This is a genomic window from Deinococcus alpinitundrae, assembly GCF_009982895.1.
Lineage (GTDB): Bacteria > Deinococcota > Deinococci > Deinococcales > Deinococcaceae > Deinococcus > Deinococcus alpinitundrae.
Genome location: NZ_WXZL01000014.1, coordinates 56,678 through 113,745, shown reverse-complemented (window position 1 = coordinate 113,745; position 57,068 = coordinate 56,678). Strand labels below are relative to the sequence as shown.

Below are 57,068 nucleotides of genomic sequence, written 5' to 3'. Positions count from 1 at the left end.
ACGATTCCTCCCGGCGTTCCTGAGCGTCAGGCAGCACCGAGTCGGCGGCCACCACGGCGGGGGCGCTCGTTCCGGCGATCGGAATCAGTACCGGCACGACCTCGTCGCTGCCCACCTCGGCGTGGCGGCGGCGCTCGGAATTGGTCAGGGCATCTGCACCCTCCTCGCGGAGTTCCTCGTCACTCTTGCCCAGCGGCGTGTCGCCGTATCTTCCTGATTGGGTCATGACTCAGTCTGGCTGCCCGCTGGTGGAGGCGGGTGAATGTCAGCTTCAGCGGCCTTTAGAGCACCTCCTCTCCCAAATTTGCTCCTTAGGTCCCTTGTCGGTCGGCCAGCGAGGCACTTTCTTTTGGCCCCAACCTCCGGTGGGTGGCCGCCACCCGGTGGAAGGGTCGGGTATGCTGACGGAAAGCGACGTGCGTGAAGGAGTGGTGCCATGAATGACCGAATTTTAGGAGCGCTCAAGGCAGTGGGAATCAACGATTCACCGCTGGCGAGCCTCGATCACGAGCAGCAGTTTTTCGCCCTGACGCCCACACTCCTGCTGTACCAGGCTGCCGACCCGGCCAGCCCGCTCAAGCAGGTGACCCTGCGCGATATCAGCCGCATCCACTCGGACCATCAGGGCACCCTGCGGGTCGAGACGGGGGGCGGCACCAGCATCACCGCCTCGCTGCTGGGCTTCGACCCCAACCGGGTGCAGCGGTTTTTCCAGACGGTGCGCGATACCACCGCCCGCGCCAAGCAGCAGCCCACCTCACCGCTGCCGAGCGTGGGCAGCAAAATGTTCTCGCCCGCGCCGACGACGGCCAGTCCCCCGGTCACCGTGCCCCCGACCCCGGCTTCGACCCAGCCACCCGCAGCACCGACATTGGGAACGCCGCTGGGGATGCAACCTACACAGGCAGCGACACCGACAGGACCGATCGTTCTCGGTAAGGAGACGCCCGCCGAAACGCCTCCGGAGAGCGGCCCGAGGGTGGTCAAGATCGGCGGCCCTCAATCCAGTCCGGTCCAGCCCAGCCCAACCCAGCCAGGTTCAGCCACGCCCCCGAAGCCCAGCAGCATCCGTATCGAGGCCACGCCCCCGGTGAGCGTGGGTGCGCCCAGCCCAACCAACGCCACATTCGGCAAACCGCCTGAAACGGCCAAGCCGCAAGCGCCCAGGGTGGAATCCGTCAAGCCGGAACCGGCCAAATCCCAACCCAACAAGGATCAGCCAGCCAGCGCCCAGCCGACCACTGCAAAGTCGCCCGCCGTGGATGCGCCGCAGCCACTGATGTACGAGCAGCCCGCCAACACGGCCCGACTGAGCCGCCTGGCCAAATCGGTGGGCGGCCTGAGATGGACGGTACGGGTGCTGGCGCTGGTGCTGGTCTTGGGCGCGCTGGGCATGGGCTACGTGCTGTGGCAACAGGGCAAGAGCAGCCAGATTCCGGCGCTGTGGACCGTGACCATCGGCGTTGTGACGGCGGTGGCGCTGCTGGTGCTGGCCGAACTGCTCAAGCTGATCTCGGCACTGGGCGAGGCGGTGGCCCGGCAGGGCAGCGGAGCGTCGGGTGACTGAAGACGGCGGGGCCATCACTGAACCTGCCGCCCGCGACCTGATCGTGGGAGCCGTCTCGCGCGCCTCGGTCTCAGGCCAGGAAGCCGAGGTGGCCGAGTTTCTGCGCGGCTGGATGGCGGGTCGCGACTTCGTGGCGCACATTGACGCCTCAGGCAGCGTGGTGGGCGTACGCGGCAGCGGGCCGATCACGGTGATGTTGCTGGGCCACATTGACACCGTGCCGGGCCATATCCCGGTACGCCTCGACGACTCGGGGGTCCTGCACGGGCGCGGCAGCGTGGACGCCAAGGGGAGCTTTTGCACCTTCGCGGCGGCGGTTTCGGGCCTGGAGAGCGCGGCCCTCTCGGCGGCCACCTTCATCTGCGTGGGGGCCACCGAGGAGGAGGTCGCCAGCAGCAGGGGCGCGCGCCACGCGGCGGCCTGCTACCACCCCAATCTGGTGCTGATCGGCGAGCCGAGCGGCTGGGAAGGCATCACGCTGGGCTACAAGGGCCGCTTGATCGTCAAGATTGAGGTCCGCAAAGACAATTTCCACACGGCGGGCGAGGGCAGCAGCGCGGGCGACGACCTGACCGAGAGCTGGTTCCGGGTGCGGCAGTGGGCGGCGCAGGCATCGGGCGAGGGCGTTTTCGGGCGGGTGCAGGCCACCGTGCAGTCGCTCGGCGCGGAAAGTGACGGGCTGGAGCAGGTGGCGCGCGGGGTGTTCGGGTTGCGGCTGCCCCCGCACGTCTCGCCGTCGCTGGCCCGTGAGCAGCTCAGCGCCGCGCTGGCCGATCTGGAGAGCCTAAAGCTTGACTTTACCGGAGAAGAGGCGGCGGTGCGCCACGAGCGCGACAGTCCGCTGGCCCGCGCCCTGCGGGTGGCAATCCGGCAGCACGGCGGCACGCCCATCTTCAAGCTCAAGACCGGCACCAGCGATATGAACGTGGTGGCTCCGCACTGGCCGGTGCCGACCCTGGCCTACGGTCCCGGCGACAGTTCGCTCGACCACACCCCCCAGGAGCGGCTCGACCTGGCCGAGTACGACAGAGCGGTGCAGGTGCTGAGGGCGGCGCTGACCCAGGCGGTGCTCAAGCAGGCGGCGCTGCCGGGCCACGCGGGTGAGGCCTGAGCCGGACCCGCCCGCGCCCCTGTTTGCTATGGTAAATGCATGATCCGACTGGAAACCGAACTCGAGTCCGCCATTCGCGAGCACCAGAACACCACGGCGTTGCTGGTGGCCCTGGGCGTGCTGATCGGCGTGGGCCTGGCCGCCTGGGTGCTGTCGCTGCCGCCGCGCGACGCTGTCAGAAGCGAAGACCCCGAAGCCCCGCTGTTCATTTGATCGGGCCTCCGAAGGCTGCCCCGCACCGCGAGACCCAGATGACGGGCTGAGCATCTGGCCGCAACCAGCACATCGAAGGGTCCGGGGAGCCGTGCGAAAGCAGGCTCCCCGGACCCCTCTCTCGCTTTTTACGCCAGCGGGCGGTTGACCAGCGCGATGGCCTGCACCGGGGCGTACATGTCGTTGCTGCTCAGCAAATCGCCCACTGTGCTGTAGGTCCGCAGCACCTGGCCGCCCTGCTTGACGGCGAACAGGTGCCCCTCGGTGCTGACCTGCATCAGCCAGGGCGCGTCGCTGGATTCGCCCACCAGGGTTTCGAGCGTAAAGGTGTTGCCGGGGGTGCCGTCGGCCTCGATCTTGCGGACCTTGCCCGCCACGCTGTCCACGATATAGACCGTACCGCGCGCGTCCACGCTCAGGCCGTGCAGCGGGCGCAGCTCGTCACTGGTGCGGTCCATCCGGAAGGCGTAGCGCGAGACGTACTCGCCCTGCGGTGTGAAGCGCTGCACCTCGCGGTTGCCGCTGTCGAGCACATAGATGTGCTCGTTCTGGGCAGCGGCGACGGTGCGCGGCTTCTCGAAGCGCCCCAGGCCCTGCCCGCGTCCGCCGAAGCGGCGCTGGTACTGCCCGGCCCGGTCGAACACCACCACATGGTGAGATTCGCCGTCGAGGACAAACAGCGAGTCGCCGCACAGGGTCATGCTGACCGGGGCGAGCAGTTCGTTCTCGCCCAGACCGTAGGTTCCGAAGGCCAGCAGTTCGCGGCCTTCCGGCGAGAGTTTGCGAATCAGTGCGCCACTCTTGCCCTGGCGAAATTCCGGCAGGCTCAGGTAGATATTGCCTTCCTCGTCGGCGGTCAGCGCATTGGGCGCAGACGGCAGCGAGTTCTCGCCCGTCTGGTCGCGCAGGCTGACCCGCAGCTTGCCCTTGAGGTCGAGCAGGCGCAGGGTGCCGCGCTTTTCCTGCACGCTCATGGCCAGCGCGTAGGGATCGTTGAAGGTCTCGTCACTCAGCACCCCGGCGTCCAGGCGGCTGATCACCTCATCGAGCGAGGGCCGCAGCGCCGGGTCCTTCTCGATCATGCCCAGCACCAGATCGTTGAGCTTGCCCGGCACTTCCAACCTCACCTGCTTGGGCGGCTTGGGCGACTCGAAGATCTGCTGATGTACCACGGCCTCGTAGCTGCCCCGGAAGGCGGTCTGGCCGGTGATCATCTCGTAGGCCAGCAGGCCCAGCGAGTACACGTCGCTGCGGGCGTCCACCCGGTTGCCCTTGGCCTGTTCGGGGGCCATGTAAATCGGAGTGCCGACCCGCGCCCCGGTCATGGTCAGGCGGGTCAGCACCTTGCCCACCGCGATGCCGAAATCCATCAGCTTGACGCCGCCCTCGCGCAGCTTGCCGTCCTGAATCGCGCCGCGCAGCACCATCACGTTGGCAGGCTTGATGTCACGGTGAACGACGTTCTGGGCGTGAATGTGACGCAGCGCGTCGGCCAGCGAGCGAATGATCTGCACGGTCTCGGTGTCAGCGAGCTGCTTGTTTTCCAGCACCGCTTCCAGGCTGTCACCGTCGAGAAACTCCATGGCGATGTAGTACTCGTCGCCCTGCGAGCGGTAATCGTAGACCCGCACGATGTTGGGGTGATTGAAGCGCTTGAGGACCTCGGCCTCGCGGTAAAAGCGCTTGACGAACTTGGCGTCGGCCAGGTACTTTTCCTGCGGCACCTTGAGGGCCACGGTGCGCCCGTCCTGCTTGCGCCTGGCGCGGTAGACGCTGCCCATACCACCGATACCGATGCGGTCGAGCACCTCGTAATCGGCAAACTTGAGATCAGTCATGGTAGGCAACTTGGTGAGGTCACGCGCGCCGGGGCTGACAGCCGGGCGCGGCCCCCCGGTGCGGCTCACCTGAGCGGGGCGGGAAAGCTGGCGCTCGCCGCCGAGCAGCAGCAGTGTGCCGCCGCCGATGGCCAGGGCACTGACCAGCAGGCCCTGGGCACGCTCGACGCTGCCGCTGAGGGCGATCAGCAGCCCCGCCAGCAGCGCCACACCTGCGACGCCCAGTGCCAGTGCGCGCTCACTGGGGCGAATCAGCAGCAGGGCCGCCACCACGAAGAGCGCGCACAGCAGGGCGACGGTGATCAGCGCGCTCACCGGCTGCGCCCGACCACACTGGCTGAAATCACACGGGCCAAGACCATACCAGCCGAGAGATGAAAAACGAGAGAGGCAGCCATATCGTTCATGTTATAGCCGACCGATTCTCACGCGCCCCTGACACGGCCCCCCAACGCTAGAAAGAAGCCGGAAAGACCTGGCAAACTATACTGAGCACGTGAGGCACGACGCGGAACTGGTGGAGCTGTTCGAATATAAGGTGGCGGATGTGCAGCGGGGCCGCGAGCCGCGCGGCGGCAAGCGGGGACTCTCCGAGCTGCGCGATTATCTGCTCGGCGCTTCGCTCGATTCGGCCATGATGCGCCGGGTGCGCATGGCCGACCGGCTGTGGCGGGCTGCGCTCAGTGGCACCACCCCCACCGGACGGCACATGGACGGCGAGCAGATGGGCGCGCTGGGCGTCATGGACATGGCCGATCTGGAACTGGGCAAGCTCAACGCCGTGCCGGACAATCTCAAAGATCAGCTCGGCCAGCTCCAGACCCAGCAGGCGGCCCGTTCGGACAGCGGCGCGGCGCAGGGTGAGCGCAACGAGTGGGAGGTGCTGGGGCACCTGCAGGCGGCGCTGTTTCACGCCGAGCTGCGCAGCCGCGCGCGCCAGCAGGCCCGCATCTGGCTCAAGGAACCCCGGCTCTCGACCATCCGGCTGGCCTATGCGCTGACCGAGAACCTGGAGCGCGGCGGACCCGGTACGGCGGTGCCGCCGCTGCACGACGCTTTTTCCTCGCTGCACGACCCCGACATCGCCGCCCAGGTGCTCAGCACCCTAGCCCAGCAGCTCAGCGTGCAGGCCGGGGAACTCTCCCGGCGCTACATCCAGGTCAAGTCGGCGCTGACCCAGCTGGCCGACACGCCCTTTCCGCGCGGTCCCCGGGCCGACGTGATGGACGCCCAGGTGCAGGCTGCCGAGCACGAGCAGCTCAGCTTCGAGGTGCGCCAGGCACTGGTGCAGGCGCTGCAACGCGGTCCCGACTCGCCGCGCAGCGCTGCCGAGCGCCCGCCCATTCGCAGTGCGGCGAGTCGGCTGCTGACATTTCTGGAAAGTATCATTCCGGTCACCAGCGGCGGGCAGGGCCTGGAGTGGCCGCTGCTGGAAGGCCTGCTGTTTGCCCGTAGCCAGGCGCTGCGACTCCCCGAACCCAGCGTGCAGGCGCTGTCGCTGGCCATTCACCTGCCCGGCGGCGAGCAGACCACCTGGCGCGGGCAGCCGATCACCTGGCGGGCGGTGCTGGTCGGCAAGACCGAGCCGCAGCCCGGCTGGGAAGTGCAGCTGAGCGCGACTGAGGTGTCGGGCGAGCTGGCCGGGGCCGCCCGCAGCATGAACATCGTGCGCCTCTCGGCCCAGCGGCCCGACGCGGAGAGCCAGTTCGCCGGGCAGCCGGTGCGGCTCTCGCTGATCGGTGACGATCTGGCGCTGGAACTGCGCCCGGTGACGCACACCGATCTGTTTCCGCTGGCGGTCGAGGCCCGGCTCACGGCCGCCCTGCTTGAACCCGGCGCGAGCTACACCCACCTGCGGCTGGCCCGCGCAGTGGCCCAGCGGCTGCGCGGCGGTGAGATCAACCCCGACAAGGTGTCGGCCCAGAGTGCCGAGCGCTACGCCTCCGCGCCGCCCGAAACGCTGCTGACCTTTGCCCGCCAGGGCGCGCAGACGCTGCTGGCCTACGCCGCCCAGGGCGACGACGAGGCGCTCAGCCGGGCGTTTGCCGAGGCCCGCACCTTCTTGCAGCTCAGCCGGACCCACAGCGAGGCGCTGCTCGATCTGGTGCGATTGAGCCTGCACGTGGGGGTGCTGCCGGTCATCGAGAATGAGGGAACGGAGGGTAGGGCGGGCGAGTTGCTGGATGTGGACGGCGAGCAGTACGCCCTGCTGCTGTTCCGGGGCCAGCCGACCACCGTGAAGGTCCGGGGCCGTCCGGTGACACTCAGAAGCGATTACAAGGGCGATCTGTGCGCCGTCATGGCGGGCGTGCCTGCACTACCGGTGCGCGATCTGCTGGTCATTCCGCTGCCTGCAGGGGCCATTACTATTCTGCGGCTCGGTGAGCGGGTGGCAGTGGGCTTCCAGCCGCTGCTGGAGCCAACGCCCTGAAGCTTGGCCGAGTGGTTACCGAGTCCTGGCCCGCTGACGGCCCCGATCACCCATATCCCGCTCACCAGCGCTCAGGTCCGCCGCGTTCCGGTCCGAGTGACATCTCGGCGCTGCCGGATTGTCCCGCACGGTAAGCCGGAGAACACGGCTTTGGCGAGGGTCGGTGGTATTCTGAGCGGCGGTTTAGTGTGGACTTTGCCCCGGCAGTCGGCCTCCTTGTACGGGGGTCGGCAGCAGGTGGGGCGACGTGAGCGCGGCAAGGAGGCATGGACGTTATGTATAAAGGCAGAGAGGGCCAGTGGGCCTTTTATCTTCACCGCCTTTCGGGTTTGGCGATTCTGGCGTATTTCCTACTTCACGTCATCAGCATCAGCCTCTTCGTGTTCGGTGAGAAAATTTATATGGCGGTGCACGGCGGCTACGACTTCATTCTGTTTCGGCTGGGCCTCATCGCCATTGCGGGCGGCGTGATGTACCACGCCATGAACGGTCTTCGAATCATCGTGATGGACTTTACCGGCAAGGGCGTGGCCTATCAGCGCCAGTTGTGGTACGGCGTGCTGCTGATCAGCATCGTCTGGACCGTTTACGTCGCGATCAAGGTGCTGCCGCGCGTGGCGGCGGGCGTCTAAAGGAATAAGGAACTGAAATGACGATTCGCGCCCGCACCATGCAAGATGCCAAGCAGCAGTCTCATACCAACGCCGAGCTCAACTGGTGGATTTTCATGCGGATCAGCGGCCTGATCCTGATTTTCCTGGTGCTCGGCCACATCTACATGACTTTCGTGCAGGTCAGCGAGTCCGACGCGACCTTCGACGCGGTGGTCAACAAACTGGCCAACCCCGCCTGGAAGTTCTACGACTGGCTGCTGCTGACGCTGGCCATGCTGCACGGCGTCAACGGCGCGCGCTACAGCATCGACGACTACGTGCGCAGCCGACCCAACCGCGCCTGGGTGCGCAACACCTTCTTCACGGTGGTTGCCATGATCTTCGTGCTGGGCACGGTGGGCCTGTTCTCGTTCAATCCGTACTGAGTACCCCGACTGGGCGGGCGGCAGCCCAGCCGCCTTGCCACAAAGTCCCCAACCTTAATCGCCGTGACTGAAATCTGGCCGCGTGCGCTCTATAAAGGACGACAAGATGCATCATCGTTATGACGTTCTGGTGGTCGGCGCTGGTGGCGCTGGCCTGATGGCGGCCCTCTACGCGGCCAAAGGCAACGTGTCGGTTGCCTGCATTTCCAAACTCTACCCGACCCGCTCGCACACCGGCGCGGCGCAGGGTGGGGTCGGCGCGGCGCTGGGCAACGTCGCCGAGGACCACTGGGAATGGCACATGTACGACACCATCAAGGGCGGCGATTACCTGACCGATCAAGACGCCGCCGAGATCTTCGCCAAAGACGTGATCGAGGCCGTCTACGAACTCGAGCACATGGGTCTGCCGTTCTCGCGCACCGAGGAAGGCAAAATCGCCCAGCGCAAGTTCGGCGGCCACACCCGCGAGTTCGGCAAGGCCGCTGTCGAGCGCAGCTGCTACGCCAAGGACCGCACCGGCCACATGATCCTCCAGACCCTCTACCAACAGAACGTCAAGGAAGGCACCACCTTCTTCAACGAGTTTCACGTGCTCGATCTGATTATCGAGAACGGGCGCTGCTCGGGCGTAGTGGCCTACGAACTCTCAACGGGCGAGATTCACACCTTCCATGCCAAGGCGGTCATTCTGGCGGCGGGCGGTTACGGGCGCATCTTCAAGATCACGAGTAACGCCCTGACCCTGACCGGCGATCTCATGAGCATCTACTACCGCAAGGGCCTGCCGCTGGAAGACATGGAGTTCTACCAGTTTCACCCCACTGGCCTGACCAAGCTCGGCATTCTGGTGACCGAGGGCATTCGCGGCGAGGGCGGCATTCTGCGCAACAAGGACGGCGAGCGCTTCATGGAGCGCTACGCGCCGACCCTCAAGGACCTCGCGCCGCGCGACATCGTTTCGCGCAGCATCTACACTGAGATCCGCGAGGGACGCGGTGTCGGCCCCGACAAGGACGCCGTCAACATCGACCTGACCCACCTGCCCAGAGACGTGATCGAGAACAAGCTCAGTGAGATCACCGATCTGTCGCGCACCTACCTGGGCCTCGATCCGGTCAAGGATCTGGTGCCGATTCAGCCCACTGCCCACTACGCCATGGGCGGCATTCCCACGACCATCGATGGCGAGTGCATCGCCGACGACAACGGCACCCTGATTGAGGGGCTGTACGCGGCGGGCGAGCAGGCCTGTGTGTCGCTGCACGGCGCGAACCGCCTCGGCACCAACTCGCTGGGCGACTTGATCGTCTTCGGCCGACGCTCGGGCATCAACGCTGCCAAGTACGCGCGCGGCACCGAGCTGGCCGAGATGCCGGAGAACCCCGAGGTGGAGTCCAGGGCGCTGATCGAGAACCTCAAGAACGCTGACGGTTCCGAGAATGCTGCGCGCATCCGCAAGGAATTGCAGGAAACGATGATGAACAACGTCGGCATCTTCCGCAACGGCCCGGACATGGAAAAGCAGGTCGAGATTCTGCGCGAACTCCGGGCGCGTTACCAGCACGTCAATGTGCAGGACCCCTCGCAGCGTTTCAATTCGGAGCTGGTCGAGGCGCTCGAACTCGGCTTCATGCTCGACTGTGCTGAGGCGATGACTCACTCGGCCCTCAACCGCACCGAGTCGCGCGGCGCACACGACCGCGAGGACTTCCACACCCGCGACGACGTCAACTGGCTCAAGCACACCATGGCCTACAAGGACTTTTCCCAGCCGGGCAACGTCAGGATCGGCTACAAGCCGGTGGTGTTCAAGGACGCCGCCGACGGCGAGTACGAGAGCCTGACCACCTACACGCCCGCAGAGGCCGCCGGGTTCAAGTTCCCCCCCAAGCCGCGTACCTTCTAAGCGGTCTCTCAAGAGCCGCCGGAGTCATTTATGAACATTAATGTCAAAATTCTGCGTTTCGATCCTGAAAAGGACAGAAAGCAGCATTGGGAAACCTATCAGGTGGAGGCCAGCCCTGGCGACCGGGTGCTGGACGTCATCAACCACGTCAAGTGGTATATCGACCCCTCGCTGACCTTCCGGCGTTCGTGCGCCCACGGTATCTGCGGCTCCGACGCCATGCTGATCAACGGGCGCAACCGCCTGGCTTGCAAGACCCTGCTGCAAGACGTGGTCAAGGACGGGGGCACCATCACTGCCGAGCCGATTCGTGGCCTCAAGGTCGAGAAGGATCTGCTGGTCGACATGGAGCCGTTCTTCGACGCCTACCGCTCGATCATGCCGTACTTCATCAACGACAACCCGGCTCCGGCGGCCGAGCGCTTGCAGTCGCCGGAAGACGCCGAGCGCATGGATCACGGCTCGAACTGCATTCTGTGCGCCTGCTGCACCACCTCCTGCCCGATCTTCTGGGTCAACGGCAGCTATATCGGCCCGGCGGCCATCGTGCAGGCCCACCGCTTCATTTTCGATACCCGCGACGCCGCCACCCAGCAGCGCCTCAACGTGATGAACCAGAACACTGGGGTGTGGCGCTGCCGCACCGCCTACAACTGCACCGAGGCCTGCCCCCGCGACATCCCGATTACCCAGCTCATCGAGGAAGTCAAGCGGGCGGTGATGTACCAGCAGGCGTAAGGATACGTTGGTGTAGTGGCTTGACTGGAAATTGAATTTAAGAGGGGGAACTTGGCAGTTATTGCCTTGTTCCCTCTCTCAAGTTTAGAACCTTCGCCCGCCTCGTTGAAATGTGTATTGACCCTCAGCAGCCGTCACTGTAATGATATTCGTTGTAATAATAACCCGTTGTGCCGTCGCCCTGCACCATCAACGTGGTGTTTCCGTAGTAATCAGTCAGCCTCGTGTAATGGTAGTGGCCGGATTGCCAGTTGGCACTAGAGAAACAAGCAGGCCTGTTCTGTGCGCTCAACGTCGTGGGCTCTCCTGGTTCATGGGGATTTTGTGCCAGCCAAGCCAGGTAATCTTGATAACCGCTTGATGCCGAGGGGAGACGGCTGCTCTGGTTGCCAGCCGGAGCAGCCGACGGGGTGTTGGTCTGGCCACACGCCGCCAAAAACACGATGGGAAGTGCGAGTAACAGTTGTTTCATAATTTCCTCCCTGAACGCTGGTTTTATTGTGTGGCTGCCTTGGTGCCTGAGCTACACCCAGAAGTCACCCCTCCTGACCATGACCTCTGGCACTTGACAAAGCTGAATGTCTTATCATCGGGTTCACTGCCCTAAACTCAGTCATGACCTTGCCACCCGATCCCTTCTTTCCGGCCTCCCGCCAGAACGTCGCGGACGTCCTCTCACCGGTCGTGGGACGGCTGCTCTTCGGGCTGATGTACGGCGGACAGGCGGTCTTGATCGCCTCGCTGTGTTACACCCAGCCGAGGGTACTCAGCTGGACTGCGCTGGTCGTGGGAACGCTGGGCTATCTGGGGTTCGGGCTGGGGCTGGCAGTCCAGAGCTGGCCGGGCGTGTCCAGGCCGCTGCGGCTGAAAATGGCGCTTTTGATGTCGCTCTGCTCACTCGTGTTCAACCTGACATTCAGTCGCCTGGAGGGCTTCACGGCGCTGTCGCTTCAGGTCATCAGCGCGATGGTTGTCGCGACGGTGGTCAGTAGTCGCTGGGCGGTGGCCTGGACCGTCTTGCAGTCGCTGGCGCTTGCCTGGGCCAATGCCTGGGGGGTGCCGCTGGTCTACAAAATGCTGCTGTATCCGTCCTACACCCTGATGCAGCTCTTCTCGGTCTACCTGATGAAAATTCTGCTGCGCGAGCGCGCACAGCGCCTGGCAATGGTCCGGCTCAATCAAGAACTGGAAGAAGCCCAGAGTGCAGTGGCAGCGGCTTCGCAGGCCTCGGAGCGCCACCGTATCGCCCGCGACCTGCACGACACCTTGGGTCACAACCTTACGGCGCTGGGCTTGGAGCTGGAATTCGCTTACCAGGTTTCCAGTGGCCGGGTACGCGAAGCGGTCGAACGCGCCCAGAATGTGAATCAGCAACTGCTGAGCGAGGTGCGTCAGACCGTGAATGCTATCCGGGAGCCGCCTTCACTCACGCCGCCTACTTTCCAACGGCTCGAAGATCAGATGAGGCAGCTCGGTCATCAGCTTCCCGCTGTTCAGCTTCACTTTGAGTGCGAGGCTTCGCTGCGAGAGACCTGGGCCCCGCTGGGCGAAGCAAGCCGCGAGATCTTGCTCAAATGCGCCCGCGAAGCGTTGACCAATGCGGTGCGGCACGCCAACGCCTCAGAAGTTCAGATGCGCCTGAGCAGTCAGCCCAGTGGCGTCTGCCTGAGAATCGAGAATGTGGCTCGGCCCAGTAGCGGCGCGCGCGAGGGCCACGGTCTGAGTGGAATGCGTGAGCGCCTGGAAGCGGTGGGCGGTCACCTGCGCGTTCAACGGGGACCACAGTTTTTTTGCGTGGAAGCCTTCGTTCCGCTAAGGTCACAGCCGTGAGGTTACTGTTGGCCGACGATCAAACGTTGGTGAGACAGGGCCTGCTCAGACTTCTGTCGTTGGCCGACGATATCGAGGTGGTGGCCGAAGTGGCCGACGGACTCGCCGCGCTGGAAATGGCCCGCCAACTTCAGCCCGATATTCTGCTCCTGGACGTGCGGATGCCGCATCTGGACGGCCTCGGCGTCCTGCGGACCCTACGGCTGGAGGGCAACGAGGTGGCGGTGGTGCTGCTCAGCACATTCAGTGACGAAACCAGTGCCCTCAGCGGTCTGCGGCTGGGAGCGCACAGTTACTTGCTCAAGGACGTGCATTTCGACGATCTACTGCTGACGCTGCGGGCCGCCGTCGCCGGTGAGCGGCTCATTTACAGCGGTGTGGCCCGTCACCTCTCTCAAGCTGCCACGCCAGGCCCAGACCTCAATTTGACGGTGCGTGAACAAGCCGTCTTGCGCCTGATGGCCGGTGGCTACTCCAACAAACAGATTGCGCTGGCCTTGAATCTTCAGGAGGGGACCATCAAGAATCACGTTTCGAGCATTTTGCTCAAGCTTGAAGTCCATGATCGGACCCGCGCCGTGCTGAGCGCTTTGGCCTTGGGCTTGCTGTAAGGCTTTCAGGCAAGCGTGCCTGCGGTGAGCAAAAGTGATCAGGCCCACCGGGGGGGCGGCGGGCCTGACCTGTTTGGAGGGAAGACGAGCGTTCAAGCATCTGGGGGGACAACGCTCAAGGGTCAGCTTACTCGGGGCCTCTTCCAGGTTTCTGACAGGGATTTCGGTCAATCCCTGATGAGAGAACGGTTGACCCGACCAGTAGGCAGGCGTCCTCATGGAGAGGAGTCGCCCTATACAGGAGCTGCCCACGATGACAGTCCGTTTGGCCCCAGGAAGGGGAGGAGGAAAAATCGGTTGCCGGGAAAGGAGTGATGGAAATCGTGGCCTTCCATTTTTGGAACGAATTGAACGGCAACCGTATGACAACCTGTTTTCGGCGGCTTAACGTTTCCAGCGTGCTCCGTTCTTGGTGTCTTCCACCGTCACGCCGACCTCGGCCAGCTTGCCGCGCAGGGCATCACTCTGGGCATACTGCTTGCTGAGGCGGTAGTGCTGCCGGGCTTCCAGCACCACGTCCATCAAGGTGCTGACCAGGGCGGTGTCGTCGGCTGCACCGATTGCTGCCCCCGCCGCGAAGAGGCCCAGCACCTGTCCGCCGAGTTCCCGGTAAGCCGCCTGCGCCTGCGCCAGAGCTGAGCGTCCCACCTCGCCCGCTGCCAGGGCTGCATTTACGTCGCTCGTCAGGTTAAACAGCGCTGCCACGGCGCGCGGTGTGTTGAAGTCGTCGCTCATGGCATTCTCGAACGTCTGTACGTGCCCGGCGACTTTTGCCGAGAGGGCGTCGGGGCGATCTGGGGCAGTCGGCAGGCGGCGCTCGATCTCGCTCAGCGCGTCATGCAACCTTCGGTAGCCGTTCTGGGCGCTGACGAACGCCTCCTCGCTCATCTCGGTAATCGAGCGGTAGTGGCTGCCCACCAGCAAAAACCGGATGACCTGCGGATCGACCCGCTCGAACAAATCCTTGAGGGTCGTGAAGTTGCCCTTGCTCTTGCTCATCTTCTCGTTGCCGATGGTCAGCATGTTGTTGTGCATCCAGTAGCGGGCAAAGCCGTGGCCCGCTGCTTCGGCCTGGGCGATCTCGGCCTCGTGATGCGGGAATTCCAGATCGAGGCCGCCGCCGTGAATGTCGAAGTTCTCGCCCAGGTACTTGAGGCTCATGGCCGAGCATTCGATGTGCCAGCCGGGAAAGCCCTCGCCCCACGGCGAATTCCAGCGCATGATGTGCCCGGTCTCGGCGTTCTTCCACAGCGCAAAATCGCGGGCGTCACGCTTCTCGCCGCGCACCGCCTCGCGGGTGCCCTCCTCCTGATCGTCGAGCTTGCGGCCCGAGAGCTTGCCGTACTCGGGCCAGCTGCGCACGTCGAAGTAGACGCTGCCGCCCGCCGCGTAGGCGTGGCCTCTGGCGATCAGTTCCTCAATCAGTTCGATCTGCTCGGTGATGTGACCGGTGGCACGCGGCTGGATACTGGGCCGCTGCACGCCCAGCCGACCCATGTCGTCCATGAAGCTCCAGTAGTACTTCTCGGCCACCTCCATCGGTTCCAGCTTTTCCAGCGCGGCGCGGCGGGCGATCTTGTCCTCGCCCTCGTCGGCGTCGTTCTGGAGATGGCCAACGTCGGTGATGTTGCTGACGTAGCGCACCGAGTAGCCTCGGTGGGTCAGATAGCGCCGGATCACGTCAAAGGCCACTTCCTTCTTGGCGTGGCCCAGGTGGGCGTCACTGTAGACGGTGGGTCCGCACAAGTACATGCCGACTTTGCCCGGCGTGCCCGCTTCGAATTTGACTTTCTGGCGCTGCATCGAGTCGTGCAGATTGATGTCCGGCCAGCTCAGATCAGGAAACAGTGCGCTGAAGGCGGGATCGGGGATTGGGGTCGCGGCGGAATCTGATTCGGCTGGATTCATGAAGCCTCCGGGCAGGGGAAAGCGGGAGAGTCAATGTGAGAAAGCACAAAAAACCGCCTGCCGACTCGGGGTCGCGGCGGCGGCAGCACAACAATGCGGCAGCTACCGTCGACACCCGCAGCGCGGACAACACGAGATGAAGAAAGCGGGCGAGCGGAACATGGCCCGAGTATAGCAGCCGGGCCGCGTCCGCCTTTCGCGGCGGTCAACCGCTAAGCTGGGATATGCCGCCGCGCTTGGTGACGCTGGGCCAGCTCAAGCTCAGTGAGCTGGACTTCAAGCGTGAAAAGCCGCTGCTGCTGGTGTACCTGTGCCTCTCGGGCACGCAACTGCGCCGCCGGGTGGCCCAGCACTTCTGGCCCGATGCCGCCGATTTCATGAACAGCTTGGCCGGTGGCAGTGGCGCAGTTGCACCGGGCTGTTCGAGGCTAGGGAAACTCACCTCTACACGGTTCTTCCCTGCGACGCGCAGGCGCTGCGAGAAGCGCTAACGGCGGGCGATCTGGCGGCGGTTCAGGCGGTGGCCTTCGCTTACCGCTTGATCGCTGCGATGCTGCTGTCGCCCGAGTTGCTGCGCGAACTTCACAGCCTGCTCAGCGCCGCCCAGCACCCAGACACCCACCTGACCGAGCAGGAAGCGCGTGAGCTGGGCCTGACCCTGACGCCGCACGACGCCGCTGCTGGGCCGCCGCCACGAACTGTCCCGCCTGAATCAAGTCAGGTGCGGCGAAACTCTGTGAGTCTGCGGCGCGGGAGGTCTGAGCAAATCGGACCTACTACGGGCCTCAGCGCGAGGTGGCCAGCCAGGTCTCCTGGGGCGCTCCGGGCTACGCCTTCCAGACCCTGGAGCCACTGCTGTTACCGTTGAGGTCTCTGTGTACGCTTCCTGTGTCGGCTGCCGACTGGCTGACGCTTCTGGGCACCTGTGCCATTGCTCGACGACTGGGAAGCGGCCGATGCTGAGTCGCGGCGGGTGCTAACGACACTGGCCCACTCCCGCGCCGGGCCGCCTATGATCGTCAGCAGCCGCTCGGTGCTAGGGCCAGGCAGCGGCCTCTCTGAACTGACCTTACGCCCGCTAAAAGCCCAGGATCTCGGCGGCGATTTGTACACCCCGACTGGCGGACCTCCTGCCTTGATCGAGGCGGTGAGCCAGCAACGGCCCCCACCTGGAAGCGCTTTTGGGGCTGCTTGCCCACGGAGGTATATGGTGCTGGGCACGCTGGCGATGGCCGCCCAGACCCACAGCCATTACCTCTCCACCACAGTCGAGAGGGCGGCGGGGGTCTTCCTGACCTCGCAGTACAACGCCAGCTTCAGTACATAGGTCAGGAACCTCAACGAAATGCATTACAGCGATTTCAGTCGAGATGTAGGCATCTCGGTCGGTCTTCTGGCAGGCATTTACATCGTCACGCCCCTCACCCTCAGCCTGACCATCGGCGACGCCCTTAACAGCACCCAGACTGCCGACCTCATCTTCGACCTGGGCAGCCTGCCAATATCCTGGCCGCCGACTTCAAGATCTAGCCCTCGGCTGCGTACGTCGGTGTGCTGTGTACATCCCCCTCAATATCGGGGCAAGGAAACTGACGGTGCAGGGCCTGGCGTACGGCACGCCGTGGACCTCAGCAAACTGCTGCCGATGAACGAACTGCAACCTCTTAACGGCACACTGATGAACGCTGACGTGCTGGGCAGAGTCAAATCCGACTGGGCGGCCCGCGCCACGCAAAACACCTTACCGCAGTATCCGGTACGCTTCGCCAACATCACCGCTGCGCCGTTCGTCGCCAGTCAGGCGTACAGCTTCAGCGGCAACCCGGCCAACACCACCAACCGTCCCAAACTGACCCTGACTTATCTGGCCGATAACTGAACTCCCTGCAACGTTGAACGGCCTGCTCCCAGTTGTGAGGAGCAGGCCGTTCGCCGCTTTGTTTGCCCGTGCCCGTCACCCGTTGGGCAGCAAGGGCAACCCGGCGAGTGACGCGAGCGTGCCGGATGGTGGCTCTGGCAGGCGTAGGCTGGGTCCATGACCAACACCAGATCTACCGCGCCCGCCTTTACCCTCTTCTGGGATATCGGCGGCGTGCTGCTCACCAACGGCTGGGACCGCGACCAGCGGGCTGGGGTGGTCGAGCGCTTCGGCCTCGATGCCAGCGATTTCAGTGAGCGCCACAAGCTGGTAGCCCCCGAACTCGAACTGGGCCGCGTGACGCTCGACGAATACCTCGATCAGACGGTGTTCTTTGAGGCGCGCGAATTCAGCAAGGACGATTTTCGCGCCGCCATGTATGCCCAGAGCCGCCCCTACCCGCCGACGCTGGACCTGGCCCGCCAGCTTTCAAATCACCACCGGATGTACGCGCTCAACAATGAGGGCTTCGACCTCAACGCCCACCGCATCGACACCTTCAAGCTGGACGAATTCTTGCAGGGCTTTTTCACCTCCTGCTACCTCGGCGTGATGAAGCCCAACCCGGTGATTTACCGCCTCGGAGTGCAGCTTGCCCACGTTCCGGCAGACCGGGCCGTGATGATCGACGACCGCATTCAGAACGTGGAGGCGGCGCGCCGCACCGGGATGCGGGCGGTGCAGTACGTCTCGGCCCCGCAACTTCAGGCCGATCTGGCGGCACTGGGGGTGGAGGTGTAGGCCAGCGCCGAGGCATGCGGGCAACGTTGAAACAGCGCGCCTGAATATCGGCGCGCTGCGTGGTCTTGCGGAGCTGGGCTGGGCAAACTGCTTGCCCAGACGGCTCTACATCCAGTCCTTGAAAAAGGTCTTCATGCGCTCGCCGATGCTCGGGCCGGTCTTGACCCTGGTCTCTCTGGGTTCCTTCTTGACCTCGGCCTTCTCCGGCTTGGTATCGGGCCGGCTCTCGGTCTTGGTGACGATCACGGTCGGCTCCGGCCCGGTGACGGTTTCCGGCTTGGGCGTGGGGGCCGGTTTGGCCTTGATCTCGGCCTTGTCAAGCTGATCGAGCGACAGGCCGCTGTCCTCGTGGGTCGCGCCGTAGAGTACCAGCCCCACCGAGGTCGCGTGCAGCGGGCCACTGACGATGTCGGTCAGGCCGCTGACGCCGCGCGGTCTGCCGACGCGCACCGGCAGCCTGAAGCGCTCACGGGCCAGCTCCACGACGCCGCGCATCAAGGCTCCGCCGCCGGTGAGCACCACGCTGCCCGCCACCAGTTCGACGGGACCCAGGCCCTTGTCGATCTCGTCGCGGATCAGATCGTAAATCTCGCTGATGCGCGGCTTGATGATGCGTGCCAGATCGAAGGCGCTGATGGCGTGGGTGACGCCTGCCGCCGTGGTGATTTCCAGCGTCAGTTCCTGATCGGCCAGTTCCGGCAGCGCCGCGCCGTACTTGCGCTTGACGTTCTCGGCTTCTTCCACCGGAATTTTCAGAATCTGCATCAGGTCAGCACTCACATGGTCGCCGCCGATCGGCAGCGAGGCGCTGTGGGCCAGATTGCCGCGCCGAAACACGCCCACATCGGTGGTGCCGCCGCCCATGTCAATGACCACCACTGTCTGGTCGCGCTCGCCCGCGTCGAGGACCGCCAGCCCGGAGGCCAGCGACTGCAACACGAAGCCCTCGGTGATCAGGCCCGCTTCCTGCACACATCTGCGGACGTTGGCGAGCGGCCCTGCCGACCCGGAAACAATATGCACGTCCACTTCCAGCCGCACCCCGTGCATGCCCACCGCACTCTTGATGCCTTCCTGGCCGTCCACGACATATTCCTGTGGAATGGCGTGAATAACTTCCAGATTGGGATCGAGCGGCACGGCGCGGGCGTTCTCGATGGCGCGCTCCACGTCGGCAGCGGTGATTTCCTGGTTGCGGCGAATGGCGGCCAGTCCGTGCGAGGTGGTGGCCTTGACGTGGTGGCCCGACACGCTGACGTAAGCGTGAGAAACCCGCACCCCGCTGACCCGCTCGGCGGCGGCGATGGACTGCTTGATGGCGTGGGTGGTGCGCTCCAGATTGACCACCGCGCCGCGCTTGATGCCCTCGCTGGGCACGGTGCCCTCGCCGATGATGTCGACGGTGCCGTGCGGGCCGATCTCGCCGATGACGGTGGTGATCTTGGTGGTGCCGATGTCCAGCCCCACGATAAACGGGTTATTTTTCATCTCTGGACGCTCACTCCCCACGGATATAAATTGATACGGCCCCCTTGGGCCTGGGTTTCGATGGCCTGACCATACTTGAGCAGCAGTGCCCGGTCGCCGCTCCAGATGGTGCCTTGATTGGTTTGCACCGTGATACCGGTTGGTGTATACGTCACTGACTCAACATTGTAACGCGCCAACGCCCGCGCCGCGAACAGGGCGTCAGCGGTGCGGTCGGGTCCCCAGCCGGAAATGATGGGGCCGGTGGGGGCGGCCCCCGGCAGCACGGTGCCGTCGGCAGCGATGACGCTGAGCGCTCCGCTGCGGGCGCGCACCTGGGCCACCGGCACGCGCTCGCTGAGATGCACCTCGACCCGGTCGGGAAAGACGCGGGTAAGCTGGGCCGAGGCCACCCAGGCGTTGTCGCGCAGCGCTCCGGCCCGCCACGCGCCGTAATACGCCCAGCCGAAGGGCCGCTCGCCGCTCAGGCCCGCGAGCCGCTTGACTTCCAGACTGGAGAGGTGGCGGTTGCCGCTGATCTGCACCGTCCTGATCGGCAGATAACGCCACAGGGCAAAGCCTCCCCCGGCGAGAATCAGGGCCGAGAGAATCACGCTCAGGAACACCCCGTACTGCTGCCAGAAACGGCGGCGCGGCAGCGGCGCGTCGGGCGGCACGCTCGGCAGCTGGGCTGACGGCTGGGGAGGCGCTGGGATGGGCGCGATCTGCGGCGCGCGCCTGCGGGCCAGGTCGAAGGGTGCAGGGCTGAAGGTCTGGGTCCCGCGTGCCGGTGTTCCGAGTGCCTGGGGCAAAGCGGGCGGCAGCGGCTTTACGGCCACAGTTCGTACTCCAGTTCCATGTTCACGCCCACCCGCTGGCGGATCAGAGTCAGCAGCGCGTGAACGTCGCTGGCCGCCGCGCCGCCCAGGTTGACGATGAAGTTGGCGTGCTCCGGCGAGATCATGGCCTGGCCGACCTGAATCCCCTTGAGGCCCGCTTCGTCGATCAGCTTGCCCGCGCTGACGCCGCCGGGGTTCTTGAAGGCGCAGCCGGGCGTGCGCATCTTGGGCTGGCCCTTGCGCGCCAGATCGGCCTGCTCCATCTTCGCGCCCACCGCCTCCGGCGTGCTGCGGCTGAGTTTCAGGCGCACCCGCGTCACGATGTGGTTTCTGGGGATGCCGCTGTCGCGGTAGCCCCAGGGCAGGTCGTCGGGGGAGAGGCGGCGCACCCCACCAGGTGTGGCGATCTCCAGCTCGAACAAGCCGCCGAACATCTCGCCGAAGCGGGTTCCGGCATTCATCCAGACCGCGCCGCCGACCTGGGCGGGCACACCCACCGTGCCTTCCAACCCCGACAGTCCCAGGCCGCGCAGCTTGCGCAGCAACCCCGGCAGCGGCACCCCGCCGCCCACCCAGCCGCTGACAAACTGCTCGGGCATGCTCTCTGGGGCGGCGGTCAGATCGGTTTCGGCAAATTCGCCGCCCAGCCGGATGACCCGCTCCTCCAAGCCCGCATCGCTCACCACCAGGTTGCTGCCGCCGCCCAGGATGCGGTAGGGCGCGCTCATGGCTTCGCTGAGTTGAGCGTGGTCGGCCACCGTCCAGCACTCGGCCTCGCCGCCGACGCCCAGGGTGGTGAAGCGCGAGAGCGGCAGACGCTCGACTTTCGCGCCGCTGACCGATCGACTCGGTGCGGCGCTCGTCACGGTGCAGCCTTGGCCAGCTCACGCGCCAGCTTCCACACGTCGCCCGCACCCATCGTCACGATGATGTCACCAGGGTCGGCGCTGCCCTGGAGATATGTCACGGCGTCCTCGCGGCGCGGGTAGTAGCGGGCGGCCTTGTGACCGTTCTGGCGCAGCCGCTCGCTGATAAGGGTGGCGTGAATGCCCTCGATGGGCGGCTCGGACGCGGCGGCGATATCGAGAATCAGCACTTCGTCGGCGCTCATCAGGCTCTCGGCCAGCCGGGGCCAGCTCTGCTGGGTTCTGAGGTAGCGGTGCGGCTGAAACACCACCCGTACCCGCCGCCCGGTCTGTCGCGCGGCCTGCACGGCGGCGGCGACCTTGGTGGCGTTGTGGGCGTAGTCGTCCACAATCAGCGCGCCGCTGAGAAAGCCAATGTGTTGCCAGCGGCGGCCCGGTCCCCGGAAAGCGGCCAGCGCGGCGGCGGCAGGTTCGAACGCGCCGCCATAGAGGTCGGTGACGGCCAGCGCCGCCAGGGCATTGAGCACGTTGTGGGTGCCGGGCAGGTTGATCCGCGCCTCGCCCAACGTCGCGCCGCGCCGCGTCACCTCAAAGCTGGTGCCGGACTCGTCGGGGCGGATGGTCACGGCCCGGTAGGTGCTGCCCGCCAGCGTGCCGTAAGACAGCACGTTGGGGTGACCGACCACGAAGCTGCCCAGGTCCGGCCAGTCGGCGCAGTAGAGCACCCGCTCGGCCTGCCCCACGAAGCGGGCAAAGGCTGCGTGCTGCTCCTCGACGCTGCTCCAGTAGGTCGCCAGTTCGCTGCCCTCGGCTCCGCCCACGTGGTCGTCCTCGGCGTTGGTGAACACGGCGGTCTGACAGACGGCGTACTGGAAGTTGCGGTCGGACTCGTCCACCTCGGCGACGAACGGCCCCGTGCCGATGCGGGCGTTGCTGCCACTGTGCTCAGTACCGAATTCCGGCACGATGCCGCCGACCAGCGCCGCCGGGTCGAGGCCCGCGCCCATCAGCGCCACGGCGATCATCGAGGTGGTGGTTGTCTTGCCGTGGGTACCGACCACGCCGATGGAGGGCGAGGCCGAGAGCAGTTCCCTCAGCAGCGCCATGCGCGGGCGCACCTCGATTTCAGCCTGCCGGGCGGCTTTGAGTTCGGGATGTTCCTTGCTGACGGCCTCCGAGGCGATCAGCACATCAACGCCGTGAACGTGCGCCGGGTCGTGGTGGTGGGCCACCGCGATGCCCTCGCGCTCCAGTTGGACCGTCAGCTCGGAGGGGTGCTCGTCGCAGCCGCTGACCTGGTAGCCGCGCGCCCTCAGCAGCCGGGCGAAGGCGGACAGCCCGATGCCGCCGATGCCCATCAGGTGAAAGTGCGGCGGGGTGGGCTGATCGGTGGATTGGGGGAAGGCTGCAGGTTGAACGGCAGGAGTTGAAACGCCCACTTCGGAAGCAGGGGGCGGGGAAGGAATCAAAGCGGCGTTGCTGTTGGTCATGTGGCCTCTCGCCGGGCGTGGGCCAGCACCAGATCAGTCAGCCGCCCGGTGGCTCCCGCAGGACTGCGGGCCAGGGCGGCGCTGTGCATGGCGCGGCGGCGCTGCGGCTCCAAACACTCTAACACCGCCCCGCCCATCTGGGCCGAGACGCTGGGCTGCTCGACGACCTCGCCCGCACCCGCTGCGGCCACTGCGCGGGCATTGAACAGCTGGTGATTTTCGGAGGATTCCGGCAGCGGCACCATCAATGTCGGCACACCGTAATACGCTGCCTCGGCCAGCGTGCCGGTGCCTGCCCGCGTAATTGCCAGGTCCGCCGCCGACCAGGCCGCCACCGCGTCCACATACCCCTCGACGGTGTACCACCCCAGATCGGCCACGCGCGGCGCGACGCTGCTGATCCAGCGCGGCCCGCAGGCGTGCAGCACCTGAACGGGGCCGTGGGCCGATTCGCCGCCGGGAAAGGTGGCGCGCAGGACTTCCGGCAGCACGTTGTTGAGCGCCAGGCTGCCCTGCGAGCCGCCCATGATGAACACGGTCAGGCGCTGCGGATCGAGGCCCAGCCGGGTCAGTGCTTCCGAGCGCTCCAGGCGCTCCTCGCGAACCGGCATGCCGACCAGCACGGCCTTGCGTGCGCTCAGCCCGGCGACTTCCGCATACGCGGTGCCGACGGCCCTGGCGCGGCGCACCGCCAGCCGCTGGGTCAGGCCCAGGCGGGCATTCTGCTCGTGCAGCACGGTGGGAATGCCCAGGCTCTGGGCGGCCAGGATCCCCGGCAAGCTGGCGAACCCGCCGAAGCCCACCACCACCGCCGGACGGTTGCGGCCCAGCCAGCGCCGGGCCTCGACCAGCCCGCTTCCGGCCCGCAGCAGCTCGCGCGGATCGGCCCGGCCCTGATTGCCGCGAACGAGCTTGCCTGCCTGCACGCCGAAAAAGTCGAGCTGCTGCTCGGCGGCGATGCGCTCCTCCATGCCGCCGCGCTGGCCCAGCAAGGTCACCTGATGGCCGCGCGAGAGTAGTTCGCGCGCGGTGGCGACTGCCGGATAGATGTGTCCACCCGTGCCGCCCGTGGACAAAACGACTTCGCTCATTGGAGGAAGTCTAGCAAGCGGCGGCCAGCAGGGGGGGCCAGTCGAGCGTCCGTACCGGTGTCACTGCAACGTCGCCCATCGGTGAGCAGGTGCGAGGTTCTTGTCCTACTGACCTACTGAGAATAGGCGCTTATCTGGGTCAACTTGGACGAGAACCATCAACGAAAGGCTGCAAAAAAGGCCGCCATCTCCCGGCGACCTTCTCTTGCCTCGGCTCTCGTGTCCTCGGCTCCGCTTTCTCCTGCGCTCCTCACTCAGTCCGCCGCAATCAGCTCCGGCGTCTGCTCCTCCTCGGGCAGGGCATTCTTGACTTCTCGCAGGGCCGAATGAATGACCGCCAGGGCAATCGAGATGCTCAGCATGCTGGAAAAACCGTAGCTGACCAGCGGCAGCGGCACGCCCGTCACTGGGAAGATGCCTGCCGCCACCGCCAGATTGACGAAGGCCTGACCCACGATCATGTACATTGAGCCGGTGGCCATGATGCTGGCTCCGTGCAGGTTGGGCGTCATTGGGCGCACGCGGGCGGCCAGCTGACCGACTTGCAGGGCGGTGGACACCACTAGCCAGTAGGCAAAAATGACCATGGTGACGCCCAGCAGCCCGGTGGAAAAGCCCACTGAGGCGATCGCCAGGTCGGTGTGGTCGGCAAAATAGGGGTAGCGCGGGGCCTCGGGTCCCTGGCCCCAGATGCCGCCGAAATTCAGATCGCGGTGGGCCATGCCGATCTGGTCGAGGCCCTTGACCACCACGTTCTGAGCATCGTCACCGCGAGAGAGAAACGAGGTCAGTCGGTTGAAGATGTAGGGATGGCGCTCCAGATAGATGCTCAGCCAGGGCAGGGCCAGCAGCGCCAGGGCGAACAGCAGCGCCGTGATGTTGGTAAACCTCACTCCGGCGGCGTACATCAGCACGATGCCGAGCGAGAACATCAGCACTGTGGTGCCCAGGTCCGGTTCGATCAACACCAGCAGGGTGGTCAGGGCGATCATGCCGGTGGCCGAGATCAGCTTGCGGTAGACCCCCCGGCGTGCGAAGAAGCTTGCCAGCATCAGAATCAGGGCCAGTTTGGCGAACTCGGACGGCTGAAATTGCAGCGCGCCGTGAAACAGCCACCGCTTGGTGCCGGGCGACGTGTCGGTGCCGTGCCCGATGAAGCGCACCAGCACCAGCAGCAGCAGGGCGAACAGCCAAGCGGGTGTGGCCAGCTTGAGAAAGACCTTGGGCCGCAACTGTGAGAGCCCGGCGGTGAGCAGGATGGCCAGCACCGCCTTGAGCACCTGATCCGGCAAGCGCTCCGGGTCGGCAGTGCCGACGGCCAGTGTACCCAGCACCAGCAAGATGACCTGGGCCAGCAGCAGGTTGGCGCTCATGTTCATACCGGCACCTCCGAAGGCGTGGCGTGAGCGCTGACCCAGGCTCTGGCTGCTGCCGTGAAGACGGCTCCGCGCTCGGCGTAGTCGCGGTAGAGATCGAAACTCGTGCCGATAGGGGCCAGCAGCACCGTGCCGCCCGGCGGCTCCCCCGCCAGCAAGCATTCTGCTGCCAGCCGCACCACTGCTTGCATGGTGGCCTCGCCGCTCAGCTCGCCGAAGGCCACGACCTGGTACGGCAGTCCCAGCTGGTGGGCCAGCTGTTCGCCGTCCTGCCCGAAGGCGATGACCTGCTTGACCTTGCCCTCGGCGGCGCGGCGCAGCGGGGCCAGGTCCGCGCCCTTGTCGCGCCCGCCGATGAGCCAGGCGATTGGCGCGGCCGCCTGCTGGAGGGCCGCCTCCACCGCCACGGTGCGGGTGGCAATCGAGTCGTTGACGAATTTCAGCTGACCCAGTCGCGCCACCGTCTCGAAGCGGCCCGGCACCGGGCGGGCGGCCAGCAGACCAGCCGCGAGCTGGGCCGGGTCTACCGTTTTGCCGAGGTGGCGCAGCATACCCTCGGCCGCCAGCAGCGCTGCTGCCGCGTTGGCCGGGTGAAGGCCTTCCGGCAAGTCGCTGAGGGGCAGCACCGTCTGGCCGTCACTCAGGCGCAACTGGGCCGGGTCGAAGTGAAGCACCCGCGCCCGCGTCGGCAGATTGAGGTCAGGCGGTACAACCAGCCAGTCAGCCTCCGTCTGTGCCCGCGTGATGTTGCGCTTGGCGGCGTGGTAGGCCTCGACGCTGCCATGCCGATCCAGATGATCGACGGCCAGATTGGTGATGACGGCCACGGCGGGCGCAAACCCGGTAACCCGTTCGAGCTGAAAACTCGACAGCTCCACGACGGCGACCTCGGCTGCGTCGACGATGTCGAGCAGCGGCGGATCGATGTTGCCGCCTTCCAGGGCGTTGACGCCGCAGGCGCGCAGCAGTGCGGCAACCAGCACCGTGGTGCTGCCCTTGCCCGCCGTGCCGGTGATGCCCACCATCGGGAGCTTGGGCCGGGCGCGGGCGGCCAGTTCGGCTTCACCGATGATCTCGGCCCCCCGCGCGGCCAAGTTCAGCAGATCGGGGTGGTCGATCGGCACGCCCGGCGCGGCGATCACCGTGCGGTAGGCATGCCCGAGGTCAGCGGGCGCGAACCCGAACTGGGCGGCCAGATCGAGGTCCTCGGCGCTGGGGCGGGCATCGTACCAGTCGGCACTCACGCTTTCCCGGGCCAGAAATCGCAGCACGCCGCGTCCACTGCGGCCCAGACCATAGATCAGTGTCCGGGGCGCGGCGGCGGGCGAAATGTCAGGTGGCGGTGTCACGCTGTTCAGCGTAGCGCAGCGCGGCGTGCCCGCGACATGCAGGGGCGGGAACACGGAAGGACAGGGCACCCGCCTGGGCGCTAGGCTGCGGGCATGCCCACCTCCACCCAGCTTCCCCTCACCCAGCCGGTCGCCGTCGTGGACGCCTTCACGTCGCGCGCCTTCCGGGGCAATCCGGCGGGCGTCTGCCTGCTGGCCGCGCCCGCGCCTGCCGAGTGGATGCAGCTCGTCGCCCGCGAACTCAACCACGCCGAGAGCGCCTTCGTCTGGCCGCTGGACACCGGGTTCTTGCTCAGGTGGTTCACGCCCACCACCGAGGTGGATCTGTGCGGGCACGGAACGCTGGCCGCCGCGCACGCGTTGTGGGAAAGCGGCGCGCTGCCGCCGCACGAGACAGTGCACTTCCAGACCCCCAGCGGTGCCCTCAGCGCCCGTCAGGTTGATCTCGGTTGGATCGAACTGGACTTTCCCACCGAGGTGGCCGAGGAAACAACGCCGCCGCTCGACATGGCCGAACTGCTCGGCGTACCGCCGCTGTGGGTGGGTAAAAACCGCCTGGATTACCTGGTGGAACTCGCCTCGGCGGCGCAGGTGCGCGCGCTTCGCCCCGATCTGAGCCGCTTCGGGCCGCTGGGCCTGCGCGGCGTCATCGTCACGGCGGCGGGCGACGGCGATCACGACATGGTGTCGCGCGGGTTTTTCCCGAACATCGGCATTCCTGAGGACCCGGTCACGGGGTCGGCCCACTGCGCCCTCACGCCGTACTGGGCGGCCAAACTGGGTCGCCGCGAGCTCAGCGCGTATCAGGCGTCGGCGCGCGGCGGCGAATTGCGGCTCAGACTGGAAGGCCAGCGGGTTAAGCTGCTGGGTCAGGCGGTGACGACACTGCGCGGCTTCATCGCAGGGCCGGAGACGCTGCGGAGTTCAGTTGCTGCTCCAGCCAGCCCAGCAGCCGGGCCGTGACCTCGGCCTGCACGGTGTCGTTGAACAGTTCGTGGTAGCCGCCCTCGATTTCCAGATAGTCGATCTCGGGCCGGGGAGTGACGGCGCTTCCGGCCGTCTCGGCAAAGCGCCGCGAGCCGCGCACGTCGGCCAATTTGTCCTCGCTGCCGTGAACCACCAGCGTGGGCAAACGCCACTGGGGGTACTGGGCAGTGAGCTGGCGACTGACCCGCAGCATGCTGGCTGCCGTCAGCGCCGGTACCTTGCCCCGGTAGACCTGCGGGTCGCTGTCGTAGGCGCTGACTTCCTCGGTGATACGTGACAGGCCGCCGGACTCCAGCGCGGTGACGGGCAAGCTGGGCCACAGCCGCCCCAGCACCCCGCTGAGCGCCTTGAGCACGGCGCTCTCGCCCTCGCCAACCAGCAGCAGCGGACTCGATAAGACGACGCCGGTGAGGCCACGCGGGTCGCGCAGCACCGAGGCCACCGTCACCAGTCCGCCCATGCTGTGACCGAAGGCGAACAGTGGCACCTCGAGACTCCGCAGCGCTTCTCTGGCCCGCAGATGATCGAGGATCAGCATATCCACGTCCACCACCGCTTTCTGGCCCGGCGACTGGCCGTGTCCGCGCTGGTCGTAGCTGTAGACGCTCAGACCTGCACTGGTGAGCGCCTTGATAACGCGCCGGTAGCGGCCCAGGTGTTCGGCGTAGCCGTGGGTCAGCAGCACTGCGCCCCGCTCATGGGAAGCCGTGAAGTGCTGGCCGTACAGGGCAGGGCCGCCGACATCGAAGGTCCAGGGCCGGGCGCCCTCAAGTGGAGCGCTGCTGGACTGGACGCGGGTGGGTTGTGACATGCCCGCAGTCTAGAGCCAAAGAGGAGAGCGGAACCAAAACAGGAGCCTGACCACACCGGGCCAGGCTCCTGCAAAAATTGGGGGTTTAGAAGCGGAACTTCAGGCCAGCGGCCACCGAGCTGATGTTGTCGTTGGTGCCGTCGAAGTAGTAGTGCTGGCGGGCTTCGCCGAACAGCGCGACCCGGTCGAGCACGCGGTAGTCCACCCCGATCAGCAGTTCGCCGAAGGTGGAGCCCGTGCCGGTGGAGTTGGGGGTGGAGGGGCGGTCGAAGTTGTAGCCACCGCCCACGCCCAGAATGCCGTCGAAGCGTCCGGTGGTGCCGCGGTAGGTCAGGATGCCCGAGGCGCTGTTGCCGGGGGTGCTGCCGCTCACGGTGATGTCGCCGGTCAGGCGCACGCCGAAGTTGCCGAACAGGGCATCGTTGCCGACCATGACGCGGGCCATGGTGCCGACCGCGTTTTGCAGAACGCCGTAGTACGACGCCCCGATGTAGTTGCCGTAACGGAAGGGCGCGGCGGGCGGCACGAAGTCGCGTCCTGCCGGACCCTGTGGGCCGACCTCGCCCTGAATGCCCTGGGGACCCGCCGGACCCGCCGGACCTGCCGCGCCGTCGGCACCGTCGGCACCGTCGGCACCGTCGGCACCGTCGGCACCGTCGGCACCGTCGGCACCGTCGGCACCGTCGGCACCCGCCGGGCCGACTTCACCCTGCGCACCTGCCGGACCCGCCGGACCCGCCGGACCCGCCGGACCTGCCGCACCGTCGGCGCCGGCTGCACCCGCCGGGCCGACCTCACCCTGCGCACCGGCTGGGCCTGCCGGGCCCGCTTCGCCGGCTGGGCCTGCCGGACCCGCTTCACCGGCTGGGCCTGCCGGACCGGTTGCTCCGACAGTCGGCGCGGGCAGATTGTTCAGGGCCGCTTGCAGATCGGCGATGGCCTGATCCTGGGCGTCTACCCGGGCAGTCAGGGCCTTGAGGCCGTCGAGGGCGTCTTGCACGCCTTTGCGAATCACGTCGAGTTCGGCGGGGTTGAAGGTGTTGGCCGGCATCTGGGCCAGCAGGCGCGCCAGCACCTGGGCGACTTCCTGACGGGTGATGGCATTGCACCAATCGAAGCTGCCGTCGGGGTAGCCGATGAACAGGCCCTTGGACGTGACCAGATCAATGGCTTCCTTGGCCCAGCCGCCCTCGGTACACGGCGGCATGACCATGGCAGGCTGGGGCATGGCAGGCATGGGCCTGGGCGCGGGCGCGACCGGCTGGGGCTTTGCCGGGGTCACGATGGGGGCCGGGCCAGCGCCGCCAGCAAGGGCACTGCTGCCGATCAGCAGGGTCAGGGTGGTGCTCATCAGGGTGTACTTCATAGTTCCTCCAGGGTGAGAGCGAATCTCATGTTCGAGCAGATCAAAGTTGCCACCGTGCTCACATCTATGGTCAATTGTGTCACACAGCCCTTCCTGGGCGTGACACTTGACTAACCGACTCTTCATCAACGGCAAGCCAGGGATGATGGTTCAGCATAGCAGCTTCTTCTCATCTGGATGCCAGAAAGCCCACAGATCGGGGTCGCCGGGCAGGGTCGGGCCGCAGTTCACGGCTTTGTTGCGGGGGCAGCGCGTTTCTGAAGACCTCCAGAGCTTGCTCTCATTTGGCGTGTCGGCCCAGGGCGTCTCATGCGGGCATGGCGAATATTGAGCGTAAAGCGAATGCCCGTTGGTCGGGCGATCTCAGAACTGGTAAAGGGACCCTCAGCACCGGCAGTGGCGTGCTGCAGGAGCAGGCCTACAGCTTCAAGACCCGATTTGAAGACGCGCCCGGTACCAACCCTGAAGAGTTGCTGGCGGCGGCCCACAGCGGCTGCTTCACCATGCAGCTCTCGGCCATGCTGGCCCAGGACGGTCACCCGGCCCGCCTGCTCGCCACCGACGCCACCTGCGTCATGGAACCGGCGGGGGCGGGCTTCAAGATCACCAAGATGAAGCTGATGGTGCGCGGCGCAGTGGACGGCATCGACCAGGCGGGCTTCGAGGCCGCGGTCAGCAAGGCCGCCGAACTCTGCCCGCTCAGCCAGATCATGCAGGGGAATGTGCAGATTGAGCACGAAGCGGTGCTGGAGAACTAACCCCCGCAGCGTCTCCTGAACGGTTGCTTGCCTCTTCGCCCCGGCCCTGCGCCGGGGTTTTGGCTGCCTCGCTTGCCGCTCTGCTTCCCCGGTCTGTCTTGCCTGGCCGCAGGAGCGTGAGCCTGAGGAAAGTGCTGCGCCTGCGACGCCTCCTTGCCTTTAGAATGCTGGGATGACCGATACAGCACAGACCTCAGCCCAGCCCTCTACCATGCAGGCTTCGGTGCCGCACGCGGGCGAGTGGTACAAGAGCGCCGTCTTCTACGAACTCTCGGTGCGCACCTACGCCGACGGCGACGGCAACGGCAAGGGTGATTTTCCGGGGCTGACCGGCAAGCTCGACTACCTGCGCAGCCTGGGCGTGGACTGTCTGTGGCTCCAGCCGTTCTACCCAAGCCCGTTGCGCGACGACGGCTACGACGTGGCCCACTACACCGACGTTCACCCGGATCTGGGAACCATCGAGGACTTCAAGGTGTTTTTGCGCGAAGCCCACACGCGCGGCCTCAAGGTCGTCACCGATTTCGTGACCAACCACACCTCCGATCAGCACGCTTGGTTTCAGGCCGCCCGCAAGGGACCGACGCTGCCGGACGGCTCGGACAATCCTTACTACCACTACTACGTCTGGAGCGACACCGGCACCGAGTACGCGGACGCGCGGATCATCTTCACCGACACCGAGACGAGCAACTGGACCTACGACGAGCAGGTCGGTAAGTTCTTCTGGCACCGCTTCTTCTCGCACCAGCCGGACCTCAATTTCGACGACCCCGCCGTGACCAACGAGTTGCTCGACGCCGCGCGCTTCTGGCTCGAACTCGGGGTCGACGGCTTTCGGGTAGATGCCGTGCCGTATCTGGTCGAGCGCGAGGGCACCAACTGCGAGAATTTGCCCGAGACACACGAGATTCTCAAGCAGATTCGGCGGCTGGTCGATAACGAGTACCCCGGCAGGGTGCTGCTGGCCGAGGCCAACCAGTGGCCCGAAGACGTGGTCGAGTACTTCGGCACCGATGCGGACCCCGAGTTTCACATGTGCTTCAACTTCCCGGTGATGCCTAGGCTGTTCATGAGCCTCAGGCGCGAGGACACCTCTAGCATCCGCGAGATCATGGGTCGGCTGCCCGCCATTCCCAGCTTCGGGCAATGGGGCACCTTCCTGCGCAACCACGACGAGTTGACCCTGGAAATGGTCTCGGACGACGAGCGCGCCTTCATGTACGCCGCCTACGCGCCCGACACCCGCATGAAGATCAACGTGGGCATCCGCCGCCGCCTGTCCTCACTACTCGACAACGACCGGCGCAAGGTGGAACTGCTGACCACCGTGCTGCTGGCCCTGCCCGGCAGTCCCTTTCTGTATTACGGCGACGAGATCGGCATGGGGGACGACCTCTCGCAGGCTGACCGCAACGGCGTGCGCACCCCGATGCAGTGGAACGCCAGCACCTCCGGCGGCTTCTCGACCGCTGCGCCCGCCGACTGCTTTTTCCCGCCGATTCAGGACCCGGTCTACGGCTTTCAGCGTGTCAACGTCAACAGCCAGGAGCAGGACCCATCCAGCCTGCTCAAGTGGCACTCGCGCCAACTTGAGCTGCGCCGCCGTCACCCCACCTTCGCGTACGGCGACCTCACCTTTATCGACACCAACAACCCGGCGATTCTGGCGTTCACCCGCCGCACCGAAGACGAGACTCTGCTGATCGTCAGCAACTTCGCCGCCAATGCCCAGGCGGTCGAACTCGATCTGAGCGCGCACCTCAACCGCACGCCGGTCACGCTGGCGGGGGCCAGCCCCTTTCCGCGCATCGGGGAAGGGCCGTACACCATGACGCTGGGCAAATACGATTACTACTGGATGCGGCTGAACTGAGCACCAGGGGTCGGCGTGCGGTGAGAAAAAGGCAAAATCACTTTGAAAAGTAAAGCGAGATGTGCTTAACTGACGGGATGATTTTTCCTCTCCATTCGTCTCCTGGTCCAAGTCGCCGCTGATGAGCCTGCCGCTCAGCACTTCCGCTGCCCACCCAGGTGCGCCCCCACTGGGCTTTACCCTGCTGCTGGGCCTGATCATGGCCATCGGGCCGCTCTCGATTGACCTCTACCTGCCTGCCTTTCCACAGATGGCCCGCGAGTTCGGGGTGGCGGGCGGCCAGATTCAGTACACCCTGTCGGTGTATTTGCTGGGCCTGGCGCTGGGTCAGGCGCTCTACGGCCCGCTGGCCGACAAATATGGGCGCAAGTGGCCGCTGCTGGTGGGACTGGCCCTCTACATCGCGGCGGCACTGCTGTGTGCCTTCGCGCCGTCGGTGGGTTTGCTGATTCTGGCACGCGGCTTGCAGGCACTGGGCGGCGCGGCGGGAGCCGTCATCACCAGTTCGGTGGTGCGCGACCGCTACCAGGGCAAGGCGGCGGCCAGCTTGTTTTCCACACTCATCCTGATTATCGGGGTGGCCCCGGCGATTGCGCCCAGCCTCGGCACCTGGCTGCTGACGCTGCTGCCCTGGCGGATGCTGTTCGTGGCGCTGGCAGTCTTCGCGGGCGCAGCGCTCGTCGCGTCGGCTTTGTGGCTGCCCGAAACCCACCCGCCGTCCCAGCGTGCCGGGGTACGCCTGAGAGACACCGCGCGGGTCTACGGCGGGCTGATCGCTCGCCGCGCCTTCATTATGTACTCGCTGGCCTCGGGCTTCACTTTCGGGGCGCTGTTTGCGTATGTCAGCGGCTCGCCCTTTCTGTTTCTGCAAGACCTCAAGACGGCTCCGGCGCTCTACGCCGTACTGTTCGGCGTCAACGCGCTGGGGATGGTCATGGCCTCGCAGATCAACCGCGCGCTGCTGGGCCGCTTCGAACCGGCCCAGATCAGCCGCTGGGCGGGCCGCGCCCTGCTCAGTGTGGGCGTGGTGCTGCTGATAGCAGCATTGCTGCACGGGCTGAGCGTACCGCTGCTGGCCGCCCTGTTTTTTGCGCTGATGTGCTGCGCGGGCATGCTGATGCCCAACAACACAGCGCTGGCGCTGTCGAGCGTCTCGGAGCGGGTGGGCAGCGCAGCAGCGCTCAACGGCACCATTCAGATGGCCCTGGGCGGTCTGGCCGGAACCGTGGTGGGCGCGCTGGGCAGCACGCCGCTGGCCGTAATGGGCGTAATCGCGGTGTCGGCGGCGGGCGTGCTGGTGTGCTATCAGGTGGCGCGGCGCTGAAGCTGGAGCGTCACATCGACAGGAGATTGAGCACTTTGAGGAGGTCGCCCTTTGCGGCCTCTTTTTTGTTGAGTCGGGTGCGCAAGTCGGCGCAGCTCAGCCACTGGCCCCCCGAAAAATCGTCGAGGTTGAGGTGCGGCGTCTGGTCCGTCCTGATCTCGTAGACGCGCATGAAGCTACTCAGATCGGTGACGTGCGGATTGAAGTCGGCCAATTTGTAAAAGCCATAGGCGTCCACATCCAGATTCAATTCCTCGCGTGCCTCACGGCGTAGAGCGTCGTCGTAACGCTCGCCCGCCTGCACGCATCCGCCCACGCTGAAATCCAAGGCACCCGGAAAGCGGGCCTTGTGCGCTGTGCGCTGGGGAATGAACACCTCGCCCGCCCGATTTTTGACAAAAGCGTTGACGCTGCGGATGTTGCGCGTCTCGTCTGACGCTGATCGCCAGATGGTGCCGATAACCTCGCCGCTATCGTCCAGCAGATCCAGTAACTCGTCTAGCGGGCCGCTCAAACCTTCCTGCTCCTCACATCTTCCTCCTCAGATAGCTGCCGAAAAGCCTGATCTCTCATAGCTGAATGCCAACACCCGTCCGCTCCTAGCCAAAAGAGGGCCAGACAGATTGCCTGGCCCGCTGGTGTTGAGTGCTGTCCTTAGCTGCGCCCGCCGCCGCCGAAAATCCTCAGCAGAAACAGGAACATGTTGATGAAGTTCAGGTACAAGGAGAGCGCGCCGTAGATGGCCCCCTTTTCGGCGTTGTCGCCGTCGATGCCGCCGAGGGCCATATTGCGCAGCATCTGGGTGTCGTAGGCGGTCAGACCCGCAAACAGCAGCACGCCCACGATGCTGATGCCCAGGTTGAGCGCCGCGCCGCCGACCCAGATGTTGACGAACATGGCGACGACCAGCCCGATCAGGGCGAACAGGAAGAAGCGTCCCATCCCCGACAGATCACGCTTGATGACGTAGCCGACCACGCTCATGGCCCCGAAGGTCAGGGCGGCGGTGCCGAAGGCCGAGTAGACCGCCTGGGTAGAGTAGACCAGCAGCAGGCCTGAGAAGGTCAGCCCGGTGATGGCGGCGTAGACCATGAACAGCAGTCCCGCCACCGCGCCGCTGATGCGCGGCAGCAAGAAGCTCATGCCCAGGACGACGCCGAGCTGAACGATCAGTAGCGGAAAGCGGATGCTTAGCACCTGGTAGGCCAGGTTCTCGTTGCTGGCGGTGAGGTAAGCGATGGCGGCGGTCAAGACGAGTCCAGCGGCCATCCAGGAGTACGTGCGGTTCATAAACGAACGCACGAGCGATTCGGTGCGGGTCGCAGTTAGTTGCATACACCACAGGATACGCGGGCGGCCTGACAAGGGTTCCCGACTTGTCCTGAAGGGTATTCACTGAGTCTTTAACTCGTAAGCCTTGGGCAAACACTCATTTAACCTATGGTCTCACTTCCAGATTATTCTACTGCCTCACTCAAAATTTCTACCGAAGGATATGGTTTCTCACATCATCATAAACCAGTCAGGCACGGCCTTAACCACCATTTTATGAAGATGGCATTAGTTTTTTTTGAGCATCTTAAAGCCATCATGAGTACAGGCGGCCCGCCAATTGTCTATAATCTCAATGTACACGCAGTCACAGATTTTTCTCATCAGCACCCTGCCCCTTCTTCATCTATTTGAAGGGGAGGGGTACGGCGACCAGGCAAGTGAATATTGCCTGGCTATACAGAGTCAACAGCACATTATCTAGGAGACCCATGAACGGAAAAATCGGCATCCTCGCTTTAACCACTGTTCTGTTACTCGCTGCCTGCGGATCGAACACCACCAATACTCCAGTCGCTCCTACTGTTGGTGCGATTACAGTATCGAATGCCTCTGACTATACCGTAATCATTAAGGACGCGAGCGGCAACACGGTTCCCAGCAGCGATTATAACAAGTTAGCCCCAGGCACTTATACTGTGACCTACAGCCAGGCAGGTTTTGTCAGTCAGTCTCAGACCTTTACCGTCTCGGCAGGCCAGAGCGTGGTACTCGTCGCACCCACCTTGGTCGCCGTACCCGTGGCCTCCTCGTCGGGTGCCTTTTACCTGGATGCTGCAGGCAAGCAGGTTGCCATCACCCAGGATGACCTGAACAACGTCAGCACCCGCTTTGTGTTCTACGCCTGGCTTGAAGACCAGACTGGCGGCATTGACCCCACGAAGGTCGGCACTGCGACCAACCCCGGTGTGCCAGCAGCCAATGAGCTTCAGGAAGTCGCGCCGCTCAATACCCAGAACGTGGCTGCCGGTTACGTAGGTTACAAGACGGCCGACGGCACTGTTCGCCCGATTGTCGGAGCCAACGTGCGCTGGGACATCTTGACGGAGGCCACGACAGGTAGTGTCCGCTTCTCAGCCGCAGACGACGGTGGCGCGCCCTCTGGTGCCATATCTCGTCAGGACATCAACGATAACGCCACGAGTGCTAACACTTACACCAACAGCGCCACAGGCAGCAACGCGCGTTTCCCGTCCAGCGTCGAATACCCGCTGTACAACGTGACCGGCGTCAACACTCCCGATACCAGCGGCTTTACCTGGACAGCCCTCAATCACGATCCGAAAGCAACCACCGCCACCGCCCGCGTCCGCGTGGTGGCGTACGTCAACGGCACCGAGATCACTAAGCGCTTCCTCGATAAGGCTTTCGCGCCGAGTGCCAAACTAAGCATCACCAAGACGGTCAATCCTACCGCTGTCGGACTGAATCAGGCCGGTAACTACACTGTGACGGTCACAAACACGGGTGCGGGCCTGGCCACCGGCATCAAAATCAACGACGTGCTGAAGTCGGGTGACGGCGCTCCTTACAGCATCACCGCTCCGGCTGGAACCACCGCCAACGGGCAGGACGGCTTCGACGCTGCTCCCTTCGATCTGGCCCCTGGTGCCAGCAAAACATTCACCTTCTCAGGTCAGTCAAGCGCTGTCGGTGTGTTCTGTGACGTGGCCACCGTTGTGAGCTATGCCAACGGCGCCTTCGGCACCGTAACGCCCAACAACCTCAATGCTCAGGCCTGCCTGACCGTCACCGCTCCAACCCTGAATATCATCAAGACCCTGGGAACTGTGGACAGTACGGGTGCCTTCACCCCGATCGCCAGTGGTGTGGTCGTTGGACAGAACACTCCCGTCTTTGCCCGGATCACGGTTAACAACGCTGGCAATGCGCCTGCCACCAACGTGGTGGTCACCGACCAGATTGATCCGACCACCGTTGCCGCCAACTACGCCATCAAGAGTGCTCCGGTCTCGTCGCCCGCTGGCATCGCTGCAACGGTCAACCCGGCCAATACCGGCTTCACCACTGGAGCCTTCAACTTGGCAGCCGGAGGCAGCACCAGCTTTACCTTCAGCGCTGCTGGTACCACCGACGGCCAGTACTGTGATACCGGTACCTTTACCGCGACCAGCAACAATGGCACGGCCGTAGCGCCGACCACTTCGCAGCTCGCCTGCTTTAAGGTCGCCAGCCCCAAGCTCATCATCACCAAGGTCAACACCCAAAGTGCCAACCAACCTCCTTTGAATACCTTGACCCCTGGCAGCAGCTACAACAGCCAGATCACGGTCACCAACAGTGGCAGCTCCACGGCTACCGCCGTTGCGGTCAGTGATCTGCTCGGCAAGCTCCAGGGTGGTGCGGGCACCTTCGTGAACTTCGGCAGTGGTAACTACACCGTCAGTGGAACGACGCAGGCCGGTAGTGTCAGCTTCGCTAACAACACGGTCAGCACCACGCCGCCCACTATCGATCTGGCTCCCGGTGCCGTCCTGACTCTCAACGTCACTAGCACGGTGCCCCGTGGTGCGCCAGCAGGTTCGTACTGCGATGTCGGCAGCTACACCAGCACCAACGCTGGAACAGGTTCAGCCCAGGCCTGCGTGAACGTAGTAACATTCCTCTCCGAGCAGACTCAGCTCACCGATACGACTGACCCGATCCGTCAGGGTGATCCGGTTGGTACTGCCATCACCGGTCTCGCCATCGTGGAACCTGCCTCCAACGAGGCTGCCGTCAAGAACGTCTTCGTCATGAATTTCGGCGCGACGAGCCCGATTCAGCAGACCCCCGGTATCTTCACTTTCAGCAATACCCAGGTCTACTACGATCCCACCCCCGCCCGTGACCCGGTCACCGGAGCGGTCAACAGCAACGAAACCAACGGCACTGCCAGGCTGCTGGTACTGGGCACCGATTACACCGTGAGCGCCAACAGTGGCGTAGGTCAGCAGACTATTACCATGAACCCGGCTTTCGCCATCACTCCGAGTGCCGTAGTCTTCCTCAAGGCTCAGGTTGCAGCGCCCGCTGGCACTGCCGCGCGTCAATACCAAGAGACCTTGCGCTGGACGAACGTCGGTCAGGGGGACAACTTGCCCTATGACAACTTCAAGGCTGAGTCGACCACCGTTATCCCCTGAGATTTTTCAGGGAAGGTATTATAAAGCTAGTTTCAATTAAGAGAAATCCCCGTTAATGGGGATTTCTCCGTTTTCCTTCTGATTCAGGCTACCTAATCTATGAGTTTTTGGTGAGCGCGGAAGGTGATAAAGGAGCGGTACAATAAATCTTCCTGATCTCAGATATTGCCCATTCTGGAGGCCCTGCAAGTCGTCAGACGTAGCTCGACCCAAAGATAATGTCCGAGCTTCGGCAGCTTAACGAAAAAGGTAGTGACGCCTAACTGGTGTCGGTCACCGTCTTGAAAAATTCCCACCATCAAGTGTATTTCAGTTGTTGCTAAAGCTTTGTCAAGCTTAACTTCTGTCCCTATCTGTGAAATTTGACACAGGACAGTATTATTACTACGGCCTTATTTTAACGAATCTCACCTATCCACTCCCCTTGCTGAGCAGATATGTTATGCAAAGTGCAACTCCTGATTTTGCCTGGGTTCCCTGATCAGCAGCGCCACCGGAAAAAATTCCAGCACTTTGCTCAGCGCGATCTTGTCGCTTTGAACCCGGAAGCGCTCGCCGGTAATGGCACTGCGGTAATTGCCGCTCGGCAGGCTCAGGCTGCGGCTGCCCCACACCTCACCTAGCGCCCAGGGATGCTGGCCCCGGGTGAGGCTGTAGGTCAGGCGTGGGGCCACCGTGACGGCCCGCTCACCCTGCCACTCGCGTGAGAAGGCCAGGACATGCTTGCCGCCGCTGAGCGCCTGGTACTGGCCTTCAGCAAACAGGGCCGGGTGGTCCCGTCGCGCTTGCAGCGCTGCCCAGGTGGCGAGCAGCTTGACGCCGCCGCTCTGGTAGCGCCGGAGCAGTTCTTCGGCCAGCCCCAGCGGGTCTTTCGCGCGCTTCTCCTCGATGCGCCGCAGCAAGCTGCTCAGGCGAGCGTAATTCACTGGGCGGCGGTTGTCGGGATCGACCAGCGACTGGTTCCAGCTTTCGTTCCCCTGGTAGATGTCGGGCACACCGGGTGCGGTCAGCCGCACTAGCGCCGCCGAGAGGCTGTTTTGCGCGCCGTGGGGGCTGATCTGCTCATGAAACGTCTGCATGCTGCCGGTGAATTCGTCGGACGCCAGCAGCCCGCGAATGAGCTGGTCGAGCGCGCCCTCATACGCCTCGTCGGGAGCGGCCCAGGAGGTGTGCAGCTTGGCCTCGCGGGCCGACTTGAGCATGGCGGCGCTGAGGCGCTCGGGCAGGTCCTCGCGGTTGCCGTCCAGCGGCCAGATGCCCAGCAGGTTCTGAAACAGCATCATCTGGTCGCCGGTGCTGGGAGCCTGGCCTGCGCTCTCGGGGAGGGGCTGCTCGAAAGTGCGGGCCAGGCGGCTCCACTGGCTCAGGTACGCTGCCCAGGTTTGCGGCAGCTCGCTGAGGACCGCGATGCGGGCGCGGGTGCCCTCGCCGCGTTTGGTGTCGTGGGTGCTGGTACTCAGCATGGCGTGCGGCCACTTCTCGCCGCGTTCGCGGGCCTGGGCATGAAAGGTGCGCGGCGGAGTGCCGAAGATGGCCGGGTCGCCGCCGACTTCATTCAGGCACAGCAGCCGTCCGTAGCGGTAAAAAGCGGTGTCCTCGGCTCCCTTGGCCGTCACCGGGCCGGTGAGCTGCTGGAACCGGAAGGCGAACTCGGCGTAGCGCTCGCGGGTGGCCTGATCCGGCGCGTCGAGGGTCAGAACCGCCTTCAGGAAGTCGAACAAGCTGGCGTCGAGGTCGCGGTTGAGCTTCCTAGCGTCCTTGATGGCGTGGGCGATCTTGGCATCGTCGCCGCTTTCGCGCCCACCCAGGCGCACGTAGGTGCGGTAGACCGGAAAGGCGGCGATCACCTCGCGCAGCACCTCGCGCAGACTGCTCAGAGTAAAGTCGCGCCAGCGCAGATCGGCCTCGGCCAGCCGCTCCAGGTGCTCAGCCAGCACGTTTACCTCGGAGGCCAGACTGACCCGCTGAATGAGTTCCTTGGTGTCGTGCAGAATCTGGCCGTAGGTCTTACGGTCGCCGGTAAAGCGCCGGTAGATGCCGCTGATCTCGTCCTCGTTGGCGCTCTCCACGAACACGCCGCCGAGCTGCGCCAGAAAGTCGTAGCCGGTGGTGCCGTGGACCGGCCAGTGCGGCAGCCGCTCGCCGGGTTCCAGAATCTTCTCGGCCAGCACGTACAGCGGTTTGTCGCCCGGCGTGTACGGCACGCCCAGCACCTCGGCGGCCCGCTCCTGGAGCGCCTGGAAGTACCCGGCGGGGTCGTACAGCCCGTCGGTATGGTCGAGCCGCACCCCGGCGATGACGCCCTCCTTGATCAGCTCGAACAGTTTGGTGTGTGCCCAGTCGAACACGCGGGGGTCCTCGATGCGCAGCGCGGCCAGATCGTTGATGTCGAAAAACCTTCGGTAATTGATCTGCTCGGAGGCCACCTTCCAGTAGCTCAGGCGGTAGTTCTGCTCCTGAATCAGGGTGTCCAGACGCGGCAGGTCGGCGTTGAGTTCGGTGAGCGCGGCGTCGAGGGCCGTGTGAACGGCCTTGACTTCCGCCAGGCGCTCGAGCCGCCGCTCGATGACGGTGCTCTCGCTCGCCCGGCTCTCGCGCTCGGCATCGCTGAGATCGGCGCTGCTGCGCGGCAGATTGGTGGCCTGCAAAGCCAGCGAGGCCAAATCTGAGCGGACTTCGTGGCCTGCCGACAAATCGCAGAGCGACCAGGCCCGCTCCAGAATCGGGGCGGTCTGACGCGGCGAGAGCGGAAAGGTGCGCCCGAAGTAATCGAGGCCGAATTCGCCGCCGCGCCGGACCACCTTCAGTTCACCGCGCTCCAGTACCCGCCCGTACTGGTCGCCCAGCACCGGCAACAGCACCTTGCCGCTGAGGGCGCGCTTGAGGGGTTCCCAGGCGATGTCGAAGAAGTGGGCGTAGCGGCTGGCCAGGCCGTGCCGGAGTACGTCTTCCCAGTAGGGGTTGTGGCCACCCGCGATGCCCATGTGATTGGGCACGAAGTCGGCGATGATGGTCATGCTGTGCGCCTGAACCACCTGCCAGAGCTTGCGCAGTCCCTTCTCGCCGCCGAGTTCGTCCGAGACCCGGCTGTGGTCGGTGGCGTCGTAGCCGTGCGTGCTGCCGGGCGTGGCCTGCCAGATGGGAGAGAGGTAGAGGGTGCTGACGCCCAGCCGTGCGAGGTAAGGCACGACCCTGGCCGCGTCCCGGAAATCGAAGCGGGCCGACTTGCCGCCCGGCAATTCGATGGGGCCGTGCAGTTGCAGCCGGTAGGTGGCGCGCGGAATCTGGGCGATCTGCGGCGAAGCTGGAGCCTGCGGTGACGGCTGGACTTCCTGCACCGCCGCTGTCATCCGTTCCCCAGCAAGGCGGCTTCCCCGGCTCCCAGTCGGGTTTCAGCCTGCCCTTCGCTGTGAAAGACCAGCCTCGACGGCAGCCTGAAAGGCAGCCCGAGCTCCGCAGGCGTCACGTCCGTTTTGCCAGTGTTCCACAACAGCAGCTGCTCGCCCAGATCGGTCTGCCAACGCACCCACAGCACCTCGGCGAGGTGGCCCGCCGTCAGCGACCGGCGCGAGCGCTCACGCAGCACCGGATCGGTTTTGCGCAGGTTCAGCAGGTCGCGGTAAAGCTGGTACGTCCGGGCGTGCTCGCCCTGCTGCCGCTCAGCCCAGTCGAGCTTGGCCCGTTCAAAGGTGGCGCGCGCCTGCGGGTCGAGCACCTCACCGGCAAAGCCCTCGAAGTGGCCGAACTCCTTCTTGCGCCCCTCGCTGACCATCGCGCCGAGTTCGCCGTGGTGGTTCGAGAAGAAGGGAAACGGCGTGCTGGCAGCCCACTCCTGACCCTGAAACATCAGCGGCGTCGTCGGCAGCGCGAGCAGCAGGGTGCTGGCTCCCCGGAAGGCGGCGGCTGAGACGCGCTCCACATCGGTCATGCGGTCGCCCTGGGCGCGGTTGCCGATCTGGTCATGGTTCTGGATGAAGTACACGAAGCTCGGTGCTTCGAGGGCGTCGGCGGGTTTGCCGCGCCGATTGCCGGGCAGGGCGTGGTCCTCCATCGGCCAGACCTGGCCCTCGTAGGTCCAGCCCCGGTTGATGACGTTGGCGAGCGCCGCCGCGCCCCCCTTGAAGGCCGCGTAGTACCCGTCCTGGTCGCCGGTCAGCGTGACGCGCACCTCGTGGTGAAAGTCGTCGACCCAGATGCCGTCGAGGTGATAGTCGGTCACCAGCATCGGCAGGTTGCGGTAGTCCTCGGCCAGCATCAGATGGGTGCCGCCGAGTTCGTGGACCTCCGAAGCGAGTTCCTGCAAGATGTGAATCTCGGAGTCGTCGGGCATGCTCTGGGTGGCGTCGAGGCGCAGGCCGTCGAAGTGGTACTCGCGCAGCCACATCCGGGCGTTCTCGGTGATCAGGCGGCGCATGTGGCGCTCGCCGTAATCGAGGCCGTCACCCCAGGCGCTCTGATATTTGTCCGTGAAGTAGTGCGGGCTGTAGCTCTTGAGGTAGTTGCCGTCAGGCCCGAAATGGTTGTAGACCACATCCAGAAAGACGGCCAGCCCAAGTTTGTGCGCTGCGTTCACGAAGGCCTTGAGGTCTTCCGGACGGCCATACGGCGCGTGCGGCGCATACAAGGCCACCCCGTCGTAGCCCCAGCCGTACTCGCCGGCAAACGCGGCAATCGGCATCAGTTCGACGGCGGTGATGCCCAGCGCCTTGAGGTCCGGCAACTTCTCCTGGGCCGCTCGGTAGGTACCCTGCGGCGTGAAGGTGCCGATGTGCAGCTCGTAAAACACGCACTCGCTCAGCGGAAGACCGGTCCAGTTGACGTCCGTCCAGTCATGAACATTGAAGGCAATCACCTCGGCCTCACCGTGAACGCCGTCCGGCAGGAAGCGGGCGTAGGGATCGGGGGTGGGCACGCCGTCAAGCACGAACATGTAGCGGGTGCCAGGACCAAACGGCAGCACGGTCTGGTGAATGCAGTCGTGGTCGGGGTCGCTGCTGCATTCCAGCGGGTAGTCCTGGCCGTCGATGCGGACCGCGACGGCTTTGGCCTCGGTGGCCCAGACCCGGAAACGGGTGCCCGCGCCGCCCGGCAACACCTGCGCGCCCAGCTGCTCGCCGGGTGAGACCGGCATGTGGGTCGGGCGCGGGGTGGGGGAGACGGTGGAGCCGGCCGGGCTGAAATCGGATGGGGACATGTCAGACCTCCTGACAGGGAAAGAGGGAAAGAGGGTGGGGAAATTGAGCGCTGCGCCGGCGTGAACGGCCCTCCACGCGGCTGTTGGTGTCTACGCTACGTCAATGCTCCGACCCGCCCGATGAGAAAGCGCTCAACGACCGGGTGGAATTTTTTCTACTGAACTGTGAAATGGCCGCCCAGCACGTGAAGCGCAGCGGCGCTGGGCCGTTCAGGCGCGCGAGGCCTCGCTGCGCGCGCAGCGGTAGAGCTTGACGCTGCGCGCGTGCAGGGTCGTTTCTCCGCCCGAGGCGACCTGCTCCTGGGCGTCGTCGTCGTAGGTGTCGAGCAGCAGTTCCCACTCGCCGCAGCCGCCGAGGTCGGGCAGCGTGAACGGCAGATCGATGTAGGTGCTGCTCAGCATCAGCAGGAGGTGGTCGTCTTGTACCGGATTGCCCATGGCGTCCACGTCGTTGAGGCCGTCGCCGCCCAGAAAGACGCCCAGGCTTTGGGTTGCGGCACTCTGCCAGTCGCTGTCGGTCATTTCCTGGCCGTCAAAGCGCAGCCAGACGATGTCGCGCACGTCCTGACCGCGAATGGTGCGCCCCGAGAAGAACTTGCGGCGGTGCAGGGCCGGGTGCTCACGCCGCAGCCGCAGCAGCTTTTGCGTGAAGGCCAGCAGTTTCTCGTCCACATTGGCCCAGTCGTACCAGCTGATCTCGTTGTCCTGGCAGTAGGCATTGTTGTTGCCGTTCTGGGTGCGGCCCATCTCGTCGCCGCCCAGAATCATCGGCGTGCCCTGCGACAGCACCAGGGTGGCCAGCATGTTGCGCTGCTGGCGCTGCCTCAGGGCCTCGATTTCGGGATCGTCGGTGGGGCCTTCCGCGCCGCAGTTCCACGACTTGTTGTCGTTGTGGCCGTCGTTGTTGCCTTCCTGGTTGGCGCCATTGTGCTTCTCGTTGTAGCTCACCGTGTCGCGCAGGGTAAAGCCGTCGTGTGCTGTGATGAAGTTGATCGAGGCGTAGGGCTTGCGGCCGTCACTCTGGTAGAGGTCGCTGCTGCCGGTCAGGCGGTAGCCGATATCCGAGGCCAGTCCGCCCGCGCCCTGCCAGAAGGCCCGCATGTCGTCGCGGTAGATGCCGTTCCACTCGGCCCAGTTGACCGGGAAGTTGCCGACCTGGTAGCCGCCCTCGCCCACGTCCCAGGGTTCGGCGATCAGTTTGACCTGACTGATGATCGGGTCCTGGTGAATGATGGTGAAAAAGCTGGAGAGCTGATCGACCTCGTGTAGTCCGCGTGCCAGGGTGGATGCCAGATCGAAGCGGAAGCCGTCGATATGCATCTCGGTGATCCAGTAGCGCAAGGAATCCATGATCAGTTGCAACGTCTGCGGGTGGCGCACGTTCAGGCTGTTGCCGGTGCCGGTGTAGTCGAAATAGTGGCGCTCGTCGCCGGTCACCAGCCGGTAATAGGTGGGGTTGTCGATGCCCTTGAAGCTCATGGTGGGTCCCAGGTGGTTGCCCTCGGCGGTGTGGTTGTAGACCACGTCGAGAATGACCTCGATGCCTTCCCTGTGCAGCGCCTTGACCATGCCCTTGAACTCAGCGATGACGCCCTGGGAATCGCCCTGGCGGGCAGCGGCGGAGTAGCGCACTTCCGGCGCGAAGAAGCTCAGCGTCGAGTAGCCCCAGTAGTTGTCCAGCCCCTTGTCGAGCAAGAAAGGATCGTCAACGTGCAGGTGCACCGGCATCAGCTCGATGGCGGTGATGCCGAGTTCCTTGAGGTACTTCAGGGTGGGCGGGTTGGCGATGCCGGCGTAGGTGCCGCGCAGTTCCTCGGGCACGTCCGGGTGGGTCATGGTCAAGCCGCGCACGTGGGCCTCGTAAATCACCGACTGGTGAAACGGGACCCTCGGCGGCTGATCGCCCTGCCAGTCGAAGCTGGGATCGACCACCAGGCCCAGCGGCGCGCCGCGCTGGTCCCCGGTCTGCATGGTGTTGTCCTCGTCGCCCGGCACGTAGGCGAACACGCCCTGGTCAAACTGCTCGGTGCCTTCCACCGCTTTGGCATATGGGTCAAGCAGCACCACGTTGGGGTTGAAGCGCAGGCCGCGTGCAGGCGAGTACTCGCCCGAAACCCGGTAGCCGTAGCGCTGGCCCGGCTGCACGCCCGGCACGTAGGCGTGCCACACGAAAGCCGTCTGCTCGGTGACGGGATAGCGGGTCTCGTTGCCCTCGGCGTCAAACAGGCACAGCTCGACGGCGGCAGCGTGCTCGCTGTAGAGCGCGAAGTTGGTGCCGTGGCCGTCCCAGGTCGCGCCGAGGGGGTGCGGCGTGCCGGGTCTGGTCTGGGGGGTGGGGGTGGTCATCAAAACTCCTCTTAAAAAGCCGCCTGAATGAGCGAGGCGGCCTGGATGTGGTCACTGTAATGTCGGCGCAGCCGGGAGATCTCCCCGCCTCACCGCGCGCTGAGCCTATCAGGTGCTTCTCATGCACCCAAGGGGAAGCGTTACACAAAATATCCATCTGGGCAAAACATCTTCAGCCGCGTTCGCCACAGACCAGACAAAGCCGCGCCCAGCCGCAATGGAGTCTGGCTGAGCGCGGTATCTTGACCGTTTATTTAATGTTTGCTTACTTCATGTCCGAGGGTTATGGATCTCCCCGCGCTCAGAAGCCGAGCTGGGTACGCGGATGTTGCAGCTTAGCCAGCTTGTCAGGGGTCCACAGTTCGTAGCTGTACATCGGGTACTGCCGCTTGAAGCGCCCCACCTTGTCCCAGACTTCCGCCGACTCGCGCGGGGCCACCAGAATCAGTTTCAGCACCATGTCCATGTTGTCGTAGACATAGAAATCGAAGTAAAAGGTCTGCTCGTTGCCCTTATCAGTAAACAGCGGAAAGGGAAAGGGGCGGTAGCGCCAGGGTTTGTGGCGCTCGGCCAGAATGCGCGCCGCCACCCGCTTGAGGTTGCTATCGGGGAAGGTCTGCGCCGCACCGTCGAGGTCGCGAAACACCGTTTCGGGTGCGGGTGCCGACAGATCGACGCCGATGGCCGCACCCCTAGGGCCGGTCTTCTTGGGCGCTGCGCCCCGTGAGCCGCCGCCTCTGAAGCCGCCCGTGCTTCCCCCGGGTTTCGGGCCGCCGGGCCGCTGGCCGGGGCGACGGGGGCCTTCCTGGTAGCTGTCTCTGGCCTGCTTGGTGTCGGTGTGGCCCGCACTGCCCAGGCCGCTGGCGGTGGGCCGGGCGGTCTGGCGGGCGTCGCTCGCCTTGGCTCCGGCCCGGCCCTCGGCGCTGCGGCGATCCTTGCTGGGGCCGCCCGGACGCGAGGGACCGATTTTGCTGAGTTCACGTGCGGATTTGGCGCCGCCGCGCCGCGAGGCGGGTTGTTTGGTGGATGATTTCTTGGTGGGGCGTTTGGGGCCGGTCATGCCGAGCAGTCTAGAGCCTGACCCGTACCCCGGACTGTTTCGGCAGGAGCCGGATCCGTTCCGGAGCGTCTGCGGTTCATGTCTACCCTCACTCCACCGTCACGCTCTTAGCCAGATTGCGCGGCTTATCCACGTCCTTGCCGAGCGCCGCCGCCGTGAAGTAGGCCAGCAGCTGCATCGCCACCGCGTTGACCACCGGGCTGACCATCTCGTGCGCACGCGGCACATAGATCACGTCGTCGGCGTGCTGGGCGTTCTCGGTGTCGCCGTCACTCAGCACGGCGATCACCTTGCCCGCGCGGGCGCGCACCTCCTGCACGTTGCTGATGGTCTTTTCCAGCAGGCGGCTCTCGGTGGCGATGACCACCACCGGCAGATCGGCGTCGATCAGGGCAATCGGGCCGTGCTTCATCTCGCCCGCCGCGTAGCCCTCGGCGTGGATGTAGCTGATTTCCTTGAGCTTGAGTGCGCCTTCCAGGGCGGTGGGCGCGTTCACCCCGCGTCCCAGAAATAGGTAGTCGCGCGAGTGGGCGTACTTCTCGGCCACCTTTTTGATGTGCTCGACCCGCTCAGGGGCCAGCGCTTCCTCGACCAGGCGTGGCAACTCGCGGGCGGCGTGCAGCAGTTCCCTCGCCCTGGTTTCGTCGAGTGTGCCGCGTGCGCGCGCCAGCCACAGCGCCAGCATCAGCATGGCGCTGACCATCGAGGTATACGCCTTGGTGCTCGCCACCCCAATTTCCGGCCCGGCGTGGATGTAGAGCGTATCGTCGAGTTCGCGGGTCATGCTGCTGCCCTTGGCATTGATGACGCCCAGCGTCTTCGCGCCGAACTTCTTGGCTTCTCTCAGCGCTTCGAGCGTGTCGATCGTCTCGCCCGACTGCGAAATGACAATCGCCAGGGTCGCCTCGCTCACCAGCGGCTCGCGGTAGCGGTACTCCGAGGCCACGTCCACTTCCACCGGAATGCGGGCGAGCTGCTCGATCAGGTATTCGCCCACCAGCCCGGCGTAGTAGGCCGTGCCGCAGGCAATGATGCTGATGCGCTTGAAGCTGCCGGGGTCGAGGTTGATGTCCAGATTAACCTCGCCGCTGTCGTCGTGCAGGCGGCCAATCAGGGTGTTGGTGAGCGCCACCGGCTGCTCGTAGATTTCCTTGAGCATGTAGGTGTCGTAGCCGCCCTTCTCGGCGGCCTCGGCGTCCCAGTCGATCTGCTCGATGTGCCGCTGCAAGCTGTTCCCGGCCAGATCGGTCACCCGGAAGCCGTCGTCGCCCAGCACCACCATGTCGCCGTCGTGGAGGAAGACCACCTGGCGGGTGTAGGCCAGCAGCGCGGGCACGTCGGAGGCCAGAAACAGCTCACCCTCGCCGACGCCCAGCACTAGTGGGCTGACGGTGCGGGCCGCCACGATCTCGCGGTGATCGGCATGTGTCACCACGATGCCGTAGGCCCCACGCACCTCGCCCAGGGCCAGGCGCACTGCCTCGTAGAGGTTGCTGCCGGTCTGGTTGTACTTCTCCTCAATCAGGTGGGCCAGCACCTCGCTGTCGGTTTCCGACCGAAAAACGTGGCCGCGCGATTGTAACCCCGCCTTGAGCGTCAGGTAGTTCTCGATGATGCCGTTGTGGATGATGACGATCTTGCCGTCCTCGGTGGCGTGCGGGTGGGCGTTGGTGTCGTTGGGCAGGCCGTGGGTGGCCCAGCGGGTGTGCCCGATGCCCAGCGTCCCGGAGAGCGGATGGGCGGCGAGTTCGCCCGCCAGATTCGCCAGCTTTCCGGCCTTCTTCCTCACCTCGATGCTGCCGCCCCCACTGCCACCCTGCTGAATCGCCACGCCCGCCGAGTCGTAGCCCCGGTATTCGAGTTTGCCCAATCCCGAAACCAGCACGTCCTGCGCCTGCCTTGCTCCGATATACCCCACGATTCCGCACATACTGACTCCAGCCCGCGCCGACCACAGTCGGTGGGGCGTTTCTCGATCTGCCGTACGCCGCCTTGTGCCGCGCCTCACGGCGGGTTTTCGGTGGACGTTTGCTCCAGTCTGGCGGTGCCAGCCGTGAAGTCGGGAGGGTCCGGCGAAGTGACCCTGGAAGCATCCGCAGAAGCGGCCCACGCGTTGCCGACAAAGGTGTCGGCGATGAGGGCGGTTTCGATGACTTCCACCTCGTTCCCCTGCCACGTTGAGCGGCGGGGTCTTGCGCTTCCCTGAGAAGAGGGTGCCGACGCGCTAGCACATGGCCGGGTCGGGCCGGTCCTTCCGGCTGCGTTAATCTAGCATGGCTGGCTGTACTGCCGTGAGTATCATACTCACCGTGCGGGTCCGGGCAGATCCAAGCCGTGCCGTGGGACAGATGCCTGGGTGCCGGGCCGCTGCGGCTTTGCTAGGCTGGCGGTGCGGCCAGGTGAGTCGGGTGGCCCGACAGACAACCCCCAAGTTCCGTGAGAGACAAGCCGCTGGAGGCGTTGATAATAGAGTATGCCCACGTATGTCTACCGCAACCTGGTGACCCAGGAAATCTTTGAAGTCAAGCAGAGTATGAAAGACGCGGCGTTCACCCAGCATCCGGAAACCGGTGAGCCGGTCAAACGGCTGGTGTCGGCCCCAGCCATCGCCTTTAAGGGCAGCGGCTTTTACGCCAACGATTCGCGGGCGGCCAGCAAGGTAAGCTCGTCTACCAGCACGGCAGAAAGCGGGAAAACCGAGAGCGGCAAGACCGAGGCCGGTTCGGGCGCGGACAGCGCCAGCACGGCCACCCCCGCCGCCACGCCGACTCCGAAAGTGGAAACGCCCAAAACGGCGGAGAAGAGCAGCCCGGCCAAGAGCACGGCGACCTCCGGCGGCACAGGCCAGTGAACTGGCAGCGCGGGCTGGGGCTGGGGGTGCTGCTGAGCGCGGCGCTGGCCTGCGCTTACCTGACCGGCAGCGTCACGGCGCAGCGCCCGCTGGTCACGTCCGACGAGATCAACACCGTCGAGGTGACGCGCGCGGCGCTGGCCGCCACCGTGCGGGTGGACGTGCGTATCCGCGCCGACGCCCTTCAGCAGGGCGAGAGTCCTAACGACACCGGCAGTGGATTCTTCTATAAATCCAACCTGATCGTCACCAATTACCACGTGGTGCAAAATCAGGAGAGCCTCAGCGTGACGCTCAACGACGGGCGCAGCCTTCCGGCCAAGGTGGTGGGCATCGATCCCGGCATCGACATCGCGGTGCTGCGGGTCACGGGTGTTAGCGCGCCCAAGCTGCTGGGTTTCGGTGACAGCAGCCGCCTGGTGCCGGGCCAGAAGACCATCGCCATCGGCTCGCCGATCAAGTTTCAGGGCTTCATCTCGACCGGGGTCTATTCGACTTCCAACGCCGACATTCCCCGCGACGACGGTTTTGGCGGCGAGGTCGGCGAGTACATCCTGACCACCGCCATGATTCAGGGCGGCAACTCCGGCGGCCCGGTGCTCGATTCGCGCGGCGCGGTCATCGGCGTGGCCGACGCCAACGCGGCGCCCAGCCAATTGGTGCCGGGCATCATCGGCGTGGTCATTCCGGCCAACATCGTCAAGCAGTCGCTGACCGATCTGGAGACGGTGGGCGTCTCGCAGCGCGGCACACTGGGCGTCACTTTCCAGGATCTCGCCAACCTCGACCCGGCGCTGCGCCAGCTGGCGGGCCTGAGCAGCAGCAACGGCGCGCTGGTCAACGATGTTCCGGCGGGGTCGGCGGGGGCGCGCTCAGGGTTGCGCGGCAGCCTGAAGAACAACGAGGGCCAGCTGCTCGCGCCGCTCGGCGACGTGATCGTGGCGGTGGACGGCGCGCGCATCAAGAGTTCTTACGACGTGGTGCGCCGGGTGGCGACCAAGCGCCCCGGTCAGACGGTGACGCTGACGGTATGGCGCAACAAGAAGGAAGTGCCGGTCAAGGTGACGCTGCTCAAGCGCACGCTGGCGCAGTAAGGGTAGGCGGAGCAGGACGGTTCAGGGGTCAGGCGAAGGGGTGTTTCCCGTATGGCCTGGCCCCTGAACTGTTCCCCTTTTCGCTGCTCGGTATTTGCCGCTCAGTCGTGCTTTGGCAAGCTGGCTGTCACCGCCAGGTCCACGCCAACTTCAAAACGCTCGAAGTTCTGGCGAAACTGCCCGGCCAGTCGTCGGGCCGCCGCATCGTAGGCGGCCGTGTCGGCCCAGGTCCGGCGCGGGTTGAGCACTTCATTCGGCACGCTGGCAACCGTTGCGGGAATCGCCAGCCCGAAAAATGGCTCGCGCTCGAAGTCGCCCTCATCCAGCGAACCGCTCAGCGCCGCCGTGATCAGGGCTCGGGTGTGCCCAATGCTGATGCGCTCGCCCACGCCGTAGGGACCGCCACTCCAGCCGGTGTTGACCAGCCAGACCTTCGCGCCGCTGCTCTTTACTTTCTCGGCCAGCAGCCGGGCGTACTCGCCGGGGTGGCGCGGCATGAACGGCGCGCCGAAACACGCCGAGAAGGTCGGCTGCGGCTCCCTGACACCGTCCTCGGTGCCGGGGATCTTGGCGGTGAAGCCGGAGATGAAGTGGTACATCATCTGCTCGGCGCTCAGGCGCGACAGGGGCGGTAGCACGCCGGAGGCGTCGGCGGTCAGGAACAACACATGGCGGGGTACGCTAGCGACGCCGCCGGGCAGGTGGTTGGCGATCTGCTCGATGGGGTAGGCGCTGCGGGTGTTCTCGGTGAGCGCGGCGTCGGCCAGGTCAAGCGTGGAATCGGGCCGCACCACCACGTTTTCCAGCACCGTGCCAAACCGCTGGGTGGTCTTGAAGATCTCCGGCTCGGCTTCAGCCGACAGGTTGATGACTTTGGCGTAGCAGCCGCCCTCGAAATTGAACACCCCGTCGTCGGTCCAACCGTGCTCATCGTCGCCGATCAGTTGCCGGGCGGGGTCAGCGCTCAGGGTGGTCTTGCCGGTGCCTGACAATCCGAAGAAGAGGGCCACGTCGCCCTGCTGACCTACGTTTGCCGAGCAGTGCATCGGCATCACGCCGCTGCTGGGCAGCAGGAAATTCAGCACGCTGAAGACGGCCTTCTTGTTCTCGCCCGCGTACTGGGTTCCGGCCACCAGAATCAGCTTGCGGGTGAAATCGACCAGAATGGCCGTCTCACTTCGGACCCCGTCGGTTTCGCCGCGCGCCTTGAAACCGGGCAGATTCAGCACCGTCCAGTCTGGCTCGAAGTCGGCCTGCTCCCCTGGGCTGGGGCGCACGAACAGATTGCGAACGAACAGCGAGTGGTAGGCCATTTCCTGCACGAAGCGCACGCGGAGGCGGTATCTGGGGTCGGCCCCGGCGTGAAGGTCTTGCACGAACAGCTCGCGGTTCGAGGCGTACTCGCCCATCCTGGCCAGCAGGTGAGTGAACACCTCCGGCGTCGTGGGCGTGTTGAAGCCGCCCCACCACACCGCATGGCGCGTCAGGTCGTCCTCGACGATGAAGCGGTCTTTGGGGCTGCGCCCGGTCTTGTCGGTGACGACGGCCAGCGGCCCGCCCTGGGTGATGACGCCCTCACCCAGCCGCAGGGCGTGCTGGTAGAGCTCCGGCACGCCGGGATTGTGGTGAACTGCAGCGGCGTGAATGCCCAGCGCCGCGAGCAGCGAGGATTCGGTAAGGCAGGCAGCGGGTGCTTGAGCGGTCGTGACAGGCAATGTCGGGGTCATGGGTGGCCCTCCTGGGATGGTGAAACGTCGCGAGACGGCCTGGCAGACGCCAGGTCTTCCCGCTACTTTGACCCGTGAAGCGGTTCCAAACCAAGTCCTTTCGTGTTACACATTTGGGGACAGTCTCGGCTGTGTTCGGCTCTCCCGGACGCCGGTTTCCGGATTCTGTCTGGGTGTTCTGGGTACACAAACCAGAACACCTCCACCGATCTGCCAGACTGATCGGATGCTGCGTTCCTACACGCCCACAGACCGTTCTGCTTGCCTGGAGTTGTTCAGCAGTAACGTCCCAGGTTTCTTCACCGAACACGAGCGGACCGACTTCGCCACCTTTCTGGACAGAGTCGAGGGAGTAGAGGACGGAGCGGAGCCGTATTTCGTGCTGGAGCGAGAAGGTGAGGTCGTGGCCTGCGGCGGCGTCGGCCATGAGACGTTCCCGACGCTGGCCTACCTGAGCTGGGGCATGGTGCGCGGCGACCTCCACGGCACGGGCCTAGGCAGCGACCTCACCCGTTCCCGCCTGGACTGGCTGCGCCGCCACTGGCCCGCCGCGTCGCACGTCAAGATCGACACCAGCCAGTCCACCGAAGGCTTCTACGCCCGCTACGGCTTTGAGGTCATGGAACGCGAGCAGGACGGCTTCGGGCCGGGTCTGGACCGGGTACGGATGATGGCGCGACTCTAGGTGCCGGAGGCGGTTCTTTAGGGTTCCAGGCAGAGATCCTTCTCATTTTCCTCCCCGTATCCTGAACCGTGAAAATTCCACCTTCCTTGCTCCTCACTGCCGCCTGGCTGAGTGCCGCTGCTCCAGCGCTGGCCCAGATAAATCAAGCCCAGACGACCCAGACCGTCTTCATCAACGGCGTGGCGCTCCAGACCACGGCCACCCAGAAAAACGGCGAAACGTACTACCAGTTCAGGGCCAGTGACCTCAAACGCATCGGGGCCATCACCGCCGGGGGCGTGTCACCCAAGACCGACGCCGTCAAGGGCTGCCTGGGCGATACTTTGTTCAATGGTGTCTATAGTGTTCAGCTTATCAAAGTGGGCAACGACGACAGCAGGTTCAGCGTCACCTTGAAACTCAGCAACGCCTCCAGGCAGCCGCTCTACAATTTCATGGCCTTCTCGCCCTCGGATGTGGTGGCGGCCACCGCATCCAGCGCCGCGCCCCTCAACAACTATCAGAGCAAATGGATCGAGAGCCTGCTGCCCGGTACCTCCATCACGCTTCAGACCGAAACGGACAATGAAGGCGCGGCCACCAAGTGGACCCGGTTGCTGATCCGGCCCAGCAAGGACGCGATTCAAGAGTTGCAGAAAGCCAAGATGCCGCTGGCGAAGGTGTACAACATGGAGTTCGATCTGACCTGCACCAAGAAATAGCGCCCAGCCATGAACGGCGCGGCTTGTTCCCAGGCCTGCGTCGTTCTAGACTGAAGGCATGATCTCCTCTGCGCTTATCACCGGGGGCCGCTGCGACTAGCCACGTGCTTGCTTCGCCCGCCCCCGGCTTTGGTACGCGCCGGGGGCTTTTTTGCTTTCTCACCCATCAGGAGTCTTGCCATGACCGATCACCAGCCCCAACCGACCAACACACAGCCGATCAACATCTCCGAACCCCGTTCCGAGCGCTACAACCCGCACGCCATTGAGGCCAAGTGGCAGCAGCAGTGGGCCGCAGATGGTCTGTACACCTTCGACCCCAACGCGCCCGGCGAGAAGTTCTATGCCCTGACCATGTTCCCGTACCCCAGCGGCAACCTGCACATCGGCCACTGGTACAGCTACTGCGCCCCCGATGCCCGCGCCCGCTTCCTGCGGATGAACGGGCGTAACGTGCTGTTTCCGATGGGCTTCGATTCGTTCGGCCTGCCTGCCGAGAACGCCGCCATCAAGAACAATCTGGACCCGAGAGCCTGGACCTATTCCAACATCGAATACATGACCGGGCAGTTTCAGCGTATGGGCACCATGATCGACTGGAGCCGCAAATTTGCCACCTCCGACCCCGAGTACTACCGCTGGAACCAGTGGTTTTTCACCGAGATGTTCAAGCGCGGCCTGGCCTACAAGCGTGACGGTCTGGTCAACTGGTGCCCCAAAGACCAGACGGTGCTGGCCAACGAGCAGGTCGTGAACGGCCACTGCGAGCGCTGCGGTACCCAGGTCGAGCGGCGCAACTTGAGCCAGTGGTACTTGAAGATCACCGATTATGCCGACGAGTTGCTGGACTTCGGTGGCACCGACATGCCCGAGCGGGTGCGCGCCATGCAGACCCACTGGATCGGCAAATCGGTGGGCGCGGAAGTGGTCTTCGACACGCCCGCTGGCCCGGAAACCGTGTTCACCACCCGCCCCGATACCCTGATGGGCGCGACCTTCCTGGTCCTGGCTCCTGAACACGCCAAAGTTGCCGAGCTGACCACGCCCGAGCAGGCCGAAGAGGTCCGCGCCTACCTGGAAGTCTCGGGCGGCAAGACCGACGTAGAGCGCCAGCAGAGCGCCGAGAAGACTGGGGTCTTTACCGGCTCGTTTGCCACGCACCCGATTGGCGGGCATCAGATCCCCATCTGGGTGGCTGACTACGTGCTGGTCAGCTACGGCACCGGCAGCATCATGGCTGTGCCCGCCCACGACGAGCGCGATTTCGAGTTCGCCAGGAAGTTTGGGCTGGACATCAAGGAAGTCATCCGGCCTGAAGGCGGCGAACCGCTGGACGTGAGCGGCAACGAGGCCTACAGCGGCGAGGGCGTCATCGTGAACAGCGGCGAGTTCGACGGGTTGCCCGGCGGCAAAGCCAGCATCGCCACCGTGATCGCCAAGTTGGAGGAGCGCGGCGTGGCAAAGGCCAAGACCACCTTTCGCCTGCGCGACTGGCTGGTGAGCCGTCAGCGTTACTGGGGCACGCCGATTCCGATTGTGTATTGCCCCGAGCACGGCGCACAGGCGGTGCCCGCCGATCAGTTGCCGGTGCTGCTGCCGGGCAATGTTCACTTCACGCCGACCGGCCAGAGTCCGCTGAAACAGGACGCGGAGTTTCGCAAGGCAACCTGCCCGGTCTGCGGCGGGGAAGCCGAGCGCGACACCGACACCATGGACACCTTCGTCGATTCGAGCTGGTACATGTACCGCTTCACCTCGCCGCATTTCGATACGGGTCCCTGGGACCCGGCTTTGGCCGACAAGCTGATGCCGATCGATCTGTACACCGGGGGCATTGAGCACGCCATCTTGCACCTGCTGTACAGCCGCTTCTGGATCAAGGTGGCCCGTGACATGCAGTTGACCGACATCTCCGAGCCGTTTAAGGTGCTGCGAAACCAGGGCATCATCCTGGGGCCGGACAACGAGAAGATGTCCAAGAGCCGGGGCAACGTCATTGACCCCGACGACCTGGTGCGCGAGTACGGGGCCGACGTGGTGCGCACCTATCTGGCCTTCATCGCACCCTGGGAAGTCGGCGGGCCCTGGGACCCCAGCGGCATCAACGGCCCGGCGAAGTGGCTGGGGCGCGTCTGGTCGCTGTTTTTCGACGAGATCAAGGGGCCAGCCGAGACGGTCAGCGAGAGCGATCTGCGCTACGCCGTTCACAGCACCCTCAAGAAGATCACCGGGGACTTCGAGCGGCTGAGCTTCAATACCATCGTCGCCGCACTGATGGAACTGACCAACACGCTGGTCAAGGCCAAGCGCTCCCCGGTGGCCCACACGCCCGCCTGGGCCGAGGCGCTGAACGTCTTCAACCTGATGCTGGCTCCGCTGGTGCCGCACATCGCTGAGGAACTCTGGCACGAGCGCGGGCAGGCCAGCAGCGTTCACCTGCAAAGCTGGCCCGCCGTGGACGAGGCTGCCGCCGTGCGCGATAGCGTTGTCATCGGCGTGCAGGTCAGCGGCAAGGTGCGCGGCGAGGTCGAAATTTCCAAGACGGCCAGCCAGGCCGAGGCCATCGCCGCCGCCCGCGCCAACCCCGACGTCGCCAAGCACCTGGACGGCAAGCAGCTGGTCAAGGAAGTGTACGTGCCGGGGCGGATCATCAATATCGTTGTTCGCTGAGCGGACCAATTTCAGCGGTCCACGTCACAACAGAACCCGACATAAACAATCGCTCATGAGCAGATTCAGGCGACTTTAGGTTCGGCTTACCGGGCCGCCTGAACCAGCGATCAGAATGGACACATGTTAAAAGCCTTGCCCCAGACCTACCCCCCGGTTCGCATCGAGCCGGACGTGCCCGCTTCTGGGCGTCCGGCACCGCGTGCCGCGCCGATGGAAGCCGAGTCTGCCGCACCGTCTTATCTGGGAGTGGCCCTATCGCTGCTGGTGGTGCCGCTGGGTCTGGCCTGGGCCACCCAGGGGGCTTGGCTGAGCGTGCTGACGCTCGGCGTGCTGCTGCTGGCCCTGTGTGCCTTCATTTTCCACGAAGACGCCCACGAACACCACGAAACCGACTGATACGGGTTGCGCTCAATTTCTTCTCCGCAGACCTGAACCCTCACCCGCTTATGCTTGCCGGGTGAGGGTCTGCTTTTCCCGACAGGCGATGTCGTCGGGCTAGGTCTGCATCAAAAGGGGCAGCACCAACTTCTGAAGTTCGTCGGCCTCGATGTTGCGCCTGGCGTCAATATGAAGCAGTGGCAGGCGGGCACTCTGGAACGCCAGTTCGAGCAGTTCGGTATCATCGTTTGAGGCCGGGAAGCCGGGACGCTGAGGCTCGGCGTAAGGTGAGCCGCGCAGACTCACACCCAGTACCGGGCGAAATTCCGGGGTCTCGACGACCAGAAAGCCCACCGCCTGACCCTGGAGGCGGGTCAGGGTGTGCGGCGAGGGACCAGACGTGAGCTGAAAAATATAATCGAGCCGC

At 64.9% G+C, this 57,068-nt stretch carries 50 protein-coding genes (3 of these 50 only partly in view); 25 read left to right on the top strand and 25 right to left on the bottom strand.

Going from position 1 to position 57,068, the window contains the following annotated elements; translation table 11 throughout:
- On the bottom strand, positions 1-2 hold a 2-nt sliver of the coding sequence (locus GUI70_RS13980) for a hypothetical protein (protein WP_161882923.1). Its footprint begins 235 nt before the window's first position; a 2-nt sliver of its 237-nt coding sequence is all that appears in the window; its start codon straddles the left edge of the window (only 2 of its three bases are visible, at positions 1-2); its stop codon lies beyond the left edge, outside the window.
- Positions 1-226: the 5' portion of a hypothetical protein gene (locus tag GUI70_RS13975; RefSeq protein ID WP_161882922.1), read on the bottom strand. It extends 2 nt beyond the left edge of the window; only the first 226 of its 228 coding nucleotides appear in the window; it begins with the start codon at positions 224-226; the stop codon is cut by the window's left edge — 1 of its three bases falls inside, at position 1. The genes GUI70_RS13980 and GUI70_RS13975 overlap by 4 nt, the downstream gene beginning before the upstream one ends.
- Before the next feature lie 210 nt (positions 227-436).
- On the opposite strand from GUI70_RS13975, the gene GUI70_RS13970 reads away from it, so the two are divergent.
- The 3 genes from GUI70_RS13970 to GUI70_RS24025 are packed head-to-tail and all read left to right on the top strand — an operon-like array spanning position 437 to position 2,891.
- Positions 437-1,567 (top strand): hypothetical protein, encoded by a 1,131-nt coding sequence (locus GUI70_RS13970; RefSeq protein WP_161882921.1) that lies wholly within the window; start codon positions 437-439, stop codon positions 1,565-1,567.
- Positions 1,560-2,678 carry a [LysW]-lysine hydrolase gene (locus GUI70_RS13965; protein WP_202630484.1) on the top strand — a complete coding sequence of 373 codons (1,119 nt, stop codon included), beginning with the start codon at positions 1,560-1,562 and terminating at the stop codon, positions 2,676-2,678. Before GUI70_RS13970 ends, GUI70_RS13965 begins: the two co-directional genes overlap by 8 nt.
- 39 nt (positions 2,679-2,717) lie before the next feature.
- Positions 2,718-2,891: a hypothetical protein gene (locus tag GUI70_RS24025; protein WP_202630483.1), complete on the top strand. Its 174-nt coding sequence runs from the start codon at positions 2,718-2,720 to the stop codon at positions 2,889-2,891.
- A gap of 128 nt (positions 2,892-3,019) precedes the next feature.
- Here the strand turns inward: GUI70_RS24025 and GUI70_RS13960 are convergent, their stop codons facing one another.
- Positions 3,020-4,729 (bottom strand): protein kinase domain-containing protein, encoded by a 1,710-nt coding sequence (locus GUI70_RS13960; RefSeq protein WP_438503492.1) that lies wholly within the window; start codon positions 4,727-4,729, stop codon positions 3,020-3,022.
- A gap of 496 nt (positions 4,730-5,225) precedes the next feature.
- Between GUI70_RS13960 and GUI70_RS13955 the strand changes: the two genes are divergently transcribed.
- The 5 genes from GUI70_RS13955 to GUI70_RS13935 all read left to right on the top strand — a co-directional run bounded on the left by GUI70_RS13955 (position 5,226) and on the right by GUI70_RS13935 (position 10,846).
- Complete coding sequence (locus GUI70_RS13955; RefSeq protein ID WP_161882920.1) at positions 5,226-7,160, top strand: hypothetical protein; 1,935 nt, start codon at positions 5,226-5,228, stop codon at positions 7,158-7,160.
- Positions 7,161-7,435: 275 nt separating this feature from the next.
- Entirely contained in the window at positions 7,436-7,792 is a 357-nt protein-coding gene (gene sdhC, locus GUI70_RS13950; protein WP_161882919.1) for a succinate dehydrogenase, cytochrome b556 subunit, read from the top strand.
- A 17-nt stretch (positions 7,793-7,809) separates the two neighbouring features.
- Positions 7,810-8,199, top strand: a complete 390-nt coding sequence (locus tag GUI70_RS13945; protein WP_161882918.1) for a succinate dehydrogenase hydrophobic membrane anchor subunit — start codon at positions 7,810-7,812, stop codon at positions 8,197-8,199.
- A gap of 106 nt (positions 8,200-8,305) precedes the next feature.
- The gene (gene sdhA, locus GUI70_RS13940; protein WP_161882917.1) at positions 8,306-10,108 is read left to right on the top strand and encodes a succinate dehydrogenase flavoprotein subunit; all 1,803 of its coding nucleotides are present in this window, start codon (positions 8,306-8,308) and stop codon (positions 10,106-10,108) included.
- Between the two features lie 30 nt (positions 10,109-10,138).
- Positions 10,139-10,846: a succinate dehydrogenase iron-sulfur subunit gene (locus GUI70_RS13935; RefSeq protein ID WP_161882916.1), complete on the top strand. Its 708-nt coding sequence runs from the start codon at positions 10,139-10,141 to the stop codon at positions 10,844-10,846.
- Positions 10,847-10,970: 124 nt separating this feature from the next.
- On the opposite strand, the gene GUI70_RS13930 is transcribed toward GUI70_RS13935, so the two are convergent.
- Positions 10,971-11,318: a hypothetical protein gene (locus GUI70_RS13930; protein WP_161882915.1), complete on the bottom strand. Its 348-nt coding sequence runs from the start codon at positions 11,316-11,318 to the stop codon at positions 10,971-10,973.
- 143 nt (positions 11,319-11,461) lie between these two features.
- On the opposite strand from GUI70_RS13930, the gene GUI70_RS13925 reads away from it, so the two are divergent.
- A complete protein-coding gene (locus GUI70_RS13925) occupies positions 11,462-12,676 on the top strand; it encodes a sensor histidine kinase (protein ID WP_161882914.1) in 1,215 nt (404 codons plus the stop codon).
- A complete protein-coding gene (locus GUI70_RS13920; RefSeq protein WP_161882913.1) occupies positions 12,673-13,287 on the top strand; it encodes a response regulator in 615 nt (204 codons plus the stop codon). Before GUI70_RS13925 ends, GUI70_RS13920 begins: the two co-directional genes overlap by 4 nt.
- 384 nt (positions 13,288-13,671) lie before the next feature.
- On the opposite strand, the gene cysS is transcribed toward GUI70_RS13920, so the two are convergent.
- Positions 13,672-15,195 (bottom strand): cysteine--tRNA ligase, encoded by a 1,524-nt coding sequence (cysS, locus tag GUI70_RS13915; protein ID WP_161882912.1) that lies wholly within the window; start codon positions 15,193-15,195, stop codon positions 13,672-13,674.
- Positions 15,196-15,419: 224 nt separating this feature from the next.
- Here cysS and GUI70_RS13910 point away from each other — a divergent pair, with 224 nt between their 5' ends.
- Positions 15,420-15,686, top strand: a complete 267-nt coding sequence (locus tag GUI70_RS13910; RefSeq protein WP_161882911.1) for a hypothetical protein — start codon at positions 15,420-15,422, stop codon at positions 15,684-15,686.
- Here the strand turns inward: GUI70_RS13910 and GUI70_RS13905 are convergent.
- Complete coding sequence (locus tag GUI70_RS13905) at positions 15,683-15,865, bottom strand: hypothetical protein (protein ID WP_161882910.1); 183 nt, start codon at positions 15,863-15,865, stop codon at positions 15,683-15,685. The genes GUI70_RS13910 and GUI70_RS13905 overlap by 4 nt on opposite strands.
- Positions 15,866-16,120: 255 nt before the next feature.
- Here GUI70_RS13905 and GUI70_RS13900 point away from each other — a divergent pair, with 255 nt between their 5' ends.
- The 3 genes from GUI70_RS13900 to GUI70_RS13890 all read left to right on the top strand — a co-directional run bounded on the left by GUI70_RS13900 (position 16,121) and on the right by GUI70_RS13890 (position 17,854).
- A complete protein-coding gene (locus tag GUI70_RS13900; RefSeq protein ID WP_161882909.1) occupies positions 16,121-16,522 on the top strand; it encodes a hypothetical protein in 402 nt (133 codons plus the stop codon).
- Positions 16,523-16,540: 18 nt separating this feature from the next.
- Complete coding sequence (locus tag GUI70_RS13895) at positions 16,541-17,074, top strand: hypothetical protein (RefSeq protein WP_161882908.1); 534 nt, start codon at positions 16,541-16,543, stop codon at positions 17,072-17,074.
- A gap of 156 nt (positions 17,075-17,230) precedes the next feature.
- Positions 17,231-17,854 carry an HAD family hydrolase gene (locus GUI70_RS13890; RefSeq protein ID WP_161882907.1) on the top strand — a complete coding sequence of 208 codons (624 nt, stop codon included), beginning with the start codon at positions 17,231-17,233 and terminating at the stop codon, positions 17,852-17,854.
- A gap of 105 nt (positions 17,855-17,959) precedes the next feature.
- On the opposite strand, the gene ftsA is transcribed toward GUI70_RS13890, so the two are convergent.
- The 7 genes from ftsA to murD form a co-directional block, all read right to left on the bottom strand.
- The gene (ftsA, locus tag GUI70_RS13885; RefSeq protein ID WP_161882906.1) at positions 17,960-19,342 is read right to left on the bottom strand and encodes a cell division protein FtsA; all 1,383 of its coding nucleotides are present in this window, start codon (positions 19,340-19,342) and stop codon (positions 17,960-17,962) included.
- Positions 19,339-20,160 (bottom strand): cell division protein FtsQ/DivIB, encoded by an 822-nt coding sequence (locus tag GUI70_RS13880; RefSeq protein ID WP_237724916.1) that lies wholly within the window; start codon positions 20,158-20,160, stop codon positions 19,339-19,341. Before GUI70_RS13880 ends, ftsA begins: the two co-directional genes overlap by 4 nt.
- Entirely contained in the window at positions 20,151-21,026 is an 876-nt protein-coding gene (locus GUI70_RS13875; protein ID WP_161882905.1) for a UDP-N-acetylmuramate dehydrogenase, read from the bottom strand. Before GUI70_RS13875 ends, GUI70_RS13880 begins: the two co-directional genes overlap by 10 nt.
- Positions 21,023-22,384 (bottom strand): UDP-N-acetylmuramate--L-alanine ligase, encoded by a 1,362-nt coding sequence (murC, locus tag GUI70_RS13870; protein WP_161882940.1) that lies wholly within the window; start codon positions 22,382-22,384, stop codon positions 21,023-21,025. Before murC ends, GUI70_RS13875 begins: the two co-directional genes overlap by 4 nt.
- Before the next feature lie 128 nt (positions 22,385-22,512).
- Positions 22,513-23,607: an undecaprenyldiphospho-muramoylpentapeptide beta-N-acetylglucosaminyltransferase gene (murG, locus tag GUI70_RS13865; RefSeq protein ID WP_161882904.1), complete on the bottom strand. Its 1,095-nt coding sequence runs from the start codon at positions 23,605-23,607 to the stop codon at positions 22,513-22,515.
- A 254-nt stretch (positions 23,608-23,861) separates the two neighbouring features.
- A complete protein-coding gene (locus GUI70_RS13860) occupies positions 23,862-24,980 on the bottom strand; it encodes an FtsW/RodA/SpoVE family cell cycle protein (protein ID WP_161882939.1) in 1,119 nt (372 codons plus the stop codon).
- A 2-nt stretch (positions 24,981-24,982) separates the two neighbouring features.
- Positions 24,983-26,332, bottom strand: a complete 1,350-nt coding sequence (gene murD / locus GUI70_RS13855; RefSeq protein WP_237724915.1) for a UDP-N-acetylmuramoyl-L-alanine--D-glutamate ligase — start codon at positions 26,330-26,332, stop codon at positions 24,983-24,985.
- A 93-nt stretch (positions 26,333-26,425) separates the two neighbouring features.
- On the opposite strand from murD, the gene GUI70_RS13850 reads away from it, so the two are divergent.
- Entirely contained in the window at positions 26,426-27,295 is an 870-nt protein-coding gene (locus GUI70_RS13850; RefSeq protein WP_161882903.1) for a PhzF family phenazine biosynthesis protein, read from the top strand.
- Here GUI70_RS13850 and GUI70_RS13845 read toward each other — a convergent pair.
- Entirely contained in the window at positions 27,228-28,130 is a 903-nt protein-coding gene (locus GUI70_RS13845) for an alpha/beta hydrolase (protein ID WP_161882902.1), read from the bottom strand. The two genes, GUI70_RS13850 and GUI70_RS13845, sit on opposite strands and share 68 nt — an antisense overlap.
- Before the next feature lie 85 nt (positions 28,131-28,215).
- Entirely contained in the window at positions 28,216-29,496 is a 1,281-nt protein-coding gene (locus tag GUI70_RS13840; RefSeq protein WP_161882901.1) for a collagen-like domain-containing protein, read from the bottom strand.
- A 317-nt stretch (positions 29,497-29,813) separates the two neighbouring features.
- Here GUI70_RS13840 and GUI70_RS13835 point away from each other — a divergent pair, with 317 nt between their 5' ends.
- The 3 genes from GUI70_RS13835 to GUI70_RS13825 all read left to right on the top strand — a co-directional run bounded on the left by GUI70_RS13835 (position 29,814) and on the right by GUI70_RS13825 (position 33,454).
- Entirely contained in the window at positions 29,814-30,254 is a 441-nt protein-coding gene (locus GUI70_RS13835) for an OsmC family protein (RefSeq protein ID WP_161882900.1), read from the top strand.
- A gap of 211 nt (positions 30,255-30,465) precedes the next feature.
- The gene (treS, locus tag GUI70_RS13830) at positions 30,466-32,130 is read left to right on the top strand and encodes a maltose alpha-D-glucosyltransferase (RefSeq protein ID WP_161882937.1); all 1,665 of its coding nucleotides are present in this window, start codon (positions 30,466-30,468) and stop codon (positions 32,128-32,130) included.
- Between the two features lie 121 nt (positions 32,131-32,251).
- A complete protein-coding gene (locus tag GUI70_RS13825) occupies positions 32,252-33,454 on the top strand; it encodes a multidrug effflux MFS transporter (RefSeq protein ID WP_161882899.1) in 1,203 nt (400 codons plus the stop codon).
- 10 nt (positions 33,455-33,464) lie between these two features.
- Here the strand turns inward: GUI70_RS13825 and GUI70_RS13820 are convergent, their stop codons facing one another.
- Positions 33,465-33,968, bottom strand: a complete 504-nt coding sequence (locus tag GUI70_RS13820) for an NUDIX hydrolase (protein WP_161882898.1) — start codon at positions 33,966-33,968, stop codon at positions 33,465-33,467.
- Positions 33,969-34,108: 140 nt separating this feature from the next.
- On the bottom strand, positions 34,109-34,789 hold the full coding sequence (locus GUI70_RS13815) for a Bax inhibitor-1/YccA family protein (protein WP_161882897.1): 681 nt from the start codon (positions 34,787-34,789) through the stop codon (positions 34,109-34,111).
- 428 nt (positions 34,790-35,217) lie between these two features.
- Between GUI70_RS13815 and GUI70_RS13810 the strand changes: the two genes are divergently transcribed.
- Positions 35,218-37,932 carry a beta strand repeat-containing protein gene (locus GUI70_RS13810; RefSeq protein ID WP_161882936.1) on the top strand — a complete coding sequence of 905 codons (2,715 nt, stop codon included), beginning with the start codon at positions 35,218-35,220 and terminating at the stop codon, positions 37,930-37,932.
- Between the two features lie 440 nt (positions 37,933-38,372).
- On the opposite strand, the gene treY is transcribed toward GUI70_RS13810, so the two are convergent.
- The 6 genes from treY to GUI70_RS13780 all read right to left on the bottom strand — a co-directional run bounded on the left by treY (position 38,373) and on the right by GUI70_RS13780 (position 48,692).
- On the bottom strand, positions 38,373-41,282 hold the full coding sequence (treY, locus tag GUI70_RS13805; RefSeq protein WP_161882896.1) for a malto-oligosyltrehalose synthase: 2,910 nt from the start codon (positions 41,280-41,282) through the stop codon (positions 38,373-38,375).
- Positions 41,279-43,126, bottom strand: a complete 1,848-nt coding sequence (gene treZ, locus GUI70_RS13800) for a malto-oligosyltrehalose trehalohydrolase (RefSeq protein WP_438503491.1) — start codon at positions 43,124-43,126, stop codon at positions 41,279-41,281. Before treZ ends, treY begins: the two co-directional genes overlap by 4 nt.
- Before the next feature lie 210 nt (positions 43,127-43,336).
- Positions 43,337-45,472 (bottom strand): glycogen debranching protein GlgX, encoded by a 2,136-nt coding sequence (glgX, locus tag GUI70_RS13795; protein ID WP_161882895.1) that lies wholly within the window; start codon positions 45,470-45,472, stop codon positions 43,337-43,339.
- Between the two features lie 301 nt (positions 45,473-45,773).
- Positions 45,774-46,532 carry a hypothetical protein gene (locus GUI70_RS13790; protein WP_161882894.1) on the bottom strand — a complete coding sequence of 253 codons (759 nt, stop codon included), beginning with the start codon at positions 46,530-46,532 and terminating at the stop codon, positions 45,774-45,776.
- An 88-nt stretch (positions 46,533-46,620) separates the two neighbouring features.
- Positions 46,621-48,462, bottom strand: coding sequence for a glutamine--fructose-6-phosphate transaminase (isomerizing) (gene glmS, locus GUI70_RS13785; RefSeq protein WP_161882893.1), 1,842 nt, complete (start codon positions 48,460-48,462; stop codon positions 46,621-46,623).
- Between the two features lie 74 nt (positions 48,463-48,536).
- On the bottom strand, positions 48,537-48,692 hold the full coding sequence (locus tag GUI70_RS13780; protein WP_161882892.1) for a hypothetical protein: 156 nt from the start codon (positions 48,690-48,692) through the stop codon (positions 48,537-48,539).
- Between the two features lie 313 nt (positions 48,693-49,005).
- Here GUI70_RS13780 and GUI70_RS25150 point away from each other — a divergent pair, with 313 nt between their 5' ends.
- Both GUI70_RS25150 and GUI70_RS13770 read left to right on the top strand, forming a co-directional pair.
- A complete protein-coding gene (locus tag GUI70_RS25150) occupies positions 49,006-49,383 on the top strand; it encodes an FmdB family zinc ribbon protein (protein WP_161882891.1) in 378 nt (125 codons plus the stop codon).
- Positions 49,380-50,477, top strand: a complete 1,098-nt coding sequence (locus GUI70_RS13770) for a S1C family serine protease (protein ID WP_161882890.1) — start codon at positions 49,380-49,382, stop codon at positions 50,475-50,477. The genes GUI70_RS25150 and GUI70_RS13770 overlap by 4 nt, the downstream gene beginning before the upstream one ends.
- A 101-nt stretch (positions 50,478-50,578) precedes the next feature.
- On the opposite strand, the gene pckA is transcribed toward GUI70_RS13770, so the two are convergent.
- Positions 50,579-52,204 (bottom strand): phosphoenolpyruvate carboxykinase (ATP), encoded by a 1,626-nt coding sequence (gene pckA, locus GUI70_RS13765; protein WP_161882889.1) that lies wholly within the window; start codon positions 52,202-52,204, stop codon positions 50,579-50,581.
- A gap of 226 nt (positions 52,205-52,430) precedes the next feature.
- Here pckA and GUI70_RS13760 point away from each other — a divergent pair, with 226 nt between their 5' ends.
- From GUI70_RS13760 to GUI70_RS13745, 4 genes are all read left to right on the top strand, one after another.
- Positions 52,431-52,889 carry a GNAT family N-acetyltransferase gene (locus tag GUI70_RS13760; protein WP_161882888.1) on the top strand — a complete coding sequence of 153 codons (459 nt, stop codon included), beginning with the start codon at positions 52,431-52,433 and terminating at the stop codon, positions 52,887-52,889.
- Positions 52,890-52,957: 68 nt separating this feature from the next.
- Complete coding sequence (locus tag GUI70_RS13755) at positions 52,958-53,590, top strand: hypothetical protein (protein ID WP_161882887.1); 633 nt, start codon at positions 52,958-52,960, stop codon at positions 53,588-53,590.
- Between the two features lie 180 nt (positions 53,591-53,770).
- Entirely contained in the window at positions 53,771-56,260 is a 2,490-nt protein-coding gene (leuS, locus tag GUI70_RS13750) for a leucine--tRNA ligase (RefSeq protein ID WP_161882886.1), read from the top strand.
- A 123-nt stretch (positions 56,261-56,383) separates the two neighbouring features.
- Positions 56,384-56,659 carry a hypothetical protein gene (locus GUI70_RS13745; RefSeq protein WP_161882885.1) on the top strand — a complete coding sequence of 92 codons (276 nt, stop codon included), beginning with the start codon at positions 56,384-56,386 and terminating at the stop codon, positions 56,657-56,659.
- A 99-nt stretch (positions 56,660-56,758) separates the two neighbouring features.
- On the opposite strand, the gene GUI70_RS13740 is transcribed toward GUI70_RS13745, so the two are convergent.
- On the bottom strand, positions 56,759-57,068 hold the 3' portion of the coding sequence (locus tag GUI70_RS13740) for a DUF2726 domain-containing protein (protein ID WP_161882884.1). Its footprint extends 299 nt past the window's final position; only the last 310 of its 609 coding nucleotides appear in the window; its start codon lies beyond the right edge, outside the window; its stop codon occupies positions 56,759-56,761.

Coding starts and splice junctions, on each gene's coding strand:
- GUI70_RS13970 (WP_161882921.1), top strand. CDS start 437: ATGAATGACCGAATTTTAGGAGCGCTCAAGGCAGTGGGAATCAACGAT.
- GUI70_RS24025 (WP_202630483.1), top strand. CDS start 2,718: ATGATCCGACTGGAAACCGAACTCGAGTCCGCCATTCGCGAGCACCAG.
- GUI70_RS13960 (WP_438503492.1), bottom strand. CDS start 4,729: ATGACTGATCTCAAGTTTGCCGATTACGAGGTGCTCGACCGCATCGGT.
- sdhC (WP_161882919.1), top strand. CDS start 7,436: ATGTATAAAGGCAGAGAGGGCCAGTGGGCCTTTTATCTTCACCGCCTT.
- GUI70_RS13945 (WP_161882918.1), top strand. CDS start 7,810: ATGACGATTCGCGCCCGCACCATGCAAGATGCCAAGCAGCAGTCTCAT.
- sdhA (WP_161882917.1), top strand. CDS start 8,306: ATGCATCATCGTTATGACGTTCTGGTGGTCGGCGCTGGTGGCGCTGGC.
- GUI70_RS13935 (WP_161882916.1), top strand. CDS start 10,139: ATGAACATTAATGTCAAAATTCTGCGTTTCGATCCTGAAAAGGACAGA.
- GUI70_RS13930 (WP_161882915.1), bottom strand. CDS start 11,318: ATGAAACAACTGTTACTCGCACTTCCCATCGTGTTTTTGGCGGCGTGT.
- GUI70_RS13925 (WP_161882914.1), top strand. CDS start 11,462: ATGACCTTGCCACCCGATCCCTTCTTTCCGGCCTCCCGCCAGAACGTC.
- cysS (WP_161882912.1), bottom strand. CDS start 15,195: ATGAATCCAGCCGAATCAGATTCCGCCGCGACCCCAATCCCCGATCCC.
- GUI70_RS13910 (WP_161882911.1), top strand. CDS start 15,420: ATGCCGCCGCGCTTGGTGACGCTGGGCCAGCTCAAGCTCAGTGAGCTG.
- GUI70_RS13895 (WP_161882908.1), top strand. CDS start 16,541: ATGCATTACAGCGATTTCAGTCGAGATGTAGGCATCTCGGTCGGTCTT.
- GUI70_RS13890 (WP_161882907.1), top strand. CDS start 17,231: ATGACCAACACCAGATCTACCGCGCCCGCCTTTACCCTCTTCTGGGAT.
- ftsA (WP_161882906.1), bottom strand. CDS start 19,342: ATGAAAAATAACCCGTTTATCGTGGGGCTGGACATCGGCACCACCAAG.
- murC (WP_161882940.1), bottom strand. CDS start 22,384: ATGGGCATCGGCGGCATCGGGCTGTCCGCCTTCGCCCGGCTGCTGAGG.
- murG (WP_161882904.1), bottom strand. CDS start 23,607: ATGAGCGAAGTCGTTTTGTCCACGGGCGGCACGGGTGGACACATCTAT.
- GUI70_RS13860 (WP_161882939.1), bottom strand. CDS start 24,980: ATGAGCGCCAACCTGCTGCTGGCCCAGGTCATCTTGCTGGTGCTGGGT.
- GUI70_RS13850 (WP_161882903.1), top strand. CDS start 26,426: ATGCCCACCTCCACCCAGCTTCCCCTCACCCAGCCGGTCGCCGTCGTG.
- GUI70_RS13845 (WP_161882902.1), bottom strand. CDS start 28,130: ATGTCACAACCCACCCGCGTCCAGTCCAGCAGCGCTCCACTTGAGGGC.
- GUI70_RS13840 (WP_161882901.1), bottom strand. CDS start 29,496: ATGAAGTACACCCTGATGAGCACCACCCTGACCCTGCTGATCGGCAGC.
- GUI70_RS13835 (WP_161882900.1), top strand. CDS start 29,814: ATGGCGAATATTGAGCGTAAAGCGAATGCCCGTTGGTCGGGCGATCTC.
- treS (WP_161882937.1), top strand. CDS start 30,466: ATGCAGGCTTCGGTGCCGCACGCGGGCGAGTGGTACAAGAGCGCCGTC.
- GUI70_RS13825 (WP_161882899.1), top strand. CDS start 32,252: ATGAGCCTGCCGCTCAGCACTTCCGCTGCCCACCCAGGTGCGCCCCCA.
- GUI70_RS13815 (WP_161882897.1), bottom strand. CDS start 34,789: ATGCAACTAACTGCGACCCGCACCGAATCGCTCGTGCGTTCGTTTATG.
- GUI70_RS13810 (WP_161882936.1), top strand. CDS start 35,218: ATGAACGGAAAAATCGGCATCCTCGCTTTAACCACTGTTCTGTTACTC.
- treY (WP_161882896.1), bottom strand. CDS start 41,282: ATGACAGCGGCGGTGCAGGAAGTCCAGCCGTCACCGCAGGCTCCAGCT.
- treZ (WP_438503491.1), bottom strand. CDS start 43,126: ATGTCCCCATCCGATTTCAGCCCGGCCGGCTCCACCGTCTCCCCCACC.
- glgX (WP_161882895.1), bottom strand. CDS start 45,472: ATGACCACCCCCACCCCCCAGACCAGACCCGGCACGCCGCACCCCCTC.
- GUI70_RS13790 (WP_161882894.1), bottom strand. CDS start 46,532: ATGACCGGCCCCAAACGCCCCACCAAGAAATCATCCACCAAACAACCC.
- glmS (WP_161882893.1), bottom strand. CDS start 48,462: ATGTGCGGAATCGTGGGGTATATCGGAGCAAGGCAGGCGCAGGACGTG.
- GUI70_RS25150 (WP_161882891.1), top strand. CDS start 49,006: ATGCCCACGTATGTCTACCGCAACCTGGTGACCCAGGAAATCTTTGAA.
- pckA (WP_161882889.1), bottom strand. CDS start 52,204: ATGACCCCGACATTGCCTGTCACGACCGCTCAAGCACCCGCTGCCTGC.
- GUI70_RS13760 (WP_161882888.1), top strand. CDS start 52,431: ATGCTGCGTTCCTACACGCCCACAGACCGTTCTGCTTGCCTGGAGTTG.
- leuS (WP_161882886.1), top strand. CDS start 53,771: ATGACCGATCACCAGCCCCAACCGACCAACACACAGCCGATCAACATC.
- GUI70_RS13745 (WP_161882885.1), top strand. CDS start 56,384: ATGTTAAAAGCCTTGCCCCAGACCTACCCCCCGGTTCGCATCGAGCCG.